Raw genomic sequence first — 56,411 nt, 5'->3', positions numbered from 1 at the left:
GGCCTGTCGATTGCTCGAGCGATCGCAAGCGCGCATGACAGCGATTTGCAGATAGATCCGCGACAAGACGGCGGAACCGTCGTCACGGTTCTCTTCAAGGCGGCCTCCTGAAAAATCCCGGCGAGTTGATGCTCTCCCATGCGCGCTGACGGTGTGCTTCGTTGGGGCTTATTCCAGGGTTTCACCGCGCCAGGACTGCTGTCGGGAATAAGGTGATCGCAAATTTTCCCTACGCCGAATTATTTTCTATAAAATAGATAGAAAAAGAACGACCTGTCTTTCTTGAGGCGCTCCTCATGCCTAGTTTAGCTGTCATCATTGGTCGCCGTCAGGGAGGACCGATGTTGAGCGAAATCCCGTATCGATCCAGCAAACTGCACCGCTGCAATTGATACTGGCGCATTATCGGCCCGGTAGAATTGGAGGAAAAGGTGACACGATACGTTATCATTGGCGCAGGCGCGGTTGGCGCAAGCCTTGCCGCACAGTTCGAGCTTTCCGGCATCAAATATGCTCTGGTCGGACGCGGCGCACAAATTGCCTCCATCATTGAACAGGGGCTGAGCTACCAACGCCCCTCAGGCACGCAGCAAATAAGGCTGAACGCCTTCGACGTATCCGCTCCGCCGGACCTGGCGCCCGACGATATCCTGCTGCTGACCGTCAAAACGCAGGATGCGGCAGCCACTCTGGCAGACTGGTCATGGCGACAGGTATCCGGCGTGGAAGGTCTAACAGCCACGCAGTTGCCGGTGGTTACCTTTCAGAACGGTCTGGCGACGGAAGCGCTGGCGCTCAGGACCTTCGCCAATGTCTACGGCGCCAGTATTCTGACCCCTGCCCGGTTTACACAAACCGGCGCGGTTGCGGCGGCCGGCAATCCGCAGGTCGGCGTGGTCACGATCGGGCGCTTCCCGGCCGGTTCCGATGAAACGGCGAAGGAGATTGCCGCAGACCTCACACGCGCCAATTATCTTGCGGAAACCAGCAGCGATATCCGCCGCTGGAAATCGGCAAAACTGCTTCATAACGTCCGCAACGCGCTGGATCTGTTCGACGGAGAAGACGATCTGCGAGCATCGATTGCCGAAGCGCTGGTCAATGAAGCCCGCCAGACGCTTGAGATAGCAGGCTACAATCTCGCCTCTCCCTCTGAACGGGCTGTCGATATTTCAGGCTGGAGCATCGCTCAAAACAGCGGCATTCAGCCCGGCCAGCAATCGACCTGGCAGAGCTTTGCCCGGGGCGCTTCCAGCGAGGTCGACTTTCTCAACGGTGAGATTGTGCTGCTCGGCCGTCTGCATAACGTCGCGACACCGTATAACGAGGCTATCCAGTCTCTTGGCGGCAGGCTGGCGCATCAGGGCGGCTTCTCGAAGGCGGTGCCGCTTGACGCGATCCTTTCTTTTGTCGGGCAGCTCCACGAGCGCGACAAAACCGGTCTCGCCGCCGCGCAATGATGCGTGCGACCCGTTCTTCCCATGAAACCACCAAGCTGAAGCGATAAAATGAGAGAAGCCATTCCAGACCAGATTCTCACCGCCGCCGGCGCGCTGTTTTATACCGAAGGTATCCGGGCGGTCGGTATCGACCGCATCATCGAAGAAGCGAAGGTCGCAAAAGCTACTCTCTATCGGCATTTTCCGTCCAAGGATCATCTTGTCGCGGCCTATCTTCAGGATCGCCACGATCGTGTCATTCGCTCGCTGAAGGATGTTCTGACGGCGACGATTGATCCAAGGGACCAGCTGCAGGTGATTTTCGAGCGGCTTTACGAGAAGGCCGACAGCCCTGAATTCAGGGGCTGTGCCTTTGCACTCGCGGTTGCCGAACACGGCGATTCCGAACGCGTCGTCACCGTGGCTCGAACCCACAAAAGAATGGTGCGGGATATTTTCGAGACCGTCATGTCGAAAGCGGGGGTGCGACTGGATCAGGCCGCCTCCCACCTTTCGCTTCTTTACGAAGGCGCACTTGCCACCGTCGCGGTCGGGCGCGATCCGCATGCCGTACTCATCGCCCGGGACTGTGCGCTCTCGGTATTCGATCTCGCCACCGGCGAGATATCCTCAGGAGACAAGATATGACCAAGACCATCGACTATTTCTTCGGCATCGGCTCCCCCTGGGCCTTTCTCGGCCTGGAGCCTTTCGCCACGCTCGCTAACGAGCACAACGCCACGATACGGCCCTATGTCATCCCGCTGATCGAGGATAATGGCGCCATCTACTCACGCAACCGTCCGGAAGCGCGCCGCGCCTATTGGACGAAGGATTTGAAGCGATGGGCGGCGTTGCGCGGCAAGTCCCTTAACTTCGACAATCGCGCCGCCCTTTCCGATCCCACGCCGGCCGGCTTCATGGTCATTGCCGCGATCGATGCGGGCGAGGACTGGTTGAGGCTGACCAAGGCGCTTCAGGAAGCTTTCTGGGAAGGAGGCCAAGATATTGGCAATGCCGAAGTTCGCCGCGCAATCGCTGACAAAGCCGGTTTCGACGGGGCGGCGCTGGACGAACGCGGCGGAAGCGATGCCGTGGAAGCCATCCGGAAAGCCAATTATGAGGCCGCAAAGGCAGCCGGTGTGTTCGGGCTTCCGACATTCCGCTACGAGGACGAACTGTATTGGGGACAGGACAGCCTGCCCTTCCTCGAACGTCATCTCAAGGGCGAAAAACTGGCCGCCTGATCCCCGCCGAAAACCGGGTGACTGTCACGCCGTGGCCGCAACCCGGCCATGGCTCTCTCCAGACCATTCCCGTGGAGTTTCTCATGTCTCTTTTCCCGCCCTCTTCGCGCGGAGTATCGCGATGAGCGCACTGCCTCCCGCTCTCTCGGACGCTTTGCGCAACCGTTTCGGCGAGCGTTTTTCCACCGCGCAGGCATTGCGGGAACAACACGGCCGTGGCGAATCCCACCATACGCCGTCGATCCCGGATGCCGTCGTTTTCGCCGAGAGCACGGATGATGTGGCGGAAGCCGTGCGGCTTTGCGCCGCTGAAGGTGTTCCCGTTATCGCCTTCGGCACCGGCACTTCGCTCGAAGGCCATCTGACGGCAGTGCGTGGCGGTGTCTCCGTCGATCTGTCGCGCATGTCGAAAATCGTCCGCATCAGCGCCGAGGATCTCGATTGCACGGTGGAGGCCGGCGTCACGCGCGAGCAACTGAACACGCATCTGCGCGACATGGGCCTGTTCTTTCCGATCGATCCTGGCGCCAATGCGTCCATCGGCGGCATGGCGGCAACCCGCGCTTCCGGCACAAACGCCGTGCGTTACGGCACAATGCGAGAAAACGTGCTGTCGCTGACAGTCGTCTTGCCGAACGGCCAGGTCATCCGCACCGGCGGGCGGGCGCGTAAATCATCAGCAGGTTATGACCTAACGCGGCTGTTCGTCGGCTCCGAGGGGACGCTCGGCATCATCACGGAAGTGACGTTGCGACTCTACGGAATTCCCGAAACCATCTCGGCTGCACTTTGCTCCTTCGAAAGCGTCGAACAGGCAGTTGCGGCAGCCATTACGGTCGTGCAGCTCGGCATTCCAGTTGCGAGAATGGAATTAATGGACCGTGGCCTGATCGAGGCCGTCAACGCCTATTCCAATCTTTCCCTCAAGGTCGAGGACACGCTCGCCTTCGAGTTCCACGGCTCGCCTGCTGGCGTGAAGGAGCAGGTCGAGATGGTCGCTGCCATAGTGGAAGACAATGGCGGCAGGGATTTCGAATGGGCGAATGCGCCGCAAGATCGCAACCGCCTCTGGAAGGCGCGCCACAACGCGTTTTACGCCGTGGTCTCGCAGCGCCCGAACGCCAGGGGCTGGTCTTCCGATGTCTGCGTGCCGGTATCCGAGTTGAGCGGCTGCATCGTCAGGACCCGGGAATTGCTACGCGACTGCAGCGTGCCCGCCGCCATTCTCGGCCATGTCGGCGATGGCAACTATCATGTGGTCTTCGCCGTAGACCCTGCAAATCAAGCCGAACTCGACGAGGTGGCGGCAATCAACAAGAAGATGGTGCAGCACGCCATCTCGGTTGGCGGCACTTCCACCGGCGAGCATGGGGTTGGCACCGGCAAGATCGCTTATCTGCGGCAGGAACACGGCGACGCGGTGGACCTCATGGCCATCATCAAAAACGCCATAGATCCGGCCGGCATCATGAACCCGGGCAAGATCCTGCCGAGCCAAGACTTGCCCAGCCGCCGAGAAACGCTTTGACCGTGCGGGATTTCGCAGATGGATAATTACAAGACCCACAGCTCCCACTGGGGCGCCTTTTCCGGCAGCTACCGGAATGGCAAGCTCGATATCCGTCCGCATCCGGACGATCCACACCCCTCGCCCTTGCTCGCCAATCTGCCGGCAATCGCCGATAGCGCCGCGCGCATCCGGCGTCCGGCGGTCAGGCGCGGCTGGCTGGAGGGAAAACCGGGCAACGCGCAGATACGCGGGGCGGACGACTATGTGGAGGTCGATTGGCCGCAGGCGGCGGACCTCGTCGCGAAGGAACTTCAAAGGGTTTACGGCGATTACGGCCCACAGGCCGTGTTCGGCGGCTCCTACGGCTGGTCGAGCGCCGGACGTTTCCATCACGCGCAAAGTCAGGTCCACCGTTTTCTGAATACGCTTGGCGGATATGTGCGCTCCGTCAACACGTATAGTTCCGGCGCGGCGATGGTCATTATTCCGCATGTTCTCGGACCCTATGATCATTTCGACCGCAAGAGCGTTACCTGGGATGCAATCGAGCGCAGCAGCGAATTGATCGTCGCCTTCGGCGGCATGGCGATCAAGAATACGGACGTGCATGGCGGCGGCAACAGCGTGCATATCGTGCCACAGAAGCTGAATGGCGCACGTGCACGCGGCGCGCGATTCGTGCTGATCAGCCCGCTAAAAGACGATTTTCCGAAAGACCTCAATGCGGAGTGGCTGCCGGTCATACCCGGTACCGATGTCGCGCTGATGCTCGGACTTGCGCATGTTCTCGTCACCGAGGGCCTGCACGATCGGGCGTTTCTTGACCGCTATGCCGTCGGCAATCAGCGTTTCGAAGACTACCTGCTCGGCCGGACCGATGGTGTGGCGAAAAGCCCCGAATGGGCTTCCGGGCTCTGCGGCATCGGCACGGAAACTATTAGGGAACTCGCCCGCACCATGGCGCGCGCGAGAACATTGATCACTGTCAGCCATTCGCTTCAGCGCGCCGATTATGGTGAGCAACCCGTCTGGCTGGGGATCGTTCTTGCCACCATGCTCGGTCAGATTGGCCTCGACGGCGGCGGATATTCCTATTCCCTCGGCGCTTTGGGCAATGTCGGCAAGAACCTGCTGGCCGTTCCCCTGCCGACACTTAGCCAGTTCAAAAACCCGGTCGCGGATTTCATTCCGGTCGCGCGTATTGCCGACATGCTGCTCAATCCTGGTGGGGAATTTCACTATAACGGCCAGAGGATGCACTATCCCGATATCCGCTTGGTTTACTGGGCGGGTGGTAACCCGTTCCACCACCATCAGGATATCAACCGGCTACGGGCAGCGTTCAGACGGCCCGAGACCATCATCGTGCACGAAACCGCATGGACATCATCCGCGCGGCATGCCGATATCGTGCTGCCGGCGACGACAACTCTGGAGCGCGACGACATTGGCGCCGCCGACCGCGATCCTCTGATGATCGCGATGAAAAAGCTGATCGAACCGGTTGGTGAGGCGCGCGACGACTACGAAATCTTCTCCGAGATCGCGCGCCGGCTCGGCAAATTCGAAACCTTCACCGAAGGCCGCAGCAGCCGGGAATGGCTTGCCTTCCTCTATGAAACAACGCGTGGGGCGCTTGCCGCCGGTGGGCATGAGGCTCCCGATTTCGAAACGTTCTGGGAACGTGGAGAGATAGGTCTGCCGCTCAAGCCGGATGACGGAGGGCCTGCGCGTGCCTTCCGTGATGATCACCTAGCCTTCCCTCTGAAGACACCATCCGGTAAAATCGAAATCTTCTCCGAGACGATCGAGGGTTTCGGCTATGACGATTGCGGCGGCCATCCGCAATGGTATCCCGGCAGGACGAAACCGGAAGACGAAGCGCTCTATCCGCTGCATCTGGTCTGCAATCAGCCGCATCAGCGTCTGCACAGCCAGCTCGACTATGGCGCCTTCAGCCGCTCCACCAAGATTAAGGGCCGGGAACCCGTGCGCATCAACCCCGAAGATGCAGTCCGCCGGGGCATTGCCGATGGCGATATCATCAGGCTGTTCAACAGTCGTGGCAGCTGCCTCGCCGCAGCCGTCCTGAGCACGGATGTGCGCAACGGCGTGATGCAGCTGGCGACGGGTGCGTGGTTCGAACCGCATGACCGGCATGCAGAGCAAGCGATGTGCATTCACGGCAATCCGAACATCCTGACGCGCGACATCGGCACCTCGAAACTGGCGCAGGGATCGACCGGTCAGATTACCAGAGTGGAGGTGGAACGTTTTGCCGGTGAGGCGCCTCCGGTGCGGATTTTCGAAAAGATGACATTTGCAAAATAAGTGAGGGATGGGTGTTCCGGCACTACCTGAAAAATCGCACCGCCAACGTATTTCGGGCGTCGGAAAAGCTGATCCTACCACCTTCGGAAACCGCGGCAAAATAATCCATTAATTCGATAGAAAAAGAACAACTGGTCTTTCTCCTTCTGGCCACTCTGCTACGTTAGACATCAAGAACCGAATTTCGAAACAAGGGACCGCGTCATGACCGCACGATGTATCAGCAAGCACGGCCTGCGATCGAACGAGCCGTCAATGGCTGAAAGTAACGGCTAAGCCGTGACATCGGTCGGACCCTCCAAGAGGTAACGCAGGCACATTTTTCCCGATTTCAGGACATTGAAACCACCGGCAAGGCTGTCGTGTGAAGCCTTTCGTGTGCCCGCAAAAGACCAGCCAGAGCGGCGATAGTTCCTGAAATCACAAAGACAAGAAACAACGCGACCAATCAGGATTTCTTAATGACGATACGTTCTTCGCTTTTTTCCTTCTCCCGTCGGGGTCTGCTGACCACCACTCTCGCAGGGGCAATCGCGCTTCTGACGACGATGGCGCCTGCTCCGGTTGGGGCAGCAGATACCCCCCGCAATGGCGGCGACATCACCTTCCTCATCGATTCTCTCGGCGACACCTGGATCCCGAATAACAGCGCCATTTCCAGCTTTCAGGGCCATATCTGGGGCCATGTCGCCGACAAGCTGCTTTATGTCGATGCCGATGGTAAGGTCAGCCCCTGGCTTGCCGAGCGCTGGGAGCAGAACGACAATGCCACAGAATTCACGCTTCACCTCAAAAACGGCGTGACCTTCTCCGATGGCACACCGCTGGATGCAGCGGCGGTCGTCGCCAATCTCGACATCTGGTATGCCGGACGCAAGAGCGAAGGCATCAACCCGATCGGTCTTTTCCCCAAGACCTACGACCATGCTGAAGCGGTGGACGCATCCACGGTGAAGGTCTTCTTCAAGAAGCCGACGCTCGGCTTTATTCCGACGCTCGGTTACCACGGCTCGATCCTGATCTCGCCGAAGACCATCGCCCAGCCCGCCACCCAGCAGGCCGATCTCAGCAAGACTTCCGGCAGCGGCCCCTATGTGGTCGAATCCTGGAAGGAGGGAGATTACGTCAAGCTGGTCAAGCGCAAGGACTACAATTGGGGTCCTGCCGCCGTTGGCCACACCGGCCCAGCCTTCCTCGATTCCATCACCTATAAGCTGGTGTCGGAACCGTCGTTGCGTGTCGCCTCGGTCCAGTCCGGCCAGGCCGATGTCGCCTATAATGCTTCGCCGCAGGAGCTGAAGTCACTGCACGAAGAGGGCTTCACCGTCGCAACGCCGCGTTATCTCGGCTTCGTCAACGGCTGGGCGGTCAACACCAAGCTTCCGCCCTATGATGATGTGAAGGTTCGCCAGGCACTTCAGGCCGGTGTAAATCGTCAGGAAATCATCGACACCGTCTATACGCCGGACTGGAAGCTCGCCACGTCCTTCATCCAGAGCAACGTGCCGGGCGCGACCGACCACAGCGCACTTCTCGCTTACGATCCCGCCAAGGCCGAAAAGCTGCTCGACGAGGCGGGCTGGGTCAAGGGCGCCGATGGTATCCGGACCAAAGACGGCAAACCGCTGTCGCTGACAATCCACTCCAATCCCTATCTCGCGACATCCAAGTCGGTCGATGAACTCATCGCCCAGCAACTCGGCAAGCTCGGCTGGAAAGTCGCTATTCGCGCTTACGACGTCGTGACCTTTGGTGAAAAGGTCAAATTCGGCGGTGCGGCCATCCCGACCTATGAGGTGACGCGCAGCTTCATCGATGCAGGCACCGTCGCCAGCATTCTCACCAACGCCAACAATGGCGAGAACTGGTTCGCCCTTGACGACCGCGACGCGACGCTCAACGGATTGCGCGACAAGATCGCCGGCGCCGGCTCTGTCGACGAGCGCAGCCCGCTTCTCGATGAGCTGCAGAAATATGTCCTTGAGCAGGGCTATTTCATTCCGCGAACGCAGATCGTGCAGCGGATCTACGTGCAGTCCCCGAAGCTGAAGGGCGAAGTGTATAACGGCGTGGCTTATGCCAGCTACTATACCGCCTCCATCAGCGACTGATGCGCACAACAGGGCAACGTTGAAGGAGGTCACCGGCATGAGCAATGCCTACCTAACCTACGCCGCAAAGCGGCTTGGCCAGGCGGTCGTCGTCATACTGCTGGCCTATGTCTTCACCTTCGTGGTCGTCAGCATCCTGCCTGGCGACCCGATCACCAGCGTGCTCAGGAACCCGCAAAACGGGTTCACCGAGCAGGAGATCGCGGAAATCATCGCCGCGCAGGGCCTCGACAGACCGGTTCTCGTGCAGCTGTGGTCGTCCCTGTCGGGGTTTCTGACTGGTGATCTGGGCATGTCGATGCGCTCCAACCGGCCGGTGGCGACCCTCATCGCTGAAGTGCTGCCATCGACACTGATCCTTGCATCCACGGGACTTGCCGTCGCCTTGATTCTCGCAATGGCCGTTGCTTACGGAACCCAGGTGGTACCAAAGCGCTACGGCCAGGGATTGCTACGAGCTTTCCCATCGCTGTTTCTCTCGACACCTAATTTTGTGATTGGCCTGATACTGATCCATCTCTTCGGCTTTCAGCTGCGCCTCTTCCGCGTTATCGAACCAGATAGCTTCTGGGCAACGGTGTTTGCCGCAATCACAATCGGAATTCCTTTCTCTGCGCAAATCGCCGAGGTACTTATAGCGAACCTCGACAGGGAGGCAGAACAGGAATACGCGGCCGTCGCCCGCAGCCGCGGCATCGGACAGGCGCGGCTGTTTGCACAGCATCTGCTCAAGCCTGCTTCGTTGCCCGTCGTCACCGTGATCGCCATCACCGTCGGTGAACTGCTTGGCAATTCACTGATCACCGAGTCTGTCTTTGGGCGAACCGGTCTCGGCAGCCTGGTGCAGCGCTCCGTGAGCACGCAGGACCTGCCCGTCCTGCAAGCGATCGTTTCGCTGGGAGCCGTGGTGTTCGTGCTCGTCAACCTGATTGCCGATCTTCTTTATCCCCTGCTCGATCCACGCGTGCAAATTCTCGGCGCGCGAAAGCCTCGCTTGGCCATTACAGAGGATTCCTCCACCACCACCAAGGCGGTGACACCATGACTTTCGCCTCGAACGCCTCCCTGCCGGGTGCGACCCCTGCAAACAGGCTGACAGGCCTGCGGATACCGCTGACCGTCGCCTTGTCCTTCGCCATTATCGCGCTCGTCGTCGCCTGGTCACTGGCGCCCGGCCTTTTTACCAGTCACAGCCCGGTCGTCGGGGTGCCGACGGACAAATTGCTCGGCCCAAGTCTTGCGCATTGGTTCGGCACCGACCACCTCGGCCGCGATGTCTACGCACGCGTCGTTTATGGCACGTCCTCTTCCGTCTCCAGCGCACTCGTCGCGGTCGTCATCGGCGTTTTCGCCGGCGGTCTCATCGGGCTTCTTGCGGGCTTTCTCGGCGGCTGGGTCGATATCACACTTGCCCGGCTGGTCGATGTGCTCTTGGCAATTCCAAAGTTTCTGCTGGCGGTGATCGTGGTCACCGCCATCGGTTTCGAGACCATCAATGCCGCCATCGCCACCGGCGTCTCCGCCGTAGCGGTCTTTGCCCGCGTCACGCGTGCGGAGGTCATCAAGACCAGACAGGCGACATTCGTGGAGGCTTCGTACCTGCTCGGCGGCTCGCGCTGGTTCATCCTTCTGCGCCACGTTCTGCCCAACGCGTCACGCTCGGTGCTGCCGCTTGCCGTGTTGCAGTTCGGCGAGTCGATCCTCGTGATCGCAAGCCTTGCCTTTCTCGGATACGGCGACCCGCCGCCCGCCTCGGACTGGGGCCTGCTGATCTCGATCGGCAAGGATTACCTCAAATGGCCGTGGCTCGTATACGCCCCCGCCTTCGTCACAATCGCGACCGTCCTCTCTGTAAACAGGATCAGCCGATGGCTACGCAAGACAGACTGACCACCACTATCGCCCGCCCCGTTACCTTTGCGGCCAGACCGCAGCCGCAGCAGGCTCCTGTCCCGCTTCTCCGGGTCAACGATCTTTCGGTTGCCTATGGAGGCCAGGAGGTCGTCAGCAATGTCGGTTTCGAACTCGGCCGTGGCAAGAGCCTTGCCCTCATTGGCGAGTCCGGTTCCGGCAAATCGACAATCGCCCGCGCGGTCCTTCGGCTTTTGCCAAGCGGGGGACATGCCACCGGCCACGTCACCTTTGGTGATCAGGAGATATTGGGACTGCCAGAGCGCAACTTCCGACCGCTGCGGGGACGCGCCATCGGCTTTGTCCCGCAGGATCCAGGCAATTCGCTCAATCCGGTGCGGACAATCGGCGCGCAGGCCATGGAGGCGGCCGCACTTCTCGACGAGCCTGACAAGGCGATCCGCAAGGCCCTCATTCTCGAGACCTTCGCGCAGGTGGGATTGGAAAACCCGGGTGTTGTCTACGAGTCCTACCCGCACCAATTATCCGGCGGCATGTTGCAGCGGGTGCTCATAGGCCTTGCGGTTCTGCCGCGCCCGTCACTTCTGGTCGCAGACGAGCCAACGTCTGCGCTCGATGTGACGATCCAGAAGCGGATCCTCGATCTGCTCTCGCGGTTGCAGCACGAGCTGGATATCAGCATGCTCCTCATCACACACGATCTGGCGATCGCCGCCGAACGGGCGGATTCGCTGGTAGTCCTGAAGGGTGGCAAGGTTCAGGAAGCCGGAAGCACCGCATCGGTGTTTTCCGCACCGGCCTCTGCCTATGCAAGGAAGCTGCATGCGGACGTGCCGGCACTCAATCCGGATCGCTACGCCCGGCTGCGCGATCCGGGTTTCCGTCTGCTGAAGGCAGAGTCCACGACGACGCCAAAGATCGCGGTCAATGCCGTCACCAAGAATTTCAGGGTCGGCGACAGGGTGCTGACGGCGGTCAACAACGTCTCCTTCAACGTGCCTGCAGGTACCACCCATGCGCTGGTTGGTGAGTCCGGCTCTGGCAAGACGACAACCATTCGGCTGCTGCTTGGCCTGGAGGAACCCGACACCGGCACGATATCGGTAGCCGGCGAAGAATTGACCGGCCGCTCCCGTACGTCGCTGCGTGCAACCTGGCGCCATCTTCAGTTCGTCTACCAGAACCCGTTTACCTCGCTTGATCCCACCTGGAGTGTCGAACAGCTGGTGCGCGAGCCGCTTGATCGTTTCAAGATCGGAACCCGTGCGGAACGGCTCGAAACTGTTCGTGAGGCTTTGGCCAATGTGGGCTTGAGCGAACACCTTCTCAACCGCAAGCCGACGGCCCTTTCGGGTGGCCAGCGCCAGCGCGTTGCCATTGCAAGGGCGCTGGTTCTCCGACCGGATGTGATCGTGCTCGACGAGCCGACCTCCGCACTTGATGTCAGCGTCCAGGCAGACATCGTCGATGTGCTGCTCTCGCTGCAGGCGAAGCTCGGCCTGACCTATGTTTTCGTCTCCCATGATCTGGCACTGGTACGCCAGCTCGCCCACACCGTTTCGGTGATGCAGCGCGGGCGTATCGTCGAACATGGAACGGTCGTCGATATCTTCGACAATCCGCAGCACCCCTATACCGCGTCGCTGCTGGAATCGATCCCATCCGGTGCCGCAACCATCGCCCGTGCGCCACAGCCGCTGCCCCGGCGGGTTCACGATAAGGAAAAGATCGCATGACCATCGCTGCACCCATCGATACTGCGTCCACGTCCTTCCGCCCCAAACAGCGGCTCGGCTTCAATACCCGCGTATCTTTCAGCGACGATGCCGGGCCGGCGCAGGGGCTGCGTGAGGGTATCAAACTGTTCAAGGCTGCCGAACAACTGGGCTACCAGTCCGGCTGGGCCTATCAGCGGCATTTCGATCACTATCTGTCCTCACCGCTTCCGTTCTTCGCCGCTGCCGGCCAGCATACCCGGCATATTACGCTCGGTTCTGCGGTCATCCCCATGCGCTATCAGGATCCGATCCTGCTTGCCGAGGCGGCCGGCACGACCGACCTTTTGATTGATGGGCGACTGGAACTTGCCATTTCGACCGGCGCAAACGCCGCCTTTGACGCGGTATTCGGCACGGTCGACACCGATGCCCGCACAGAGGCCAGACGTCGTCAGGCCCGCTTCCTCTCGGCAATCGCTGGCGATGTCCTGCACCGTGTCGAAGGCGGCCAATCCAACCCGGAGGGCACGGCACTGCGTGTCACGCCGCATAGCCCGACACTGCGTTCGCGCATCCGGCAGGGTGCAGCAAGCATTGCTTCGGCTGTGCAGGCGGCGGAACTCGGCATCGGCCTTATCTCGGGAACCGTCCAGCACGATCAGGCAGAAGGCGAGAGCTTCGGGGAATATCAGGCCCGCATCATCGAGGCCTTCCGTTTCACATGGCGCAAGACATGGACAACGGAACCGCCTCCGGTCGCCGTCGCCGCCTCCATCCTGGTTGGCACCACGGCCGAGCTTCGCGAAAAATACGCCGCCTATGATCTGGAGCGGCGTACCAAGGGTATTGCCGCGTCTCGCCCCAAAGGCGCTCTCGAACAGGCAGCCCAGCCAGCGGGGTTTCAAATTTCGCCCGTTTTCCAGGGCACGCCCGATCAGGTGCTGGCATCGGTATTCAACGATCCGGGCCTTGCAGCAGCCGATGAGGTCGTGCTGTTTTTGCCGCCTGCCTTCGGTCTCGCCGAAAACATACAACTGCTGACCGATCTGGCGGACACGGTGGCTCCGAGCCTGGGCTGGTCGCCCACCTTTTAACCGTTAGGGCACCGAGCGATTGCCACTTCGTGGCAGCGACTTGAAGACGGAAACGCGGCGGCGGTTGCTGGTCCTATATCGAAGGCCGTCACAGGGAATATTTTCTACATATTCGATAGAAAAAGAAAGACCTGTCTTCCTCGTTCCTGCGCCGCGCCCTAACATGCTTGCATTGAACCTGAAGGAGCGCCCATGTCCGCGGAATTTATCAGCGTAAGCTTTCCCAATGCATCGAACGATCTAAACCCCGTTCCAGACGCACCTGTGGATCCTGTTTTTCTGGAGCGCTATGCCCGCGCCCTTGATGATTACGGTTTCAACTATACGCTGATCCCTTACTCCTCATCGTCTTTCGATCCTTTCACGCTGGGCGCCACGGTGCTCGCGCACACGAAAAACATCAAGATCATCGTCGCCCTGCGGCCGAACACGGTTTATCCCACAGTTGCGGCCAAGTCGCTCGCGACGCTCGATCAGTTGAGTGGTGGACGTGTCGTGGTGCACTTCATTGCCGGCGGCAGCGATGAAGAACAGGCGCGTGAAGGCGACTTCCTCAACAAGGAAGAACGCTATGAGCGCCAGGAGGAATATATCCGCATCCTGCGCCTGGCCTGGACCTCGAAAGAGCCCTTCGACTTCGACGGAAAATATTACCAGTTCAAGCAATTCCGCAGCGCGGTGCGGCCCACAAACGGGCTTATTCCGATTTCGCTCGGCGGCTCCTCGGACGCCGCCTATCGCATCGGTGGTTCGCTCTGCGATATCTTCGGCCTGTGGGGAGAGCCGCTTGCCGAAACCAAACAGCAGATCGAGCGGGTCTATGCGGAAGCCGCAAAGGCGGGCCGCACGGATCGCCCCCGGATCTGGGTCACATTCCGGCCGATCGTCGCCGAGACGGACGAGCTTGCCTGGGAAAAGGCTCACAGAACTCTGGATCGGTTGAACGAGAACCGCCAGAAAGGTGTAACACGCGCACCGCTCAACGCGCCGCGCCCGGCCAATGTCGGTTCGCAACGGCTTCTGGAAATCGCCGCACGCGGCGATGTGCATGATCGCGCCCTCTGGTATCCGACGGTCACCGCCACCAATGCCAGCGGCGCCACCACTGCGCTGGTCGGTTCGCCACGCACCATTGCGGATTCCATCCTCGACTACATCGATCTTGGCGCTGACCTGATCTCGATCCGCGGCTACGACAATTACAACGACGCGGTGGATTATGGCCGCTACATCCTGCCGCTTGTCCGCGAAGGCATTCGCGAACGGGAAGATGCGAAGAAAAAGACCGCTGCATAATGCCGCGATCCGGCCCGGTCGCCTGACCGGGCATTTTTTTGAAGTGCAGACGGAGCCAATCGCCCCTGATGGGGAAATGGTATTCCCCACAGCCAGAGAGCCTCGACCACGCATGTCTCATGACCCAACTGTCCTAGACGCAACCGCTCGCATCCTTGAACAGGCCGCACCGGATGCGGACCAGACTGGCCAGTTTCCCTGGACGGGTATCCGTGCCGTTCACGAAAGCGGCCTCCTCGAAAGCACGGTTGCGACACGTTATGGCGGCCAAGGAGCGACGCTTGCCGATACCGCCCACATTCTCGCGGCACTTGGCCGGGGCGATCCTTCCGTGGCGCTGATCAGCGCCATGACGATCTTTACCCATCTCGCCCAGGCCGCGAAAAACCACTGGCCCGAAGATCTCTACCGGCGGCTTCTGATGGACGCCAAACAACGGCCGTTGCTGCTCAATGCCGCGCGTGTCGAGCCGGAGCTGGGGTCGCCGGCGCGCGGTGGCCTGCCCGCGACGCTCGCCCGCCGGACAAACAATGGCTGGTCTATCACGGGCCGAAAACGCTTCGTGACGGGCGCATATGGTCTCACGCATTTCCTTGTCTGGGCGCATACTGACGAAACGCCGGCGCGGGTGGGAACATTCGTGGTGCCGAACGGGTTGCCGGGCATCAAGGTCATCGAGAACTGGCAGAGCCTCGGCATGCGCGCTACGGGATCGCACGATGTCGAATATGCCAATGTCGAAATCCCGGCGGAAAACGTCATCGACCTCGTCGATCCATCGGTCGCCCAGCAGGACAACCGGGCGCATGCGGCACTCACGCTGGCTTTGACAGCGCTTTACCTCGGCGTAGCAGAAGCCGCTCAGGCCAAGTTCATCCGCTTCGCGCATGAGCGTGTGCCGGCCAATCTCGGCCATCCCATCGCCCGCACGGAACGTTTCATAACGCTTTCAGGCGAAATCGATCTTCTGGTCTCCGGCGCCCGCCAGATCATTTTCGGCACGCTCGAAAACAACAATGGCGATGCGGAAGGATTCATCAGGGCAAGGCTGCTTGCCGGCCGGCAGCTGCGTGATGCCGTCGAGATCGCAGTGCGCGGCATCGGCAATCCAGGTCTTGGTAGCGAACTGGGCCTCGAACGACATTTCCGCGACATCCAGACGGTGCTCGTCCATGCGCCGCAGGAGGATACGTCGATTGCGATTTTGGGCCGCTCCGCCTTTGGCCGCTGGAGCCGCGAGGAGACTGCGGCCGCCCAACCTTCGGCAGGACTGCAAATCCTGAAATCCGCCTGACTATCGTCCCAGCGCCCGGGCACCACTAACCGTGGGCAAGCTTTCGCGCCGGGCCGAAAACCACAAAGCTCAGAGCGGCGAGCAACCAGACACTGATGCCAGCATAAAGCATGACCAGACCGAAACCGTCCGCGAGTGCCTGATGGACGAGTGCATCCGAAACACGCTCCACCGACGATCCCGCGGTTCCCGCCGCGATCTTCTCCGCGAGCGAACGCAGGGCGGGCAAATCCGCGCCGGACGGCAGGTTGGCCCTAAGCGACGACCAGACGCCCTCAACCAGAATGAAGCCCATGATCGGGATGTTGATGGCAAGCGAGATCATTCGCGCGCTCATGTCGATGCCGGAGGCCATGCCGGAACGGGCAGCGGGAACGGCACCGGTTGTCGTATTGGTGACCGGCGTGTTGGTGAGGCCAAGCCCGACACCGGACAGGATGCAGCCGGGCAGCATGGTGAGCCAGCTCGCATCTGCGACACTGCTGCCAAGTTTCATCAGCATGAAACCGAGACCGATGGTGAACAGCCCGGCCGGGACGACAAGACGGGGTTGATAACGCAGCGACAGACGCTCGGCCAACGGCGGTACGACCAGCGCTGGCAGCGTATAGGCAAGCAGACCGAGACCGGCGGTGACGCTGTCATAACCAAGGCCCGCCTGAAACCAGATCGGCAGATAGATCATGAACGGCCAGAAGCTGATGTTCATCGCCGCCGAGCCGATAATCGCGCCGGAAAATGGCCGGATGCGAAATACGGAGAAATCGAACATCGGCCTTGGAGTGAGCTTTTCGACGATCACGAAGGCGATAAAACTCGCGACTGATAGACCAAGGATCAGAAGTGCCTTTGAACTGGCAAAGCCGAGTTCCGGTCCTTGGGTGATGAAAAACGCAAGGCAGAACACGGCAACCGAAAGTGTGGCGATACCGGCAAGATCAAGACGGGTCGCATCCGGATCACGCGATTCTTCCACACCGCTTGCGGCAAGGAACAGTGTCAGGATGCCGAGGGCCACGTGAACGAGGAATACCCACTCCCAGCTCCACAGCGCAACGATGGCTCCGCCGATGATCGGCCCGAAACCCAGCCCGACGCCGGAGACAATACCCCACCAGCCGAAAGCCATTCCACGCTCGCGGGCCGTGCGGAACTGATGTGACAGAATGGCGATCTGGCATACCAGCATCGCTCCACCGCTTAGTCCCTGAAGGAAGCGTGCGCCGATCAGCACCGCCACGCTTTCAGTCATGCCGCAGGCGAGGGAGGAAATGGCGAAAGCGACGATGGTCGCGATGAAGACGCGTTTGCGACCGAAGCGGTCGGCCAACGCGCCGGTTGCCATCAGCACCATCGTCACGCCGATCGTATAGGCGTTCATGATCCACTGCAGCTGCCGGAAATCCGCGTGCAGCACCTGCTCGAGCGTCGGCAGGATCGCCGGCACGCTGGAGATTTCCAGCCCGAACATCAGAGCGGAGAGACAGACGGCAGCGAGCGCAATGGTACTTCTACTCCGGGTTGGGGCGGTAACGGCAAGGGTCATTCTTCAGCCTTTCGTGGTTCGGACTGAAGCATCAGAAGACATGCACGCTTCGATCCGTGTTTTGCAGAGTCCAAGGCAAATTAGTGAAAGCTTGACCATAACTGAATTGGATGCTTGGATATTTCAGAGACAACAAATTTGGATGATTAAAGTGACCACTCTGGATGTGGATGCCGTTCAGGCTTTCGTCACCATCGCCGATCTGCAGAGCTTCACCCGCGCTGCCGAAACGCTCGGAACCACGCAGGGTGCCATCAGCGTCAAGCTCAAGCGACTGGAAGACCGGCTCGGCCAGCGGCTTCTTGAGCGGACGCCGCGTTCGGTGCGGCTTTCCGCGCAAGGCGCCGTGTTTCTAACACCAGCCCGCGAATTCCTTGCCGCGCACGATCGCGCCATGGCAGGGCTTTTTTCCACGCGCCGACGCTTTGGCCTTGGCATCGCCGCCCATGTTGCCGGGCCGGAAGTGCCAACGCTGCTGGCGCGGCTCAACGCGCACGATCCGGGACTGACGATAGAAGTGCGGATGGACAATTCCCGCACGTTGCTGGATGCCTTCGACCGCGGCGAGATCGATGCTGCAATCATCCGGCGCGAGGATGACAGGCGTGATGGCGAAGTGCTCGGGCCAGAGCATTTCGGCTGGTTCGCAGCCCCGCAATTCGAGCATCGTCAGGGCGAGCCGCTGCGACTGGCAGCGCTTTCGCCCGCCTGCGGTGTACGTGACATCGCCGCTCGTGCTCTTGATTCCGCCGCCATCGCGTGGACGGAAGTCTTTCTTGGCGGCACCTCATCGATGGTGACCGCGGCCGTTTCGGCAGGTCTCGCCATTTCGGCATTCTCCTGCCGCCTGGCGCCACCCGGTACAATCGAGGTCAGCCAGCGTTTCAGCCTCCCGCCGCTGCCTTCCACCGAGATCGTGATGTTCTCGACCCTTACCGACAGCAGATCCCGTGAGGCGCTGCGCACACTGGCCGCCGCTTTCCGGGAGCATCGGCCGTGACTGTGAGCGACACCCAGTGGGTGCACAGGTCCTTGACTGGTCGCGCGCCCAGGTCGCACTGATGCGCCCAAGCCGGAGTACACGGGCGCTGGAAGCCATCATCCGCGATCTCATCGAGACCCGCGACGGCGCGACATATTTCGCCGAGCGCGTATGGGGCATTTCCCTCCGCTACGAGCTAGGCGGCAACGATCCGCTGGTGGGCTGAAGCGTTCCGGACTTCGCACTGGCGGACGGGAGGAGCACCGGCGAACTTCTGAGAGAGGGCAAAGGTCTGCTTTTGAATTTTAGCGTGGACGCATCGCTTGAAGCGCTGGCAGGCCGCTGGAACGGCCGGATTTCCTATGTCGCCGGCAATGCCATCGATCAATTGGGCTTGAGCACAGTCCTGGTGCGCCCCGATGGTATCGTCGCCTGGGCCACGGAGTCTGCTCCGGACAAGGAGAAATTCGCAAGGGCAGCAGCCCGTTGGTTCGGAGAGATTTAACGGGTATGTGAGGTGGCCGATCCGGTTGCCACGCCATTTCTTCGGCAGATATGCCAGCCCCCGGCAATCTAGAGATTGTTTCATTGCCTTCCTGCGTCAGCCGTACCGATGTATCGTTCCTTCCTATCAATGCAATGGAGTCATCATGTCCCTTCCCCAGAAAATCGGCTTTATCGGAACCGGCGCTATCACCGATGCGATGGTGCGGGGGCTCCTCAGCACGCCTGCCGCCGTGCCGCATATCATGGTGTCCCAACGCAGCGCGGATATCTCGGCCAGGCTTGCCGCCGATTTCCCGCAGGTGATCGTCTCCAGCGACAATCAGGCGATTGTCGACGGCTGCGATACCGTCGTTCTGGCCATCCGCCCGCAGATCGCCGAGGACGTCATCCGGCCGCTGCGGTTTCGCGAGGGGCAGAAAGTCATAAGCGTCGTTGCCGCAACCGGTCGACATGCACTGCTTGACTGGATCGGCGCGGATGTGCGCCTGACCCAGGCGATCCCGCTGCCTTTTGTCGCCCGCCGCAAAGGCGTCACGGCCGTTTACCCCTCCGATGCGGATACCGCCGCGATCTTCAACGTGCTCGGAAATGCGGTGGAATGTGAAACAAAGGCGGAATACGACCTTCTCGCCGCCGCAAGCGCCCTGATGGCAACCTATTTCGGCATTCTGCAACAGACGACGGAGTGGTTGGCGGAAAACGGCCTGCCGGAAGAAAAGGGCCGCGCCTATCTTGCACCCCTCTTCGCCGGCCTCTCCGAAGTGGCGCTGCTTGCCGGCAAGGACACGGACTTTACCGATCTCAGCCGCGAATTCGCCACCAAGGGTGGCCTGAACGAGCAGGTTCTTCAGGACTTTGACGGCAATGGCGGTTCGAGCGCATTGAAGCGGGCATTGAGCCGCGTGCTGGAACGGATTACGCAGTAGACAGTGCGCGCCGACAATCGATCCGAACTGAAAGAACGATGCAATGACCTTTACTATCCATATGATCGATGTATTCGGCTCCGGCCCGCTTTCTGGCAATCCGCTGGCGGTCGTCACGGGTGCAGACACCTTGACCACGGATGACATGCAGCGATTGACGCGGTGGTTCAATCTGTCCGAAACCACGTTTCTGCTGCCGCCCACCCACCCCCAGGCTGATTACCGTGTCCGGATATTCTCACTGGACCGGGAGATGCCTTTTGCCGGACACCCTACGCTCGGCACTTGCCATGCCTGGCTTTCCGAAAACGGCCTGCCCAAAAGCGAAACGGGCATCGTTCAGGAATGCGGTGCCGGTCTGGTGACGATCCGGCACGCGCATGGTCGACTTTCCTTTGCCGCTCCGCCCCTTATCCGTTCAGGCGCGCCGACACCCGCAGAGCTGGAAGAGGCCCGGCTGCTGCTGGGAATAGAGACACGCGACATCGTTGATGCCGCATGGATCGACAATGGCCCCGGCTGGTTGGGGATCAGGCTGGCATCGGCTGAGAAGGTGCTTGCCCTTGAGCCGGTCCGCAGCTGGCCCGGCCGCATTGACATTGGCGTCGTTGGTCCGCACGCAAATGGCGGCGAAGCCGCCTTCGAGGTTCGCGCCTTCTTCAGCGATCATCTGGGCGCCATCGCCGAGGATCCGGTCACCGGAAGCCTCAACGCCTCGCTGGCGCAATGGCTGTTTGCGACAGGCGTGGTCGCGGAAGACTATGTCGCCGCCCAGGGCACACGTCTTGGCCGTCAAGGCCGCATTTACCTGACCCGCGATGATACCGGCCAGATATGGGTCGGCGGCGAGACACGCACGCAAGTCGAAGGCCGGCTGCACGGCCTTTGAAAAGACAGATAATGACGAGGTGACTTGATGAATAGCAGTGTTTACCGCCCGATTTCGCAACGCGTATTGGCGGATGATTGGGGACGACTGACCAAATATGAGTATGAACTTCAGCTAAGGGACGGAAGCTGGCAACGGCAGACCCGGGAGGCGTATGATCGCGGCAACGGAGCGACATGCCTGTTGTACAACCCCGCAAACGACCATGTTTTGCTCACCCGCCAGTTCCGTTTGCCGGTTCTCTTGAACGGCGGCCTCGAGTCGCTGATCGAGACACCGGCGGGGCTGCTGGAAGGCGCTGAACCGGCAGCGCGCATGCGTGCGGAACTGATGGAGGAGACCGGTTATGAGGTTTCCGAACTCACCCATCTGTTCGATATCTATATGAGCCCCGGATCGGTCACCGAATACCTCGCCTTTTTCTACGGCGAATATGCCGAGAACCATAAAGTGGGCACAGGCGGCGGCTCCGCGGACGAGGGAGAAGACATAGATGTGCTGGAAATCGCTCTGCCAGACGCTATGCAGATGATCAGCCGCGGCGATATTCGCGACGCCAAGACCATCATTCTGCTGCAGCACCTCACCATCCGGCTTTTGCAGGAAAAGCACGGAACACGCTGATCTCGACCGCAATATCTACCAATGCGGAAGCGATGCTGATTACGGCCAGACTACAGGATCAACAGGACGAATTTGCCTGACGTAGACTGGCCGAAACCCATCACTTGCGTTGGGCAACAAAGATCAAAGACTTACGATTTGGGCTTCACCTGCCATCCTCAAAACGGAATGCGGGAAAGCCCTTGATGCCGGACGGAATGACCCAAACGCCACCGGAAAGAGGTACCTCGCTCAGCCTGTCTTGCGTCATGTTATGGCGGTGCGATGTCACGAAAAGCGAGCCGAAATCCGGCCCGCCAAAGCAGGGCATCGTTGGATGCGGAACAGGCATCCTTACCGTCCCGATCTGTTGACTGCCGTCTTCCGAGAAAATGTTCAAAACGCCGGCAGAGACACCCGCGCTCCAATATCGGCCGCTTATGTCAAGACATCCACCATCGGGCCTTCCGGTCTCTTCCTGCATTTGTGCGACGAGCACACCTTCATCAAATACACCGTTGGTTTTGTCGAAATTCCGCCTGCGTATCCATTTCTGCACGGAATCGCTTTGCCACATGACGGAACCGTCCTGCGAAAAAGCGAGGCCGTTGGGACATGTCAGTCCGGTCTGGATACGTTCGGCCCCATTATTCGTAATACGCCAGAGCTCTCCATGGGGCTGCATCTGCGAGAGCGGGACATTGTGCATGGTACCAACCCAGAAAGCTCCATCCGGACCGACACGTCCGTCATTCAGCCGGCAGGCGATGCCTTCAGGTGCGGGAATGGAATGAAGTGTGCGCCGCGCGCCGCTTTCCGGATTGAGGATGAGTATATCCATTCCGCAAGCGGCAATCAGATCACCGCTCTGACAGAGCCCAAGACTGGAGACGGTTTCCGGGAACGTCCATTCACGATACTGGACGCCGCCCAGCCCAGCTGAACGTAGCTTCTTGCCAAGAATGTCACACCAGAACAGGACCTGACGTCTTTCGTCCCACACCGGGCTTTCCGCAAGAATGCTGATTTGGTCGCACAGGAGTCCTGCCTGATCGATCGCAGGCGCGTTGTCGAAATTTGCTGTTGTCATTTTCTGTCTGAACCGTTGAATTGCGCAGCGTGGCGTTATTCGAAATATTCCTGATGTGCTTCGAAGATCTGCGACAGAATGCCGAGGACGCGGCGGAGATGCTGGCGCAGATAATCCACCGCGCTCTCCTCCTCACGCGCCTTTATTGCATTGTAGACGGCCTCATGCTCCGTCAGCAGTCTGGCCATGTGTGCTTCGTCGGTAATCGCCAGCGCTCGCAGGCGGTCTAGCCCAGCCTTTTCCCGGATCAACAGGGTCTCCAGCCTTTCGAGGCCGGTTGCGGCGGCAAGGGCGCTGTGGAACTGGTCGTCATGGATACGGAAGGCCTTTTTGTCGCCAAGCTCCATCGCCACACGCTGGCCTTCCAGCGCATGCAGGATTTCCTGGTCCGCTTCGGCCGGGATGCCGGTCTGGCAGAGCCTGCGGGCAGCGGCAACCTCCAGCGCCTCACGAATGAACTGCGCGCTGCGGATATTTTTGTCCGACAGTCTCGAGACATAGGTCCCGCGGCTCGGCAGGGTGACGATCAAACCGTCATCTCGCAGCCGGCTCAACGCCTCGCGCACCGGGGTGCGGCTGGAGTTGAAGGACTGGCCAATCTCGTTTTCCGACACGGCCTGGCCCGGAAACAGCTCCCTCGAAAGGATGGCAGATTTCAGCGCCGAATAGATCTGGTCCACAACCGGTCGGTTGAAATCCAGTCGTTCCATCATCGGCACCGTGCCGCCTGTCATCGGGATCTTTGGCATACGCTCTCCAAATGTCTTTCTCTATAACCGGTATACCGGAACACTGGTGTGTTGACAACCGGCATACCGGTATGCAATTGAATGGCCATGGGAAGGAGGCTCCCGAATGCAAAATATCAAGACCTGCGTCATCGTTGGTGCCGGAATGGTAGCGAAGACGCACGTGCTTGCCTGTGCGGCAAGCCCTGAAAAAATCCGCCTGAAAGCGATTGTCGACGGTGGCTCCGGCCGCGCGAAAGCGCTGGCTGCGGAAGCGGCAAAACACACCGGTCACCACGTTGCCGTATACGCGTCATTCGAGGAAGCCGCGCGTGACCGGGATGTCGATTTCGCCATCATCGCAACGCCGCCCAATGCCCGCGCCGATATCGTCGGTCCGCTTGCAAGAGCCGGCAAACACATTCTTCTCGAAAAGCCTGTCGCCCGCAACACGCGGGAAGCGGCCGATCTGGTAGCGCTCTGCCGCGATGCGGGTGTAACGCTCGGTATCATTTTCCAGCACCGCATGCGCGCCGCATCGCAAAAGGCACGCGAACTGGTCGCATCCGGCACGCTCGGCGAACTAGGCCTTTGCGAGATTTCGGTGCCGTGGTGGCGTACCCAGGCCTATTATGATGAGCCGGGACGCGGCACGCTTGCGCGTGACGGCGGCGGCGTTCTGATATCGCAGGCAATCCACACGATCGATCTGGCCCTGAGCCTTGCAGGCCCCGTGGCCCGCGTGCAGGCCATGGCGGCAACGACGCGTTTTCACAAGATGGAAACCGAGGATTACGTATCGGCCGGCCTTCGTTTCAAAAACGGCGCCGTCGGCTCGCTCGTCGCGAGCACCGCAAGCTTTCCCGGTGCGCCTGAATCCATTCTTCTCCATTTCGACAAGGCAAGCCTGCGGCTCGCATCCGGCCTGCTGCATGTCGACTGGCGCGACGGCCGCCAGGAAACCTTCGGTGGTGCCGCTTCCGGCACCGGCGGCGGCGCCGATCCTATGGCTTTCACGCATGAATGGCATCAGGGCGTTTTCGACGATTTCGTCGACGCCATTTCTTCAGGGCGCCCGCCGGTCGTCACCGGTGAAGCAGCTCTTTTGTCTCACAGACTGATCGACGCGATCATCAACTCAGCCGAAACCGGCAAGGAAGTGGAACTGCAGGATGAGTAAACCAATCAAGTTCGTGGCTCTCGGCATAGAGCACAGGCACATTTTCGGCATGGCGCAGAACATGCTGGATGCCGGTGCGCAATTTGCGGGCTGGTGGACGCAAGGCGAGCCGGACGTGGTCGAAGGTTTCGTAAAGCGCTTCCCGGACGTGCCGCGTGCTGCCTCCAAGGAGGATTTGCTGGCTGACCAAACCATCGATCTCGTCATCATTGCCGACATTCCGTCCAAGCGTGCCGATCTTGCCATCGCTGCCATGGAAGCGGGCAAGGACGTCATGTCCGACAAGCCGGGCTGCACCACGTTCGACCAGCTTGAGCGCCTGCGCCAGACCGTTGCCAAGACCAAAAGAATCTGGACCGTCGATTTTTCCGAGCGCTTCGAAGTCCCGAGCGTCACGAAAGCCGCCGAGCTGGTTGCACAGGGTGCCATCGGCCGCGTCATCCAGACGGTTGGCCTTGGTCCGCACCGCCTGAACCGACAAATTCGCCCGACATGGTTCTTCGAACGCGAGGCCTATGGCGGCATTCTCACCGATATTGCCAGCCACCAGATCGACCAGTTCATGTTCTTTACCGGCTCCACCGAGGTTGAGATCGTATCTGCCACCGTTGCCAATTACGCCAATCCGGGCGATCCGGGCCTGCAGGATTTCGGCGAAGTCGTGCTGCGCGGCGACAAGGGCCATGGGTATATCCGCGTCGACTGGTACACACCCGATGCACTGCCGACATGGGGTGATGGCCGCCTGACGATCCTCGGTACCGAAGGTTACATCGAACTGCGCAAATACGTCGATGTCGGCAACACCGAGGGCACAGACCGTCTGATCCTCGTCAATGGCGACCGTTGCGAATATATCGACGCATCCGGTGCCGGCCTGCCCTACTTCGCCCGTGTATGCGACGATATCCGCAACCGCACGGAAACTGCCATGACGCAGGAACACGTCTTCAAGGTTTGTGACCTCTCGCTTCAGGCGCAGGCCAAGGCTGAAGGAACCGCAGCATGATCGGCGTCGCCATTATCGGCGCCGGTATCGGCGCACAGCATCTCACCGGTTATCTGGCGCTGCCGGAACGTTTCACCGTCAAGGCGATCTGCGATCTTGATGTGGAGCGGGCACGGGCGGTGGCTGGCGAAAATTCTTCCATCCGCATCACGGCGGATCTCGAAGAAGTCCTCGCCGATGAAAGCATTTCGCTCATAGACGTCTGCCTGCCGCCGCATCTGCATTTCCCCGTAATGCTGAAGGCCCACGCGGCCGGCAAGGACGTGGTCTGCGAAAAGCCGCTGGTGCGTTCGCTGGAGGAAGCAAATGCGCTGATGGACTCTGTCAAGAAGACCGGACGGCGCGTCTTTCCGGTTTTCCAGTATCGTTTTGGTCCCGCCCTACGGCAGCTGCGCGCCCTCATCGACGCCGGACTTGCTGGCAAAGCCTATGTGGCAAGCTCGGAAGTTCACTGGAACCGTGGCGCGAGCTACTACGACATTCCCTGGCGCGGCACCTGGAAGGGTGAATGCGGCGGCGCGATCCTCGGTCACGCCATCCATGCCCACGACCTTCTGTGCCATGTCCTAGGTCCGGTGGAACAGGTCTTCGCCATGGCCGACACCCGGGTGAACAGGATCGAGACGGAAGACTGCGCCGCCATCAGCTTCCGCATGAAGAGCGGCGCGCTCGCCACCAGCTCGGTCACGCTTGGTGCAGCCGACGACACGTCCCGTCTGCGGTTCTGCTTCGAAGGCTTCACGGCCGAAAGCGGAACGCTGCCCTATCGTCCGGCGGAAGATAAATGGCACTTTACGGCGCGGGCGCCGACCACGCAGGACCAGATCGACGCCGTCCTCGCAACGGTTAAAGATGGCGAAAACGGCTTCACCGGTTTTGTCGAGGCGATTGCCAATGCGATGGAGGGTCGCGCGGGCAAGGAAGTGACGATTACGGACGGCTTGCAGTCCATCGAACTCGTAACCGCGATCTACACATCGGTACAGGAAGGCACGGCCGTTCGCCTGCCGCTGACCGCTGACAATGAGCGGCTCAAGGGTTGGGCTCCGCGCGCGTCCGCCACGGCATAATCATCTAAAGGGAGGAAACCAGATGAGCAGAAAATACAGCCTGGCGTTTGCCTTGGCCCTGGGGACGGCATCTTTTGCCGGTGCCGCTGAGGCACAGGAAGTTCGCTTCACCTGCGCCTATGACGGCAACGGCTGCGAGGTCCTGAAGGACATCCTGTCGCGTTACGAAAAACAGCATCCTGACGTCAAGATCGTTACGGATATCGTGCCCTACAAGGCGCTTCTCGAAGGCCTGCCGGTGCAGCTCGCCGGCGGCAGCGGCCCGGATTTCGCAACCGTCACCGATCTTGGCGGCCTCAATCGCTATTATCTCGACCTGACGCCCTACGTGGATGCGAAGTACTGGCAGGACAATTTCGGCGATGTGCTGAAATGGTATCGTAGCGGCCCGGACGACAAGGGCATCTATGGTATGCAGACGCAGCTTACCATTACCGGCGCCTTCATCAACCGCACCTTGTTCGATCAGGCGAAAGTCGCCGTTCCCGGCAAGGATGCGACTTTTGACGACTGGGCGAAGGCAGCAAATGAAGTGGCCAAGGCCACCGGCTCGCCATACCCCATGGCGATCGACCGCTCCGGTCACCGTATCGCCGGTCCGGCTATTTCCTACGGTGCGAAACTTTTCGACGCCGACGGCAAGCCGATCCTGGTCGACGAGGGCTTCACCACTTTCGTGAAGAAATTCGTCGAGTGGAACAAGGACGGCACCATGGCGCGTGACGTCTGGGCCGGTCAGGGTGGCAACACCTACCGCGATGCGGCGCAGGAATTCATCAACGGTCAGCTCGTCTATTATTATTCCGGCAGCTGGCAGACAGCGCGCTTCGACAGTCAGGTCGGCGATGCTTTCGACTGGGAAGTCGTGTCGCAGCCATGCGGACCGGCCGCATGCACCGGCATGCCAGGCGGAACGGGTATCGTGGGCTTCAAGCAGACCAAGAACCCCAAGATCGTCGCGGATATTCTGAACTTCCTCGCGCAGGACGAAAATTACCTCGATTTCACCGTCCGTACCCGCAACGTCCCGGCTCACAAGGCCGTCGGCGCAAAGCCTATCGACTACACCGGCGCAACCCCGGCGACCCAGAAGGCCATGAACGCGTGGCTGGATCAGGTCCCTGGTATCAGCCCCATCGCCTACGCCTATCAGGGCTACAAGAACAACCGTGCGATGTTCAACATTTCCGTCCAGCGCGTCACGCAGGCGATTGTTGGCGAAAGCACGGTCGACGACGCCATGACACGTGCGAAGGCCGATCTTGAGGAAGCGTTGAAACAGGCGAAGTGATCCATCGCCTTCCGGCGCGGCCTTGCCGCGCCGCGCCGGATCGAAGGAGGACCATCAATGTACAGACTTCTTGCGCCCGTCATGGGCATCATAGAGCTGCCTTTCGCCCTCTTGCAGAAAATGCTCGGGCATCGGCGCATCGCATGGGTGTTTCTGACACCCAACCTCCTGTTGTTTGCGGTCTTCGCGTTTTTGCCGATCGTTCTCAACATGGCTTATTCAGTGACAGGCAGCGAGCATATCCTGCTGTCGGAACGCCCCTCCGTGGGCGGCGAAAACTTCTCGGTCCTTCTCTCGTGCCAGAACTATTTCGATCCCAATTCCTGTCAGCGCGATCTTTTCTGGCGCTCCGTCTGGAACACGCTTTTCTTCGTGGTGCTGCAGGTCGGGTTCATGGTGGGCTTCTCTCTGATTACGGCGGTCGTGCTCAACCGTGACATCAGGGCACGCGGTTTCTTCCGCGCCGTCTTCTTCTTTCCCGTGCTGCTTTCACCGGTGGTCGTGGCGCTGATATGGAAGTGGATATTGCAGCGTTTCGGCGTCCTGAACGCTGCGCTCGATTCCCTCGGTATCGGTTCGGTGGACTGGCTGCTGGAGGCCAACCTTGCCTTTGGATGGTCGGTATTCCTGTCCGTCTGGGCGCATATGGGCTTCTACACGCTCATCCTGCTTGCCGGTCTTCAGGCCATTCCGCGTGACGTCTATGAGGCGGCACAGCTGGACAAGGCAAGCCCGTGGCGGATTTTCCGCCGGATCACAATGCCGCTTCTCGCCCCGACCATGCTCGTGGTTCTCGTATTGTCCCTCATCAAGGGCGTACAGACCTTCGATGAAGTCTTCGCATTTACCGGCGGTGGGCCGGGTTCGGCAACGACCTTCATCATTCAATTCATCTATCAGACTGGTTTTGCCGGAACACCCCGCAACTTCGGACTGGCCGCGGCCGCTTCGCTGCTGCTTGCCGTGGTTCTCGTGGTGCTGACTGCCCTGCAATTCCGGGCCAACAGGAGCAAAGTCGATGGCTAGGATTGGCGCATTTCTAACCCGCACACGCGGCAGAAACGGCAAATTGCACTGGACCGACTGGCTGTCCTACGCCTATCTCGGCGTTGCCGTTCTGATGATGTTCGGACCCGTTCTCTGGCTCGTTCTCTCCTCCTTCAAGACGGAAGCCGACCTCCAGCGGTTTCCGCCGCGCCTGCTTCCCTATGCGCAGGAAACCGTGGTCATTGACGGTCAGGCCGCACCTTTGCCGGCCTTTGTCGACAAGGAAGGCCGCAAGCTCGGCATGATCAGGCGCGTCGGGCTCGTCGCCCAGGTGGTGGATCCGGCAAAGCCCGGCGAAGTCATGAAGATGCCGTTCAACGAGCTGCGCCCGGCCGAGAAGGTGGCACTGGCGACGGAGAACTACACCGAGCTTTTCCAGCGCTTCAACTTTCCGCTTTATTTCTGGAACTCGACCTTCATAACGGTGACGTCGACCGTCATCATGCTGATCGTGAACTCGATGGCGGCCTTTGCACTGTCGAAATACAGCTTCAAGGGCAGAGGCGTGGTTCTGGCACTCGTCGTCGGAACGTTGATGATCCCGCAGACCGTCGTGCTCGTTCCTCTTTTTCTCATCACCAGCCAGCTCGGCATGATCAACAGCCTGTGGGGTGTGATCATTCCAGGAGCGGCCACACCGACAGGCGTATTTCTGCTGCGCCAGTACATGCTGACCATCCCGGATGAAATCCTAGATGCGGCACGCATGGACAAGGCCAGCGAATGGAAAATCTACTGGCGCATCATCCTGCCACTGTCTGCACCGGCGCTAGCGGTGCTGGCCATCCTCGCCATCATGTGGCGTTGGAACGACTTCCTGTGGCCGCTTATCGTGCTGACGCGCAACGACAATTTCACCCTGCAACTGGCGCTCAACTCCTTCCAGGGAGAAATGACGACAGAGTGGAGCAACCTGCTGGCCATGACGGTGCTGACATTGGCGCCAATCGCGCTGGTCTTCATGTTCCTGCAAAAATATATCGCCACCGGCATCGCATCGACCGGCGGAAAATGATCCTCAAGGGAGGGAATGACACAATGGCAAGTATAGAGCTTCGTCAGGTCAAAAAAACATATGGCGCCCTCGACGTCATCAAGGGTATCGATCTCGATATCAAGCACGGCGAGTTCTGTGTTTTCGTCGGCCCGTCCGGTTGCGGAAAATCGACGCTGCTGCGCATGATCTCCGGTCTTGAAGAGCTGAGCGGCGGCGATATCGTCATCGGCGGCGACGTGGTGAACGCGGTTCCGGCTGCCGATCGCGGGCTTGCCATGGTGTTCCAGTCCTATGCGCTCTACCCGCATATGACGGTCCGGGAAAACCTGTCCTTCGGCCTGGAAAATATCGGCACGCCGAAAAAAGACATCGTCGAGAAGGTCTCACAGGTGTCCAAGATGCTGCAGATCGACCAGCTGCTTGAGCGGCGGCCGAAGGATCTGTCGGGCGGCCAGCGACAGCGCGTCGCGATCGGTCGCGCTGTCGTGCGCGAACCGCGGGTTTTCCTGTTTGACGAGCCGCTGTCGAACCTCGATGCGGAACTCCGCGTGGATATGCGCGGCGAGATTTCCAGCCTGCATCGGCGTCTTGGCAATACCATGATCTATGTGACCCACGATCAGGTCGAGGCCATGACGATGGCCGACAAGATTGCCGTGCTGCGCGCCGGAAAGCTCGAGCAGTTCGGCGTTCCCCTCGATCTTTATAATCGCCCCGCAAACCTTTTCGTAGCAGGCTTCATCGGTTCGCCGAAGATGAACTTCTTCGCCGGCGAAGTAGTAGCAGAAGGTCAGCCGTCCCTTAAAATCGCGACCGGCGAATTGATCCCGTTGCCGCAGAGCGGCTTTTCCTACGCACCCGGCCAGAAGGTCACGCTCGGCATTCGCCCCAACCATGTGCAGCCCACACCGGATGGTGCGGTGACCATGTCCGTGCGCACGGCAGAGCAGCTCGGCGGGGAATCCTATCTCTATGGCAACCTCGGTGACGGCAGCCACGTCACCCTGCATCTTGCGGGGCAGACATCGACATCGGCTGGCGAAGTCATCCGCATGTCGGCGCCGCTCCAACATATCCACCTCTTCGATACGAAAAGCGGGCAGACGCTGAAGCAGGACTAAGCCTTCGTCGCCACGCCCCCGTAAAGCAGGACCTTTGACATGACCGACAAAAAACTCCGTTCCTCCCGCTGGTTCGCGCCTGACGATCTGCGCAGTTTCGGCCACCGCTCACGCATGATGCAGCTTGGCTATTCGGAGGAGGATTTTGCCGGCAAACCCGTCATCGGCATTCTCAACACCTGGTCGGAGCTGAATACCTGTCACTCGCATTTTCCCGAACGTGTGAAGGATGTGAAGCGCGGCGTCCTACAGGCAGGTGGCTTCCCGGTCGAGATGCCCTCGCTTTCGGTCGATGAGAGTTTCACCAAGCCGACCTCCATGCTCTATCGCAACATGCTCGCCATGGAGACGGAGGAAATGATCCGTTCGCATCCGCTGGATGGCGTGGTGCTGATGGGTGGTTGCGACAAGACCACCCCCGGCCTCGTCATGGGAGCGATCTCGGCCGGCGTGCCGATGATCTATCTTCCAGCCGGGCCGATGCTGCGCGGCAACTATGCCGGCAAGGTGCTGGGCTCCGGCTCCGATGCCTGGAAATACTGGGACGAGCGCCGGGCCGGTAACGTGACCGATGAAGAATGGCGCGGCGTGCAGGGCGGCATTGCCCGCTCCGCCGGCGTCTGCATGACCATGGGTACGGCATCGACCATGACGGCAATCACCGATGCGCTCGGTCTCACTTTGCCCGGCGCTTCCTCCATCCCGGCGGTGGACGCCGAACACCAGCGCATGTCGGCAGGCTGTGGCCGTCGCATTGTGGAAATGGTGGCCGAGGAGCTGACCCCGGATCGTATTCTTACTGCGGCCGCGTTTCGGAATGCGGCCATCGTTGCCATGGCGACCGGTTGTTCCACCAATGCCGTCGTGCATCTGATTGCCATGGCGCGCCGCGCCGGTGTACCGATGACGCTGGACGAGCTGGACGAACTCGGCCGCGTGACGCCGCTTATCGCCAATGTCCGCCCCTCCGGCAAAGATTACCTGATGGAGGATTTTTATTATGCGGGCGGTCTGCGAGCCCTGATGAAGCAGATCGAAAGCCGTCTGGACTGTTCCGTGCTCACCGTTACCGGCCGCAGCATGGGCGAAAACCTCGAAGGCGCGCGGGTCTATAATGACGACGTCATCCGCTCGCTGGATAACCCTGTTTACGCTGAAGGATCGCTTGCCGTTCTACGCGGCAATCTCTGCCCGGATGGTGCTGTGATCAAGCCCGCCGCCTGCGATCCGAAACTCCATTTCCATGAAGGTCCGGCGCTGGTCTTCGATAGCTACCCCGAGATGAAGGCGGCAATCGACGATGAAAATCTGGATGTGACGCCCGATCACGTTCTGGTTCTGCGTAATGCGGGCCCGCTTGGCGGCCCAGGCTTTCCCGAATGGGGCATGTTGCCCATCCCCAAGGCGCTGATCAAGAAGGGTCACCGCGATATGGTGCGCATCTCCGATGCCCGCATGTCCGGCACCTCCTATGGCGCCTGCGTTCTTCATGTCGCGCCGGAAAGCTTCGTCGGCGGGCCGCTTGCCCTGCTGAAGACCGGCGATATCGTGCGGCTCGATCTGCCCCAGCGCCGTCTCGACATGCTGGTCAGCGAAGAGGAGATCGCCCAGCGTCGGGCCGCATGGCAGGCGCCGCCGCCGCGTTACGAGCGTGGTTATGGCTACATCTTCTCGAAACACGTTACCCAGGCGGATGCCGGATGCGATTTCGATTTCCTGCAGACGGATTTCGGCCGCACCGCTGGCGAACCCGACATATTCTGAGACGGGAGCGCGCAAAATGATGAAACGTTTGCTGATTACGGGCGCCGGCGGCAAGCTGGGCAGCATGTTGCGCGGCAGGCTCGGCCACCTCGCGGAGATCATCCGCCTTTCGGATGTGGTTGATATGGGTGCGGCGGCAGCGAATGAAGAGATCATCCGCTGCTCTCTGGAGGACGGTGGCGCCGTCCATGCGCTGGTGAAGGATTGCGACGGCATCGTCCATCTCGGCGGCATCTCCGTCGAAAAGGCTTACGATCCCATCGAGGCCGCCAATCTGCGCGGTGTCTATAATCTTTACGAGGCAGCAAGGCTTGCTGGCATGCCACGCATCCTGTTTGCCTCCAGCAACCACACCATCGGATATTATCCGCAGGGTGAGCAGCTATCGCCGCAGACGCCGTTTTTGCCGGATGGCCTTTACGGCGTCTCGAAGATTTTCGGCGAGGCAATGGCGAGCCTCTACCATTCCAAATTCGGACAGGAAACGGCCATCGTCCGCATTGGCTCCTGCGAAGAGAAGCCCACCAACTGGCGCATGTTATCCACCTGGCTCAGCCATGACGATCTGGTCTCCCTGGTAGAGGCCGTATTTCACGCGCCAAAACTCGGTTGCCTGGTCATCTGGGGCGTCTCTGCCAATGACGACAGCTGGTGGGATAATTCCCACGTCGATTTTCTCGGCTGGCAGCGGCGGGATAATGCCGCACGCTTCCGGGCCGATATCGAACGGGATGTCCCTCGCCCTGATCCGGATGCCGCAATCGCGAAATACCAGGGCGGCGTTTTCATAGACGAACCGATCCACAAAAACTGATGTGCAGACACTCACGCTATTCGAGGAGAATAAGATGAATACAGAAACCAGGGAAAAATTGATGACGGTTTCCGTCGCCACCCTCGCAACCGCACTCTACAAGCGCGGCCTGCGCAACCAGGTCATTCAGGGCGTCCACCCGCTTGGCCACAAGGGCGCGAACATGGTCGGGCCTGCATTCACGCTGCGTTACATGCCCGCCCGCGAAGACCGCAACCAGCTGGTGGAATTCCGCAACCCAGCACATCCCCAGCGCGTCGCCATTGAGACCTGCCCGCCCGGCCACGTACTGGTCATGGACAGCCGCAAAGACCCGAGCGCCGCATCTGCTGGTGATATTCTTATCACCCGCCTGATGGTGCGCGGTGCTGCCGGCGTCGTTACGGATGGCGGTTTCCGCGATGCTGCGACGATTGCGGAGCTGGATATTCCAGCCTACCACACCCGACCATCCAGCCCTACAAACCTCACGAAACACGAAGCAATTGAAATCAACGGCCCGATTGGCTGCGGCGATGCCCCGATTTTCCCCGGGGATATCATTGTCGGCGATGCGGATTGCGTCATCGTCATCCCCGCCGGAATTGCCGACGAAATCGCGACAGAAGCGGTGGAAATGACCGCTTACGAGGATTTCGTGGTCGAACAGGTGAAGGGCGGCGCAACCATCATCGGTCTTTATCCCTGCACGAAGGACGAACACCAGAAGGCTTTCGCCGTATGGCGCGAACAGAGAGACCGTTCGGGCGCGTGAGCCGAACAGAACGCTTGCCGGTTTCGTCCGCAATGCCTTGAAGCAAGCCTGCATGGGTGGCGTCCCACTCATGCAGGCGGACTCGCATGTACAATAATACCAAGTCGCCGAAGCGACTGGGCCGACGATTTTCCCGCACTAAAAACCGGCCCGAAATGGGTTTCTGTCGATATTCGTAAAATGATTCCCTGGAGTTTGTGGTGTTTGGTAACACCCGCAAAAACACATTGACTATGCCTATATTTCCATTAATCTGGATATATGGAACAAGAACAGGCTATTCTCGCTTTGGCGGCGCTTGCGCAGCCAACCCGTCTCGAAACTTTTCGGCTGCTTGTGCGGCACGCACCGGAAGGCTTGCCGGCGGGTGACATCGCGCGCGCGCTGGTGGTGCCGCAAAACACCATGTCCGCGCATCTGAATGTTCTGTCACGCGCGGGCCTCGTATCATCGCAACGCCAGAGCAGAATCATCATGTATCGCGCGCAGATAGAACAGCTTCGCGACATGACGCTGTTTCTCCTGAAGGATTGTTGTGGTGGATCGGCAGAGCTTTGCGCTCCGCTGATCGCCGAGTTGACGCCCTGCTGCACTCCACACGCGGGAAAGTCCGCCTGATGTCCACATTTGAACGTTACCTAACCGTCTGGGTGTTTCTGTGCATCATCGTCGGTGTCGCCCTCGGCCATTTGCTGCCCGGCGTCTTCCAGCTCATTGGCGCGGCCGAGATTGCCAAGGTGAATATCCCGGTCGCAATCCTGATCTGGCTGATGATCATTCCGATGCTGCTGAAGATCGATTTCCGCTCTCTCACGCAGGTCGGCACCTACTGGCGGGGTATCGGCGTCACGCTGTTCATCAACTGGGCCGTCAAGCCGTTCTCGATGGCGTTGCTGGGCTGGCTCTTCATCGGCTGGCTGTTCCGCCCCTATCTTCCCGCTGACCAGATCGACTCCTATATTGCGGGACTGATCATTCTTGCCGCAGCGCCCTGCACTGCCATGGTCTTTGTGTGGTCTAACCTGACACGCGGCGAACCACTATTCACGCTCTCGCAGGTCGCACTCAACGATGCGATCATGGTCATCGCCTTTGCTCCCATTGTCGGCCTTTTGCTTGGCCTGTCCGCAATCACCGTTCCGTGGGAAACGCTCGTCCTCTCCGTTGCCCTCTATATCGTCGTGCCCGTCTTCCTCGCGCAGTTCATCCGGCACCGGCTCATGGCGGACGGAACGTCACGGATGCTCGATCGCATTCTCGCAAGGCTGCAGCCGATTTCGCTGGTAGCGCTGCTTGCAACACTGGTTCTTCTCTTCGCCTTCCAAGGCGAGCAGATTATCGCCCAACCAGCCGTCATCGGCTTGCTTGCAATCCCCATCCTTATCCAGGTCTATCTGAACTCCGGGCTCGCCTATCTTCTGAACCGGATGAGCGGCGAACGGCACTGCATTGCCGGTCCGTCGGCACTGATCGGTGCAAGCAATTTCTTCGAACTCGCGGTTGCGGCCGCTATCAGCCTGTTCGGTTTTCAATCAGGCGCAGCACTGGCAACCGTTGTCGGTGTCCTCATCGAGGTTCCGGTCATGCTCTCGGTCGTCTGGATCGTGAACCGCTCGAAGGATTGGTACGAGGCGGCCCCAGCCGTTTCCCGAAACACAATTACCGAAAGGCAATGAGCATGGACGTCACCATCTATCACAACCCGGATTGCGGCACTTCGCGCAACACCCTCGCACTCATTGAGCACGCCGGTATTCAACCCACTGTGATCGAGTATCTGAAAACCCCGCCGAGCCGCGAGCAACTCGTCAAGATGATCGCCGACGCCGGGCTGACCGTCCGCGAGGCGATCCGCGAGAAGGGCACGCCCTATACGGTGCTTGGGCTTGGATATCCTGAACTGACCGATGACCAGTTGATCGATGCCATGCTCGAGACACCAATCCTGATCAACCGGCCATTCGTCATCACCCCAATGGGTACGCGGTTGTCGCGCCCCTCGGAAGTGGTTCTGGATATACTTCCGGCAGACGCATTCAAGGGGCCGTTTACCAAAGAAGACGGCGAACAGCTCCTCGATGATGAAGGAAAGCGCATTGCCTGACACATTCCCCGCACTTGAGGGCCAGCACCTGCACGCGATTGATCTCGATGCTATGCGTCCGGCCTTTTCGACACATAAGCCCCGCATTCTGATCCTCTACGGTTCGCTACGCGAGGTATCCTACAGTCGTTTGCTTGCCTTCGAAGCAGGGCGGCTGCTCGAACGGCTTGGATGCGAAGTTCGGATATTCGATCCGAAGGGCCTGCCTTTGCCCGACGAAGCACCGGTGAGCCACCCGAAGGTGCAGGAATTGCGTGAGCTCTCGCAATGGTCGGAAGGGCAGGTTTGGGTAAGCCCCGAGCGCCACGGCGCGATGACCGGCATCATGAAGTCGCAGATCGACTGGATTCCTCTCTCGCTCGGATCTGTTCGCCCGACACAGGGCAAGACGCTCGCCGTCATGGAGGTTTCCGGCGGCAGCCAGTCCTTCAATGCCGTGAACCAGATGCGTATCCTCGGGCGATGGATGCGGATGATCACCATCCCCAACCAGTCGTCGGTCGCAAGGGCGTATCAGGAGTTCGATGCTAACGGACGGATGAAGCCGTCTCCCTATTACGACCGGGTGGTGGATGTCTGCGAGGAGCTGGTGAAGTTCACCATCATGACCCGCGATGCCTCGGCCTATTTGACCGACCGCTACAGCGAGCGGAAGGAAGAAGCAGTCGAGTTGGAGAAGCGGGTCTCCCTGAAGTCGATCTGACGACCTAGGTTGTTGCGGTGGCTGGCCGCCGACAGGACGCTGCCACCGCAACGAATGCCGTGATGCTGACCGCGCCGAGACATGCGTTTCCAATGAGTGACAGGCTCAGGCCAAAGTTTTCCATGGACGCCGCGAACGCGAAGGGTGCCCCGGCTCCGAGCGCCAGTCGAGCTGCCGCCATCTTGCCCGTGATCGCGCCATACCCTTCCGATCCGAACAGATAGAGTGGCAGGCTACCCTGCGCGATGCTGTTGATGCCTGACCCAAGCCCGAGGCAGATTGCGAACGCGACTGACCCCGGTAGCCAGTCTCGCGTTGCCAGCAAGATCAGGATGCCGAACACGATCAGCACCGCCGACAGGACGGCGAGCGCTGGCGGCGACAGGTTCTTTCCGAAGACCATGTTGATCAGGCGGCTTGCGACCTGTGCCGGACCGAACAGAGATCCTATAACTACTGCCGCGCCACCTAGCCCGATGGAACCGAGCATCGGCACCATGTGCGCGAGGATCGCGGCAAGCGTAAATCCGAGAAGCGCGAAGGCGAACGACACCATGATCATGCTTCGGCGGCGCGCATCGTGGGGGATTGCTCCGATTATGGCTTCGCGAGGCACAGCCGCATCCGCATTCGGTCCGGTCTTGCCGACGCGCATGATCCAGACGTGTAGAGGCATGCAAAGGAACAGATTCAGCGCTGCAAAGACCAGATAGATCTCACGCCACGACATCCATTCGGAAAGCGCGGCCGAGATCGGCCAGAAGATCGTCGATGCGAATCCACCGATCAGCGTGAGGTAGGTGATGCTCCGGGATGCGGTTCTGGGATCGCTTTCGACCAGCGTCGCGAATGCGGCCTGATACTGCACCATTCCGGACGATACCTCGAGCAGGATGATGGCAACGGCGAAGATTGCGACTGACGGTGACCAGGCACAGAGCGACAGCATCAAGGCCGCAAGGCCTGAGCCGACCGTCATCACCGTGGCGGCTCCGATCCTATCCATCTGCCTGCCGATATAGGTTGCCGACAGACCTCCGATGAATAGCGACACCGAAAAGACGCCAAATACCTCCGCCAATGTCAGGCCGAGGTCTTCCGCCATGCCGGGGGCAAGAATACTGAAACTGTAATAGAGAGTGCCGTAACCGATGATCTGCGTGAGGCCAAGCGCTGAGACGATGCCAGCAGGTACTTTCGAATTATGCAATGATATTGCCCCCATCGGACGAAGTGCCGGCCGGACTGGCGCATCCATTGCTTCGCTCGACATTCTCCAGAATCGCCGGATGTTCGGCACAACAGTCTTCTACCAGGAATTTCACAAGCTCGGCCAAAGTGTCGTAACTGGCGCTGTAAAGGATAGACCTCGATATTCGTCGTTGCGAGACCAGGCCAGACCGCTCCAGTTCCTTGAGATGAAACGACACGTTCGTTGCCGAGACGCCCATGCGCTCGGCGATTGCACCGGCGGCCAGTCCGTCAGGACCGGCAACGACAAGTGCTCGAATGATCGCGAGGCGCGTCTCCTGAGAGAGGGCAGCAAATGCCGAAAGAGCCTGATGCTGATCCATACTTCAATAATCCTTGAATTATTGAAGTATGGATAGCGAACAGCGATGCCATCGGCAAGGCAATTTCTTCCGAGATCACACTTGCCCCTCTGGAACATACGTCGGCGTTCGCGACGACGGGGCTGTGAGCGGCGTATGCTCTACGCCTTGCGCGCGTTCTTGTGAAACGCCTCTGATGCGAAACCGGCGAGTTCGCGAATGAAGAAATCGAGCACCGTCGAAGGCTTTTCAGCGGACCGCGTGGCAATAACGAAGGTGGACTGGATACGGGTCTTTGCTGCCATCAACGGCCGGAAAATTCCTTTCTGGACCCAATCATCTGCATAATGATCAGGCAGATACCCAACATAGTGGCCGGACATCACGAACATCGCCTGCGCCTCCATGTTGGAGGCCGAAGCGCGCGCCCGTGCCTGCGGAAAATATTGCAGCTCACGCATATTGGCATAGGGCCGCACGACAAAATCGAAGGATTCGATGCGCTCGACGGAAAGTTCGGCATCGGGAAGATGAAAGAGCTGGTGTCCCTTCGCGCAATACAGTGAATGCGCCTCTTCCCTGAAGCGCGAAAGCTTCAGGCCCTGATACGGCAGCGTTTCCGGTAAAAGTGCGATGTCCAGGCCGCCATTGGCAATTTCCGACAACAGGGCGTCCGGCGTGTCGATCACCAGCTCGATACGTGCTTCCGGCGCCTTTTCGCTGATGCGGGCGATGATCCGGTGAATGGGCAGATCGTGATCGGTAATCGTGTTGTCCACAAGTCCCAGTCGCAACGTACCGGTAATACGGTTCTTGAGCGTACCGATATCGCTTTCGAAGGCGTTCAGCGCCAGGAACAGCACTTTCGAACGCTCATGTACGAGCGCGCCGCGATCCGTCAATTCAAAACCGGATCGCCCTCGCCGACACAGCTTGAAACCGAGCCTGTCTTCCAGTGCCTTGATGTGGAAACTGACAGCGGACTGGCTCAGCCCGAGCGTGATTTGCGCGCCGAGAAAACTCTTGTGCTCCACGACGGCGCGGAAGACGGCGAGAGAACGAAGGTCGGATTGCGCGAGCTGCATGGGGACCGTTACATCAATTTTACAAATATAAACTCCATCAGTTTCCTATTTTTCTGGAATAATGTCCATGGTTTCCTCCTCCCCAATCACAAACCAATAAGGGAACGAAACCATGCAAAACCTGCCCACTCTGAAATCTCTCGCACTCTGCGCAGCTTTCGCCGTCAGCCTCGGCGCATCCGCCCACGCCGCCGATCTTCTGGAAAAGATCAAGGCCGATAAGGTTTTCACTGTCGCAACCGAGGCCCGGTTTGCGCCGTTCGAATTTGTCGAGGACGGCAAGATCGTCGGTTATTCCGCTGACATCATGCAAGAAGTCATGAAAGCCTTGCCGGGCGTTGAGCTGAAGCGTCTCGATCTGCCCTGGCAGGGCATCCTGCCAGGCCTTGCCGCCAGCCGCTTCGATTATGTCGTGACCTCGGTCACCGTGACGCCCGAACGCATGAAGGCCTACAAGCTCTCAGCACCCGTTGCCGATGCGACGATGGCAATCCTGAAACGCAAGGGCGATGCCGAGATCTCCAAGCCGGAAGATATCGCGGGTAAGCCCGTCGGCTCGCAGGCGGGCTCCGCGCAGCTCAAGGCGCTTGAGACGTTTTCCGCCGAACTGAAGGCCACCGGCAAGGATGCCACGACGGTCTCCAGCTACACGGATTTCTCAGAAGCTTATGCCGACCTCGGTGCCGGGCGCCTGCGCGCCGTCGTCAACTCGCTTCCAAACCTTCTGGAAGCTGCACGCCAGCGGCCGGATGCTTTTGAAGTCGTTCTGCCGACCTTCGGACCGAAGACCTATTTCTCATGGGCGGGCCGCAACGATACTGACAGTGCGACGCTAAATGCCTTCATGGACAGTGAATTGGCAAAGCTCAATGCATCCGGCAAACTGGCCGAATTCCAGAAGAAATGGTTCGGCGCGCAGATGGAGCTGCCCGCCACTCTGCCGGCGACTGAGTGACCGGCAGGTCGAACCGGTCATGGACAAGATATCTTTTGCCATCTGGCCGGTTCTTCTGGACGGCCTCTTCACCACGCTGACCGTCAGCCTTTCGGCGCTTCTCCTGGGAGCGCCGCTGGCCCTTCTCCTCGCGGCCTGCGGTCGCAGCGGCCGCCTGCCCCGCCTGGCATCCGGTCTCTACATCTCCTTCTGGCGAGGCACGCCCATTCTAGTCCAGCTGCTGATCGTCTTCTACGTCCTGCCACTTCTGGGGCTGGATCTGACGCCGGTTGCTGCCGCAACTGTGGCGCTGGCGCTAAACACAGCCGCCTTCCAGTCGGAGATATACAGGGCAGGCCTGCAATCCATTCCAAAGGGAGAGCGGGAAGCCGCCGCCATGCTCGGCCTTTCCGCAGGTCGTACATTCCTGCACATTGAAGTGCCTCAGGCCTTCAGAACCATGTTGCCGGCACTTGTCGGCGAGATACAGGCTCTCGTGAAGAACTCCTCACTCGTTTCGGTCATCGCCGTCACCGACTTGACGCGCCGTGCCCAGCAATATGCGGCCACCACCTTCCGGCCACTCGACGCCTATCTCTCGGCTCTCCTGCTTTATGTCGCGGTTGGAGCGCTGCTTGCGGGAATAGGCCTCCTTGTCGAACGGCACCTGACAAAGGAAGCGACGCGATGATTTCCGGCTTTCTGAACGATATTCCTCTCTATGCGGCCGGTTTGTTCACAACACTGACAGTTTCCATTGCGGGTATCGCACTGGCCGTCATCATCGGTATCGTGCTGGCTGCGGCGCTACGGTCGCGGTACATGGCCATCTCCCTGCCGGTAAGGCTTTATGTGGAGTTTGCCCGCGGCGCGCCGCTCGCGCTGATCCTGTTTCTTTTCTATTATGGCGGCCCGCAATTGGGGCTGATCCTCAGCCCCTATGCCGCCGGCATCGTCGGTCTCGGCCTCTATGGCGCTGGCCCCTTTGCGGAGATTTTCCGCGCCGGTTTCAATGCCGTTCCAAGAGGCGAGATCGAAGCGGCGGGAATGCTGGGCATTACCGTCGGCGACACCTTTCTCCACATCCAGATGCCGCAGGCGCTGGCACTGACACTGCCGGCTTCGGTCGGCCAGGCCATTAATCTTGTCAAGGAATCCGCCGTTCTGTCCGTCATCACGCTCAGCGAGCTGACCAAGGTCGCCGGTACGATCAGCTCGATCACCTTCGCGGTCGTAACCCCTTATCTCACCATTGCCCTGCTCTACTGGGCAATCGTCGAAATCCTGTCGCGGCTCGGCCTCTATCTCGAACGCCGCCTTTCCACCGAAGGCTCCTGACATGAGCGAACGAACAGTTGTTATTTCCGCGCGCGGCCTGGAGAAAAGGTTCGGTGACAAGACCGTTCTGAAAGGCATCGATCTCGACATTCATATGGGTGATGTCCTGTGCATCATCGGACCTTCGGGATCGGGCAAGAGCACACTTCTGCGCTCGCTTGCATTTCTCGATCCCTATGACGCGGGTGATGTCGATGTCTTCGGCCGCCTGATCGGCTGGCGTGAAACCCCGCTTGGCCGCGAACGCGCCGGTCCGAAAGAACTGGCAGAGACGCGCCGCCCGCTTGGAATGGTCTTTCAGCACTTTCATCTGTGGCCGCATATGAGCGTCATCAAAAACGTGACATTGGCGCTCAGGCTCGTCCATGGCCTTCCCCAGGCCGAAGCGATAAAGCGCGGCCGCGCCATGCTGGATAAAGTCGGGCTTGCCGCTTTCGCTGACCGCCGACCCGACGGCCTGTCCGGTGGGCAGAAGCAACGCGTCGCCATCGCCCGCGCACTGGCGGTGAACCCTCGCGCCATGCTGTTCGACGAGCCGACCTCGGCACTCGATCCCGAACTTGTCGGTGAAGTGCTTTCCGTCATGAAGACGCTCGCGGCGGAAGGAATGACCATGGTCATCGTCACGCACGAAATGGGTTTTGCCGCACATGCGGCCAACCGTGTCGTCTTCATGGATGACGGCAAGATCGTTGAGGAAGGCGCGCCGCAGACGCTTTTCAGTAATCCGAAGAGCGAACGCCTTTCCCAATTTCTGCAAACCTGGCGCGAGCGCGCACTTTGATATCTGAAAGGACATCTCTATGACTGCCCACGGCTATGACGGCGGACGATTGAACCTGCCATTCGTCGGTATTTCCACCTTTGCCAAAAGTCCCTACGTCGAAAACTGGGACGCGATCGATGCGGATGTGGCGGTCCTCGGTGCCCCGTTCGATTTTGGGACGCAATGGCGCCCCGGCGCCCGCTTCGGGCCGCGCAGCATCCGTGAGGCCTCCACCCTGTTTTCCTTCGGCCACGCGGGCGCCTACGATCACGAGGACGACGTCACATATCTGGAAGGCGTGAAGATCGTCGATATAGGCGACGCCGACATTGTTCATACCGATACGGTGAACAGCCACGCGAATATTGAGTTCGGCGTCCGCAAGATCCTTAAAGCCGGCGCACTGCCTGTGGTGCTTGGCGGAGACCACTCCATCAACATCGCCTGCATCAATGCCTTCAGCGATCAGGAGCCGATCCATCTGGTGCAGATCGACGCGCATCTGGATTTCGTCGATGAGCGTCACGGCGTCCGCTTCGGACATGGCAGCCCCATGCGCCGCGCCTCGGAAAAACCGTGGGTCACCGGAATGACCCAGCTCGGTATCCGCAACGTCTCCTCCACCGCAAAGGAAGGATACGACTATGCCCGCTCCCAGGGCTCGGATATTCTCTCCGTGCGCCAGATCCGCAAACTCGGCGTGGACGCCGTAGTGGAGCGCATCCCCGCGGGCAAGCGCTATTATCTTTCGATCGATATCGATGGCTTCGACCCGTCCATCGCGCCAGGAACCGGGACCCCGAGCCATGGCGGCTTCATCTATTACGAGGTACTGGAACTGATTGCAGGTCTTGCAAAGCGTGGCGAGATCGTCGGCATTGATCTGGTCGAGGTCGCGCCTGATTACGATCACACCGGCTCCACCGCCATTCTGGCTGCGCAGATTCTGCTCAACACGATCGGACGTATCTTCATAGCTCGGAACGCATAAAAAACCGCGATCCGCCGGTACTGGATCCTTGGACACGCAGCGCGCAAGAAGGGCCGCCCTTGGGGCTTCCTGGAGTTCGATGGTCTCGTCAGACGTGAAGCCAAAAGCCCTCCCCGGGGGGAGGGCTTTTGTTTGCATTGATTGTAGCTATGGTTGCGACGGTTTTAAAAGTCCAAAAACGCCAAACGCGCCTCGCTGCACCACGCAAAAATCAGATATCAACGACAAGCCCCTTTGCCTTCAGGACGGGCTCCAGATTGCTAACTTCGATAACGGATTTGCCCTGCTTGTAAGCTTCAATGAAGCCCGCTTCAGCATCTTCGCGAATTTGCGAAAGACGTGCCGATTCCTGAGCGTCAGCACGACGCACAACCACCAAACCGTCCGCATCGCCAACAATGATGTCGCCGGGATTGACGATCTCATCGCCAATGATGATCGTATCGTTTACTGCGGCAATCGTTTCCTTGACGGTACCCTTGATGCAGACGCTGAACGAGAATACAGGGAAGCCAAGGTCTCGAAGCTGCAAGGTGTCACGCACACCGGTATCCGTCACCAGACCACCGATCCCCTTTGCAAGGCAGGCATTTGCCAGCACGTCGCCAAAGGAACCAGCCTCTTCGTACTCACCAGCTGAAACCACGATGATGTCGCCGGGCTTGGCGTAATTAATGGCCAGCTGCAACATGATGTTGTCACGCGGCGCGCATTTGACGGTAAAGGCGGGACCACACAGTTTCATGCGGTAATCGACAGGCTTGATGCGGGAGGAAAGTGCGCCCCTGCGACCCTGTGCCTCGTGGATGGTTGCCGGCGAAAACTTCGAAAGGGCTTCGATGTCTGCCTTGCTTGGCCGTTCTGCTATATCTTTAATGTGGATCATAAAACCTCCCACGGTAAGGCTGGCGGCGGGAACGTCCCGCCACTCGCATTGAGTTTAATTGTCATGTGTCAATCGTTGCCGTGGCTTGAAGCCAGGCGGGATCAGGGGATCGGGTCGAATTTCAGCTCGGAGAGCGGGACGACCTTGTCCGTACGGGTCATTTTGTATTCGGTATTCGGGCCAAGCCACTTGTCCCAGATTTTGTTTATCTCGCCGGAGGCGTCGAGTGTGCGCAGCACTTCATTGATCTTCGCTGTGAGGGCAGGATTGTCCTTTGCCATGCCGACACCGATCGGCTGATAGAGCATCGGCTCCTCGATCATGCGCATCGGTTTGCCCTTGGTCTTCGATTCATTGACGAACTTGGTGGTGGTCATGGTGTTGGCCACCATACCCCGCGCCTTGCCCTGCTGAACGGCAAGATAGGCAGAGGCAGTATCCTGGAAGGTCAGCGGCTCGGACTTGTTGAGCTTGATAGACATTTCAGAGGTCGAGCCCTTGGTGGAGGCGACACGCTGGCCTTCGTAATCCGACTTCTTCTTGCCGGCATCATCAACCGGCACGATCAGCATTTCCTTGGCGAGATAATAGGGATCGCTGAACTGAATCTGCTCGGCGCGGCTTTGTGTGTAGGCGAGATTGGCGACGGTGATATCGACGCGGCCAAGCTTGACTTCCGGCACACGGGCTTCCACCGACACCGGTTTGACTTCGGCCTTAACGCCCAGTTCCTTGGCGATCGCGTTGCAAAGATCAACGTCAAAACCGGCCATTTCACGGGTCTTCGGATCGGGTGCCGCGAATGGCACGACATCAGCAAAGGTTGCGCAACGAAGCACCTTGTTCGCCATGATCGTATCGAGTTGATCAGCCGCCGCTGGTGACGCGAGAGCGGTTCCAGCCAGTGCAACGGTAAGTGTCAGGCATTTCCAGTTCATGGTCAGTTCTCCTCTTATGATTGATTGGTATCAGTGGCGCAGATCGGAAAGGAACCGCTGCGCGCGCGGATGGCGTGGTGCTGTGAAAAACTCTTCCGGCGTCGCTTTTTCGAGAATTTCGCCGGCGTCGATGAACCAGATGCGGTCGGCAACTTCACGGGCAAAGCCCATTTCGTGGGTCACGCAAAGCATGGTCATGCCCTCTGCCGCGAGCCCCTTCATGACGGCCAGCACCTCTCCAACCATTTCCGGGTCGAGAGCGCTTGTCGGTTCATCGAACAACATGACGGGCGGCTCCATGGCCAGCGCACGCGCAATTGCCACGCGCTGCTGCTGACCGCCGGACAATTGCCCCGGATAGGCGCCAGCCTTGTCGGAGAGGCCTACCCGATCCAGAAGCTTCAAAGCTTTCTGGCGGGCAACATCAGGTGCGACGCCTTTCACCCGGATCGGGGAAATCGTGACATTTTCGACAACAGACAGGTGCGGAAAGAGATTGAAATTCTGGAACACAAAACCAACTCTGCTGCGCAGAAGATTGAGTTCCTTTGTCTTGGTTGCCGCGTGAATATCCTGCCCATCGAGCGTGATGGATCCGCTGTTGATCTCTTCGAGACGATTGACGGTACGGATCAATGTGGATTTGCCGGAGCCGGAAGGGCCGCAGATGACGATAACCTCGCCCCGCGCAACTTCGGCGTCGACATTCTTCAAAACTTCGTAGTCGCCATAACTCTTGCAGACATTGGAAATGCGGATGGTCTGCTGTGTTGATGATGCCGTGTTTGTCATGGCTGCTCCGTTATGATTTTCGCCTGCGCCTGCAATGCCTGTTGCCGGCGACCGACCACACCGGCACGGCGTTTGGCGATACGCCGCTCGACGGCATTTGCGAGATACGTCAAGCTCCAGCAAATGGCGTAGTAGACAACCGCGAGGATGAGGAAGACCTGGAATGGTTGTGTCAGAAGCTGATTATTGACCTGACTTGCCGCAAAGGTGAGGTCGGGTACGTTGATGACGTAACCGAGCGTCGTATCCTTGATCGTGGCGACGAATGTCGAGATCATGCTGGGGATCATGTTGTAAAGCGCCTGCGGCAAGATGATGAAGCGCATTGCACCGAGATAGCTGTGGCCAAGCGCTCTCGCCGCATCCATCTGCCCGGCACCAAGAGCGACAATACCCGCTCTTACGACTTCGCTGAGAAATGCGCCCTGATAGATGACAAGCGTCGTCAACATGATGACGAAGCTCGGCACGTCTGCGCCGGTCCAGAGCGGAACGAGGAAATAACTCCAAAGGATGAGCATGAGCAAAGGCACGCCGCGCGTGACATAGACCAGCCCCGTTACCGGCCACCGCAGGAGCCGCCACTTGGACAGGCGCGCCATCGCCATAAGGATGCTGACAGGAAAGGCCAGTGCGATGGCAAGGGCAGACAGGATGATCGTGTTCGCAAGCCCTCCAAGCGGGCCGTTCGGATATTGCCCGATCAGCAGCAGCAACCAGTTGTCATGAACGATGGTAATCATATCGCCGATCATCCGCGTGCCCTCCACGCCGGATCAAGGCGCATCGAAAGATACGCACCGGCACCCATGATCAACAGCGAGAAGAAGAGGTACAGAACAGTTCCGACAAGATAGATCTCGAAGGTCTGGAAGCTGAGATTTTCAATTTCCTTGATGGCATGGGTCAATTCGGAAGCGCCGATAATGAGGGCGAGGCTGCTGTTCTTGAACAGGGAGACACTGTGATTGATGAGCGGCGGCAGGGCATTGCGCACGCCTTGCGGCATGATGATGAAGCGCATCGCGGAGAGATAACCGTGGCCCAATGCCTTGGCCGCCTCCATCTGTCCCGGGCTGACGGAGCGCAGGCCTGAACGCAGATCCTCACTGAAATAGGCTGCCTGACAGAGACCAAGACCCACCACGGCAAAGATCGCTTCGGCATTGTGACCGATCAGCCAGTCCGTCAAACCTGAAGGCAGGAGCGTGAATATCCCGAAGTACCACAGCATCAATTGCACGAGTGTGGGCACATTGCGGTGGTAGGAAACATAGGCCGCCACGGCGCGATCAGCAAAACGCGACGATGAAAACCGCACGCATAACAGGACCAGCGCAAGCGTCATGGCGAGAGACCATGACCCGATAAAGATGACGAAGGTCATCTGCAATCCGTGCCAAAGCATTGCAATATATTGCGGGTCGCTCAGGATTGCCGACAGGTCGAAACCGCTCACGGCTTTTGTTCCTTCGCTGCGTCAGCTTGCGCCACAGTCTGCGGTTTGGCCGTCTGAAGTCCGCCCATAACCTGCAATGTCGGGGTAATTTCCATATGGCCGATATTCATGGAAACTGGCGCGGCAACGGCAAAGGCTATCGCGTCGGCAATATCTTCCGCTTTCGGCAACTCGAAACCATCGATGAAGCGCTCGCGCACGCTCGGATCGTTGCCGTGAACGTGAGTGAAGATATCCGTCGCCACGCGGCCGGGGCAGATCTCCGTTACGCGGACGCGTCTGCCGAATGCATCCAGCCTCAACTGGTTCGAAAGCATGGCGACACCAGCTTTAACGGCATGATAGGTCGAGTTGCCACCGAAATTATAGTTTCCGGCGATGGACGAGATATTGACGACATGCCCGCGATCACGCTCCACCATGCCCGGAACAATCAGCCGGCAGATGTGGAGAACGGCACGGAGATTCACATCGATCAAAAGGTCGATATCCTCCGCATCAGCCTGAAGGAACTTCTTCGGCCTGTCGACGCCTGCATTGTTCACGAGAATGTCGAACTGCACCTTGTTTGCAAGATCGGCAATTGCAGCGCGATCGGTAACGTCGATCGCGTGCGGTATGCAGCCGGTGCGTTCGGCGAGTTCATTCAGGGCGCCGGCGCTGCGGGCAACCGCGTGGACTTCAATGTTTTCGCGGCAAAACCGCTCGACGACAGCGGCACCGATACCGGATGAAGCACCGGTGACCAAAGCGGTCTTGTAATCGGAGAATGGCATTCTGATCCCCTTTTTTGTTACCATCAACACTAGCGAAGCTTTCCCTGCTTGCCTAAGACCGATTATTTTTGGAGTAATAAGTAAGTTTTATGGAGACCCGCAAACAGGCAATTAGAGACGGGATTCCGGGATGTTCTTGTTCCAGGCAGGAGCTTTCCGCTCTGGCGCCCAGATTGCAAAACGCGTGCGAGCCTGTAAGCTGCGCCAAGCATGGATATAAGACGTCTCAAATCATTCATCGTCATCGTAGACAGTGGCAGCATCACGCGCGCCGCAGATATTCTGCATCTGGCGCAACCGGCACTCAGCCAGCAACTAGCCGCGCTTGAAGATCATTTCGGCCAGAAATTGCTCATCCGCAGCCAGCAGGGCGTGACGATGACGGATGCGGGACATGCCGTTTACCGCCATGCACAGATCATATTGCGCCAGATGGAACAGGCGCAGGTTGACGTATCGGCGGCTGGTAACTCAATTGCGGGACGCGTCTCTGTCGGTCTGGTCCCATTCAGCAGCGCTGCAACGCTTTCCGTGGAGCTGTTGGCGGAAACGCGCAAGCGACATCCGGGGATATTGATCCACCTGACGGAAAGTGTGGGACAAACCTATAGCCAGATGATCATGAATGGACGTCTGGAACTGGCATTGATCCACGGCGTCGGACCAATCAAGGGCGTAAAATTCGAGCCCATGCTCAGCGAAGAATTTTATCTTGTCGCACATCGCGATTTCGCAATCGAAGCGGATTCAAAACCGGTGCCGATCGCCGCGCTTGATGGCATGCCCATGCTGATGCCACCCGCGTATAATTTTGTCCGGCGCGCTGTAGACACGGCATTCACCCGCAGCCGGATCAATCTGAAGGTCGTCGCGGAAGTGGAAATCGTCAGGACGCTTGCCCGCGCCGTTGCAAGTGGTCTCGGCGCAACCATCATGCCAAAAGCCATTGCCAACCGGATCGTCTCGGAAACGAGCGAACCACTTATTTGCCGGCTGCTGTCGCCACGGATCGAAGAAACACTGTCGCTCTGCATGTCCGACCAGAATTCGCTGTCTGAGCCGGCTTTTGCCGTCAAGGATATCCTGGTGGAACTGACGGAAAAATTGAAACTTTAGAGTATCCTTTGGCCCGGCAGCCGAGCCAAAGGATCGTTTTCAGGATCAACGCATATCCTGGCAGAACTGTGCAATGCGGGCGCAGCCTTCGCTCAGCATCTCCATGCTCGTTGCATAGGAGATCCGGAAGTATGGGCTCATACCATAGGCGGCGCCCTGTACCGTTGCCACGTGATGCTCATCCACCAGCGCCATCACAAAATCCACATCACCTTCGATTTTGCGTCCGCCCTTGGTGGTCTTGCCGATAAGCCCAGATATATTGGGATAGAGGTAAAAAGCGCCTTCCGGCTTATGGCAGCGCAAACCGTCAATCTCGCCGAGTTTGCTCAGAACAAAATCGCGACGGTCGCGATAGATAGCGGCGCGTTCTTTAAGAAGATCCTGGGGACCGTCCAGCGCTGCAATCGCTGCCGCCTGCGAAACAGTGGCAATGCCGCCGCCGTTCTGACCGTTTACATTGCTTATTGCGGCGATAAGTTCCTTCGAGCCGCTGGCGCAATAGCCCAGACGCCATCCCGTCATGGCGTAAGCCTTCGACACGCCGTTCATTGTCAGAACGCGGTCATAAAGCCGCGGCTCCACATCGGCAATTGTGCCGAATTCGAAGCCATCATAGACAAGATGCTCGTAAATATCGTCAGTCAGGATCCAGACATGGGGATGACGCAGCATAACCTCTGCGATTGCTTTCATCTCCGCACGGGAGGAGGCGGCGCCGGTGGGGTTGTTGGGAAAATTGAGAATGAGCCACTTGGTACGTGGCGTAATCGCAGCTTCCAAATCTTCGGCACGCAGTTTGAAACCGGTTTGTTCGACGCACGGCACAGCGACCGGAACACCCCCTGCGAATTTGACGATATCCGCATAGCTGACCCATGACGGGGTGGGAATAACGACCTCGTCGCCCGGATTGCAGGTTGCAAGCATGGCGTTGAAAATTACCTGTTTGCCGCCTGCGGAAACGATGATCTGGCTGGCATCGTAGGTCAGATTATTGTCCCGCTTGAACTTTCTGGCGATCGCGGCTTTCAGCGCAGGCGTGCCATCCATCGGTGGATATTTCGTCTGCCCGCCAAGGGCTGCTTCGTGCGCGGCCTCGATTGCGTGAGCAGGCGTCGGGAAGTCCGGTTCACCTGAGGAGAGGCTGACCACCTTGACACCCTGCGCGGCCAGCTCTCTGGCGCGTTGGGTCATGGCAGCGGAAGCGGAGATGGAGACGTTTTTCAGGCGGTCTGATGTAGAGGGCATCTGCATGATCTTTCAGTAAGATTTAGAGAACGGGCCAACCAGAGGCCCATTAAGACGCGAGTTCTGCGGCAGGCGCGAGCGTTGCGCCGGAGGCGCTGATTTCACTACGCACGATACGCGCCAGCTCCAGTGAACCGGGCGTATCGCTGTGGACGAGAATGGAGCGAGCCGGCATTGTGATGACCGTGCCATCAATGGCTTCGACCGTGCCATCGGTCAGGAACCGGCGGACACGGGCGCGCACCGATGGTTCATCCTTGACCAGCGCGCCGGGAAGACCCCGCGCTACAAGGCTTCCCTTGGCGTCATAGGCGCGATCGGCCAAAAACAATGCCAGGGTCTTCAATCCAGCGCGTTTTGCCGCTCTCTCGATTTCGCTGTCCGGCGTTACGAACACCACAAGCTTCGGATCAACTGCAGAAATGGCATTCATCATCATATCGGCAAGCGCCGGGTCGCGATTGACCATATTGCCCATGGCCGCATGAAAACTGAAGTGCCCGACTTCGACGCCTTCGCTTTTGGCAATCGCGATCAAGGCCCCGAGCTGATAGAGCATCTGCTGTCTCAACTCATCCGGCTGGAAGGGCATTTCGCGTCGGCCGAAGCCTGCCCTATCAGGCAATCCCGGATGTGCGCCGATGCCGACGCCATTTTCTTTGGCAAGGCGAACCATTCGCGCCATCGTATCTGGCTCGCCGCCATGAAAACCACAGGCAATATTAGCCGACGATACGATCTTCATCATCGCTTCGTCGTCACAGAGCCGGTAAGGACCGAAGCCTTCGCCCATGTCGGAGTTCAGATCGATCTTCATCGTTTCCTCCCTTTGCTCCCTGGTTGTCCGTCAACCCATCGCATTCAGCGCTCGCTTGACCATTTGTGAGGTCTGGCGAACATCATCGACGTATTTCGCAACTGCCCGCTCGGCCACACGCGCTTCCTCGTGATTGGACCTCACGAATTTGATCTTCCCACCCGCGCGTGCCTGTCCTAACCGCCACAGGTCGGCTTCGATCACGCCGGCAATCTTTGGATAACCGCCCGCCGTATTTGCATCGCTCATCTGGATGATCGGCTCGCCACCTGGCGGCACCTGTACAACGCCCGGCATCACACCGTGGGAACGCATTTCGATGGCTTCGGTCGGTTTTATAGGATCACCCGACAGCCGGTAACCGGTCCGGTCGCTGCGGGAGGATATGCGCCAGATCTGGCTCCAGAATTCCTCGCCATCATTGGCAAACAGCTTTTGTTCACCGGCCGGAATAGCACGTATCGGCAAAACGCCGTCCACTACAGGCGGGAAAATATCGCTTAAAGCCACGGAAGGCTCAACTACACCAAGCCCGTTTGATGGCAGTGGTAACAGATCGGCGGAAGCCCCTATTTCGAGCCTGTCACCTTTTGCAAGCGGTCGCCCATCGTGACCGCCGAAACTGCCGCGCAGTGCCGTGCTTCGAGATCCCATCAAAACCGGAACGTCCAACCCGCCCGTAACCGCGACATAGGCGCGGGCGAGTTTCGGCGGCTGCCTCAGTTCCAGTATCTGACCTTCCTTGCCGATATGAGCGCACCAGGAAAGCAGCTCTTTCCCGTCAAGCAACGGGCGCCCATCCGTCCCGGTAACGGCAAATGTTGCTGTTTTCGTAAAACGCAATTTGAATGGAAAAGTCTGGACCTCGATGACGGCAGCATCTGCGGCATTACCGGTCAGAATATTGCCGATCTTAAGCGACAGAGGATCCATGGCACCGCCAGCAGAAACCCCGATGTCACGGTAACCGGGGCGACCGAGGTCTTGCACGGTGTTGAAGGGGCCGGTTTCGATAATCTCGATCATAGCTCGATCCCTGTAGGTATGAAGCGAACCGTATCTCCGGGTGCCAAAAGAGCTGGCGCAGAAGAGGCGGGATCGAACATCTGCAAATCGGCGTAACCGATGGAATTCCACCCATTCGGTCCGGTCAACATCGCCACACCCGTCTGCATTCCACCGATCGTCACGCAACCCTTTTCCATCTTGATCGATGGCACAGTTTTTCGGGGCATATAGATGCGCGCATCAAGACCATGCAGATAGCCAAAGCCCGGCGCGCTCCCAAGCGCGAAGACGCGGTAGGTCGCCTCATGGTGAATCCGCACGACTTCGCGGTCGCTCAGCCCTGAAAAATCACAGATGGCTGGAAGGTCGGCAGCGTATTCGCCCCCATAATGTACCGGTATTTCAACTGTCTTCCCGACAATATCCAGACTGGCTGCTTTATCCCAGGCATCGAGCAACTGAGACACGATGGACTCTGGATCTTCAGGCGTTTCCTTAAAAATCGCCAGAAGGTTCGTCATGCCGGGAATGACTTCCGCAACACCTGCCCAGACTTTTACCGTTTGCGAAAGCGCCCAGATCCAGCGTTGTGCTGGCAGATCAAATTCGCCGGATGCTTCGAGCAAGAATGACCGGGAGCCTATGAACGAAACGCGCGCCTGGCCTTTGATGACGGGCTGGATTTCGTGACGAGGTGCTAGAGTGTTCGATGTCGCAATCATGATTGAAGCTCGATTTCGAACAGCGGATCACCAAAACCAACCAGAGCATCCTGCACGGCAAGCTGATTGACGAGCGAACCGTTACGACCCGCGACAACGGGGATGAGAATGTGGTCGATCCGGATAAATCCAATCACGTCATCTGCAGCAACCAAACGCGGAAGATTTTGCATTTTTGCAGGCAGAGCAGGCTTAGAAGAGCAGAAGAGACCGGCAATCGGCGCTTTTACCACCACTTTCGAAACAGCGCCCTTTGGTGAGCAAACAGTGCCGGCGACGGAAATTGCAGATCTTGCCGAAGCAGAAACAATAATGCGTACCTGACCCTCAGGCGTCGTGATTTCCACGCCATCCACGCCTGCATCCGTCAGCATATCGGTCAAAGCTGTGAGTAAGACAGGGTCGCTAAAGTCGGGCCTGCTCATGCCGCGTTCCGTTCTTTTAGCCATTGTTCAAGATAGTGAATGTCTGTTTGGCCCTGCGCAAAAGCCTCGTCCTCAAACAGGGCGCGCAGGAGCGGAAGATTGGTCGAAATACCCTCCACCCGTGTACCCGCAAGCGCTTGGCGCATCCTAACCATGGCTTCAGCACGGGTCGGCGCATGTACGATCAACTTGGCGATCAAGGAATCATAATAGGGTGACACCCGGTAGCCGACATGGATATGGGTATCGACGCGAATCCCCTCTCCTTCCGGCAGCACAAGATTGGTCACGATGCCTGCCGAGGGGAGAAACTTATCAGGATCTTCGGCATTGATCCGGCATTCGAAAGAATGTCCGTCGCAGATAACATCTGCCTGCCGCAAGTCCAGAGGCTTACCCTGCGCCGCCTTGATCTGGGCCTGAACGATGTCGATGCCGCTCGTCATTTCCGTGACGGGATGTTCGACCTGCAAGCGCGTATTCATCTCGATGAAATAGAACTTGCCGTCTTCAAACAGGAATTCGAAAGTTCCCACCCCGCGATAGCCAATCTGTCGGCAAGCCTCGACGCAAGCCATACCAACCGGCTGGATCACATCGACCGAAATTCCAGGCGCTGGCGCTTCTTCGACCACTTTTTGATGACGACGTTGCATCGAACAGTCGCGGTGACCAAGCCAGACGGCATTGCCGTGCGTGTCGCACAAGACCTGTATCTCGATATGACGGGGATGCTGGAGAAACTTCTCCATATAGAGGACAGCAGAGCCAAAAGCCTGCCTCGCCTCCTCCCTCGTCAAGGTAATGGCTTCATGAAGCAAGGCAGCTTCCTGCACCACCCGCATGCCACGCCCGCCACCACCGCCCGCAGCCTTGATGATGATTGGATAGCCGATCTCATTCGCGATACGCTCAACCGTTTCAGCATCCTCGGGAAGCGCTGTATCCGGTCCCGGTACACATGGCACACCGGCCGCAATCATTGCCCGTTTGGCAGCGATCTTGTCGCCCATCGTGGAGATCGACCTTGCGTCCGGACCGATGAATACGAGACCGGCATCTTCGACAGCCTGAGAAAAGGCGGCATTTTCGGACAGAAATCCATAACCGGGATGGATCGCACCCGCACCCGTCAGACGGGCAGCGATTAAGATAGCATTCTGATTGAGGTAGCTCTTGGCAGCATTCGCCGGGCCAACACAAAGGAAGGTATCAGCCGTTTGGCCATATGGAGCCTGCCTGTCCGCCTCAGAGCAGATGGCCACGGTCTTCAAGCCCAATTCGCGGCAGGCGCGCTGAATGCGTGCAGCAATTTCACCCCGGTTGGCAATCAGGACCGTGTCGAAACCCGGTATATCCGATGTGGTGTTGAGACCTTCCGCCACTACGCGATCTCCGCCAGCAAATCATTGGCCTCAACCTCGCCACCATCAACCTCCGTCAGATAGGTGATCCGGCCAGCGCGTGGCGCAACAATTTTATTGAAGACTTTCATGGCTTCGATGATGAAGAGGGCCTGCCCCTCCTCGACCACATCTCCAGCCTCGACAAATGAAGGTTGTCCCGGCGCGGAAGCGCGATGCAAAACCCCAAAAATCGGGGCATGAACGGAAGTGGCCGATGTGGCGGCAGGAAGGATCGACTCCGACCGATCGATCAGGGCGTCATCCTCGGCTTTGACCGGGACATTGCTGCCAGTCTCTGTTCGAGGTGCGGTTTTGAATATCCGCACAGTTACGCTTTTCTCTGTCACCATGAGTTCGGTGACGTTCGTTCGTCCGACAAAATCAATCAGCGTCTTTATCTTTGGCAGGTCCATAAGCGTACTCGGCATTGTCCAAAGCCACCCGGTAATCCCGCACGATCGGGGTCACTTTCGGCTGCCTTAGACCTAGCACGATAGGCTGTTTGATGGGGTCAGAAGAACTTTTGATGGAGGTGTTCAATGAATAGGGGCCGTGAGCCCGTTGAGTTCGCGAAGCTCGAGTGTGCGTAATGGATCGACCGCTGCACGCCATCAGAGCCCCACGGGGCTGTACCACCAGCAAGTCATTTGCGGTATCCAAGGCCCTAAACGCAAAGTGCCCTCCGGGATGGGAGGGCTTTGTTGTTGATACCTGCGGCCTTCAGGTTATGAGCCTGACGAGCTACCGGGCTGCTCCACCCCGCGTTACCAGCGTAAATCCCTATGGGATTTATCGCGACCAGCGTAAATCCCTATTGGATTTATCGCGACTTCATCACAGGGACGCTGTGATGTATACTTCCGGAGCAAATTGCCGAAGGCGATTTGTCTCCTTTAAGGGACGCACCGTAATTGGGTGACCGATTTGTTTCGGCACATTGTGCGCTGGATTATTATAGCATAAAGGCCGCTTCAGCGGCCTTTTGATTAGGGCTTGAAGCCCTTTTTGTGACTGAGAAGATATTTGTTGCGTTTTGCAGACCTGGCAGCGACCTACTCTCCCGCGTCTTGAGACGGAGTACCATTGGCGCTGGGGCGTTTCACGGCCGTGT

56 protein-coding genes, 1 tRNA gene and 1 pseudogene (1 of these 58 running past the window's edge) are annotated in these 56,411 nt (G+C 59.0%); 38 read left to right on the top strand and 20 right to left on the bottom strand.

Annotated elements, in window-relative coordinates; genetic code table 11:
- From ASD46_RS10200 to ASD46_RS10140, 13 genes are all read left to right on the top strand, one after another.
- Positions 1–111: the 3' end of an ATP-binding protein gene (locus ASD46_RS10200; protein WP_060642183.1), read on the top strand. Its footprint begins 1,047 nt before the window's first position; 111 of the gene's 1,158 nt are visible here — the last part of the coding sequence; the start codon falls outside the window, past its left edge; its stop codon occupies positions 109–111.
- Between the two features lie 320 nt (positions 112–431).
- Complete coding sequence (locus ASD46_RS10195) at positions 432–1,460, top strand: ketopantoate reductase family protein (protein ID WP_004431571.1); 1,029 nt, start codon at positions 432–434, stop codon at positions 1,458–1,460.
- A 48-nt stretch (positions 1,461–1,508) separates the two neighbouring features.
- A complete protein-coding gene (locus ASD46_RS10190; protein ID WP_060642182.1) occupies positions 1,509–2,087 on the top strand; it encodes a TetR/AcrR family transcriptional regulator in 579 nt (192 codons plus the stop codon).
- Positions 2,084–2,686, top strand: a complete 603-nt coding sequence (locus ASD46_RS10185; protein ID WP_025595255.1) for a 2-hydroxychromene-2-carboxylate isomerase — start codon at positions 2,084–2,086, stop codon at positions 2,684–2,686. The genes ASD46_RS10190 and ASD46_RS10185 overlap by 4 nt, the downstream gene beginning before the upstream one ends.
- Positions 2,687–2,807: 121 nt before the next feature.
- Positions 2,808–4,214, top strand: a complete 1,407-nt coding sequence (locus ASD46_RS10180; RefSeq protein WP_025595256.1) for an FAD-binding oxidoreductase — start codon at positions 2,808–2,810, stop codon at positions 4,212–4,214.
- An 18-nt stretch (positions 4,215–4,232) separates the two neighbouring features.
- On the top strand, positions 4,233–6,527 hold the full coding sequence (locus ASD46_RS10175) for a molybdopterin guanine dinucleotide-containing S/N-oxide reductase (RefSeq protein ID WP_060642181.1): 2,295 nt from the start codon (positions 4,233–4,235) through the stop codon (positions 6,525–6,527).
- A gap of 461 nt (positions 6,528–6,988) precedes the next feature.
- Positions 6,989–8,638 carry an ABC transporter substrate-binding protein gene (locus ASD46_RS10170; protein WP_025595258.1) on the top strand — a complete coding sequence of 550 codons (1,650 nt, stop codon included), beginning with the start codon at positions 6,989–6,991 and terminating at the stop codon, positions 8,636–8,638.
- A gap of 37 nt (positions 8,639–8,675) precedes the next feature.
- A complete protein-coding gene (locus tag ASD46_RS10165) occupies positions 8,676–9,683 on the top strand; it encodes an ABC transporter permease (RefSeq protein ID WP_003518071.1) in 1,008 nt (335 codons plus the stop codon).
- Entirely contained in the window at positions 9,680–10,528 is an 849-nt protein-coding gene (locus tag ASD46_RS10160) for an ABC transporter permease (RefSeq protein ID WP_003518068.1), read from the top strand. Before ASD46_RS10165 ends, ASD46_RS10160 begins: the two co-directional genes overlap by 4 nt.
- Entirely contained in the window at positions 10,507–12,246 is a 1,740-nt protein-coding gene (locus tag ASD46_RS10155; RefSeq protein ID WP_060642180.1) for a dipeptide ABC transporter ATP-binding protein, read from the top strand. The genes ASD46_RS10160 and ASD46_RS10155 overlap by 22 nt, the downstream gene beginning before the upstream one ends.
- Positions 12,243–13,322: an LLM class flavin-dependent oxidoreductase gene (locus tag ASD46_RS10150; RefSeq protein WP_025595260.1), complete on the top strand. Its 1,080-nt coding sequence runs from the start codon at positions 12,243–12,245 to the stop codon at positions 13,320–13,322. The genes ASD46_RS10155 and ASD46_RS10150 overlap by 4 nt, the downstream gene beginning before the upstream one ends.
- Before the next feature lie 192 nt (positions 13,323–13,514).
- Positions 13,515–14,618, top strand: coding sequence for an LLM class flavin-dependent oxidoreductase (locus ASD46_RS10145; RefSeq protein WP_003518064.1), 1,104 nt, complete (start codon positions 13,515–13,517; stop codon positions 14,616–14,618).
- 112 nt (positions 14,619–14,730) lie between these two features.
- Complete coding sequence (locus tag ASD46_RS10140; RefSeq protein WP_025595261.1) at positions 14,731–15,912, top strand: acyl-CoA dehydrogenase family protein; 1,182 nt, start codon at positions 14,731–14,733, stop codon at positions 15,910–15,912.
- Between the two features lie 25 nt (positions 15,913–15,937).
- Here the strand turns inward: ASD46_RS10140 and ASD46_RS10135 are convergent, their stop codons facing one another.
- Positions 15,938–17,458 (bottom strand): MFS transporter, encoded by a 1,521-nt coding sequence (locus ASD46_RS10135; RefSeq protein ID WP_025595262.1) that lies wholly within the window; start codon positions 17,456–17,458, stop codon positions 15,938–15,940.
- Positions 17,459–17,600: 142 nt separating this feature from the next.
- Between ASD46_RS10135 and ASD46_RS10130 the strand changes: the two genes are divergently transcribed.
- The 5 genes and pseudogenes from ASD46_RS10130 to ASD46_RS10110 all read left to right on the top strand — a co-directional run bounded on the left by ASD46_RS10130 (position 17,601) and on the right by ASD46_RS10110 (position 21,386).
- Entirely contained in the window at positions 17,601–18,458 is an 858-nt protein-coding gene (locus tag ASD46_RS10130; RefSeq protein ID WP_003518061.1) for a LysR family transcriptional regulator, read from the top strand.
- A gap of 1 nt (position 18,459) precedes the next feature.
- A pseudogene (locus ASD46_RS10125) lies at positions 18,460–18,945 on the top strand (FAD-dependent oxidoreductase); the annotation flags it as partial.
- A gap of 145 nt (positions 18,946–19,090) precedes the next feature.
- Entirely contained in the window at positions 19,091–19,873 is a 783-nt protein-coding gene (locus ASD46_RS10120; RefSeq protein WP_060642179.1) for a pyrroline-5-carboxylate reductase, read from the top strand.
- 43 nt (positions 19,874–19,916) lie between these two features.
- Positions 19,917–20,762: a PhzF family phenazine biosynthesis protein gene (locus ASD46_RS10115; protein ID WP_025595265.1), complete on the top strand. Its 846-nt coding sequence runs from the start codon at positions 19,917–19,919 to the stop codon at positions 20,760–20,762.
- 27 nt (positions 20,763–20,789) lie between these two features.
- Positions 20,790–21,386 carry an NUDIX domain-containing protein gene (locus ASD46_RS10110; RefSeq protein WP_019566599.1) on the top strand — a complete coding sequence of 199 codons (597 nt, stop codon included), beginning with the start codon at positions 20,790–20,792 and terminating at the stop codon, positions 21,384–21,386.
- 145 nt (positions 21,387–21,531) lie between these two features.
- Here the strand turns inward: ASD46_RS10110 and ASD46_RS10105 are convergent, their stop codons facing one another.
- Entirely contained in the window at positions 21,532–22,455 is a 924-nt protein-coding gene (locus ASD46_RS10105; protein ID WP_025595266.1) for an SMP-30/gluconolactonase/LRE family protein, read from the bottom strand.
- Between the two features lie 35 nt (positions 22,456–22,490).
- Positions 22,491–23,204 (bottom strand): GntR family transcriptional regulator, encoded by a 714-nt coding sequence (locus tag ASD46_RS10100; RefSeq protein ID WP_003518055.1) that lies wholly within the window; start codon positions 23,202–23,204, stop codon positions 22,491–22,493.
- Positions 23,205–23,310: 106 nt separating this feature from the next.
- Between ASD46_RS10100 and ASD46_RS10095 the strand changes: the two genes are divergently transcribed.
- From ASD46_RS10095 to arsH, 14 genes are all read left to right on the top strand, one after another.
- Complete coding sequence (locus ASD46_RS10095) at positions 23,311–24,363, top strand: Gfo/Idh/MocA family protein (RefSeq protein WP_060642178.1); 1,053 nt, start codon at positions 23,311–23,313, stop codon at positions 24,361–24,363.
- Entirely contained in the window at positions 24,356–25,372 is a 1,017-nt protein-coding gene (locus ASD46_RS10090; protein ID WP_019566602.1) for a Gfo/Idh/MocA family protein, read from the top strand. The genes ASD46_RS10095 and ASD46_RS10090 overlap by 8 nt, the downstream gene beginning before the upstream one ends.
- The gene (locus ASD46_RS10085; protein WP_060642177.1) at positions 25,369–26,442 is read left to right on the top strand and encodes a Gfo/Idh/MocA family protein; all 1,074 of its coding nucleotides are present in this window, start codon (positions 25,369–25,371) and stop codon (positions 26,440–26,442) included. Before ASD46_RS10090 ends, ASD46_RS10085 begins: the two co-directional genes overlap by 4 nt.
- 22 nt (positions 26,443–26,464) lie before the next feature.
- On the top strand, positions 26,465–27,733 hold the full coding sequence (locus tag ASD46_RS10080) for an ABC transporter substrate-binding protein (RefSeq protein ID WP_060642176.1): 1,269 nt from the start codon (positions 26,465–26,467) through the stop codon (positions 27,731–27,733).
- Between the two features lie 57 nt (positions 27,734–27,790).
- The gene (locus ASD46_RS10075; RefSeq protein ID WP_003518048.1) at positions 27,791–28,759 is read left to right on the top strand and encodes a carbohydrate ABC transporter permease; all 969 of its coding nucleotides are present in this window, start codon (positions 27,791–27,793) and stop codon (positions 28,757–28,759) included.
- Positions 28,752–29,795: a carbohydrate ABC transporter permease gene (locus ASD46_RS10070; protein ID WP_003518047.1), complete on the top strand. Its 1,044-nt coding sequence runs from the start codon at positions 28,752–28,754 to the stop codon at positions 29,793–29,795. Before ASD46_RS10075 ends, ASD46_RS10070 begins: the two co-directional genes overlap by 8 nt.
- A gap of 23 nt (positions 29,796–29,818) precedes the next feature.
- Complete coding sequence (locus ASD46_RS10065) at positions 29,819–30,898, top strand: ABC transporter ATP-binding protein (RefSeq protein WP_060642175.1); 1,080 nt, start codon at positions 29,819–29,821, stop codon at positions 30,896–30,898.
- Between the two features lie 39 nt (positions 30,899–30,937).
- Positions 30,938–32,662, top strand: coding sequence for an L-arabinonate dehydratase (araD, locus tag ASD46_RS10060; protein ID WP_019566605.1), 1,725 nt, complete (start codon positions 30,938–30,940; stop codon positions 32,660–32,662).
- Between the two features lie 16 nt (positions 32,663–32,678).
- Complete coding sequence (locus tag ASD46_RS10055) at positions 32,679–33,476, top strand: NAD-dependent epimerase/dehydratase family protein (protein ID WP_025595272.1); 798 nt, start codon at positions 32,679–32,681, stop codon at positions 33,474–33,476.
- Positions 33,477–33,510: 34 nt separating this feature from the next.
- Positions 33,511–34,230, top strand: a complete 720-nt coding sequence (locus tag ASD46_RS10050) for a ribonuclease activity regulator RraA (protein ID WP_003518042.1) — start codon at positions 33,511–33,513, stop codon at positions 34,228–34,230.
- 261 nt (positions 34,231–34,491) lie between these two features.
- Entirely contained in the window at positions 34,492–34,848 is a 357-nt protein-coding gene (locus tag ASD46_RS10045) for an ArsR/SmtB family transcription factor (protein ID WP_003518041.1), read from the top strand.
- Positions 34,848–35,906 (top strand): ACR3 family arsenite efflux transporter, encoded by a 1,059-nt coding sequence (gene arsB / locus ASD46_RS10040; protein WP_060642174.1) that lies wholly within the window; start codon positions 34,848–34,850, stop codon positions 35,904–35,906. Before ASD46_RS10045 ends, arsB begins: the two co-directional genes overlap by 1 nt.
- 2 nt (positions 35,907–35,908) lie before the next feature.
- Positions 35,909–36,334: an arsenate reductase (glutaredoxin) gene (arsC, locus tag ASD46_RS10035; protein WP_081308787.1), complete on the top strand. Its 426-nt coding sequence runs from the start codon at positions 35,909–35,911 to the stop codon at positions 36,332–36,334.
- Entirely contained in the window at positions 36,309–37,037 is a 729-nt protein-coding gene (gene arsH / locus ASD46_RS10030) for an arsenical resistance protein ArsH (protein ID WP_060642172.1), read from the top strand. The genes arsC and arsH overlap by 26 nt, the downstream gene beginning before the upstream one ends.
- 4 nt (positions 37,038–37,041) lie before the next feature.
- On the opposite strand, the gene arsK is transcribed toward arsH, so the two are convergent.
- The 3 genes from arsK to ASD46_RS10015 all read right to left on the bottom strand — a co-directional run bounded on the left by arsK (position 37,042) and on the right by ASD46_RS10015 (position 39,675).
- Entirely contained in the window at positions 37,042–38,247 is a 1,206-nt protein-coding gene (gene arsK, locus ASD46_RS10025) for an arsenite efflux MFS transporter ArsK (RefSeq protein WP_025595274.1), read from the bottom strand.
- A complete protein-coding gene (locus ASD46_RS10020) occupies positions 38,240–38,611 on the bottom strand; it encodes an ArsR/SmtB family transcription factor (protein ID WP_060642171.1) in 372 nt (123 codons plus the stop codon). The genes arsK and ASD46_RS10020 overlap by 8 nt, the downstream gene beginning before the upstream one ends.
- Positions 38,612–38,751: 140 nt before the next feature.
- Positions 38,752–39,675, bottom strand: a complete 924-nt coding sequence (locus ASD46_RS10015) for a LysR family transcriptional regulator (RefSeq protein WP_003518035.1) — start codon at positions 39,673–39,675, stop codon at positions 38,752–38,754.
- A gap of 112 nt (positions 39,676–39,787) precedes the next feature.
- Between ASD46_RS10015 and ASD46_RS10010 the strand changes: the two genes are divergently transcribed.
- Genes ASD46_RS10010 through speB form a run of 5 tightly spaced genes read left to right on the top strand, consistent with a single transcriptional unit; the run spans position 39,788 to position 43,704 of the window.
- Positions 39,788–40,630, top strand: coding sequence for a transporter substrate-binding domain-containing protein (locus ASD46_RS10010; RefSeq protein ID WP_060642170.1), 843 nt, complete (start codon positions 39,788–39,790; stop codon positions 40,628–40,630).
- A 19-nt stretch (positions 40,631–40,649) separates the two neighbouring features.
- The gene (locus ASD46_RS10005; protein ID WP_019566611.1) at positions 40,650–41,300 is read left to right on the top strand and encodes an amino acid ABC transporter permease; all 651 of its coding nucleotides are present in this window, start codon (positions 40,650–40,652) and stop codon (positions 41,298–41,300) included.
- Positions 41,297–41,947 (top strand): amino acid ABC transporter permease, encoded by a 651-nt coding sequence (locus tag ASD46_RS10000; RefSeq protein ID WP_019566612.1) that lies wholly within the window; start codon positions 41,297–41,299, stop codon positions 41,945–41,947. The genes ASD46_RS10005 and ASD46_RS10000 overlap by 4 nt, the downstream gene beginning before the upstream one ends.
- 1 nt (position 41,948) lies before the next feature.
- Positions 41,949–42,731 carry an amino acid ABC transporter ATP-binding protein gene (locus ASD46_RS09995; protein ID WP_003518027.1) on the top strand — a complete coding sequence of 261 codons (783 nt, stop codon included), beginning with the start codon at positions 41,949–41,951 and terminating at the stop codon, positions 42,729–42,731.
- Between the two features lie 19 nt (positions 42,732–42,750).
- Positions 42,751–43,704 (top strand): agmatinase, encoded by a 954-nt coding sequence (gene speB / locus ASD46_RS09990; RefSeq protein WP_019566614.1) that lies wholly within the window; start codon positions 42,751–42,753, stop codon positions 43,702–43,704.
- Positions 43,705–43,915: 211 nt separating this feature from the next.
- Here speB and ASD46_RS09985 read toward each other — a convergent pair whose 3' ends face one another.
- From ASD46_RS09985 to ASD46_RS09960, 6 genes are all read right to left on the bottom strand, one after another.
- On the bottom strand, positions 43,916–44,590 hold the full coding sequence (locus ASD46_RS09985) for a 4-carboxy-4-hydroxy-2-oxoadipate aldolase/oxaloacetate decarboxylase (protein WP_003518022.1): 675 nt from the start codon (positions 44,588–44,590) through the stop codon (positions 43,916–43,918).
- Between the two features lie 101 nt (positions 44,591–44,691).
- The gene (locus ASD46_RS09980) at positions 44,692–45,528 is read right to left on the bottom strand and encodes an ABC transporter substrate-binding protein (RefSeq protein ID WP_019566615.1); all 837 of its coding nucleotides are present in this window, start codon (positions 45,526–45,528) and stop codon (positions 44,692–44,694) included.
- A 30-nt stretch (positions 45,529–45,558) separates the two neighbouring features.
- Positions 45,559–46,320, bottom strand: a complete 762-nt coding sequence (locus ASD46_RS09975) for an amino acid ABC transporter ATP-binding protein (RefSeq protein WP_003518020.1) — start codon at positions 46,318–46,320, stop codon at positions 45,559–45,561.
- Positions 46,317–47,075: an amino acid ABC transporter permease gene (locus tag ASD46_RS09970; RefSeq protein WP_003518019.1), complete on the bottom strand. Its 759-nt coding sequence runs from the start codon at positions 47,073–47,075 to the stop codon at positions 46,317–46,319. The genes ASD46_RS09975 and ASD46_RS09970 overlap by 4 nt, the downstream gene beginning before the upstream one ends.
- Positions 47,072–47,779: an amino acid ABC transporter permease gene (locus tag ASD46_RS09965; RefSeq protein WP_003518018.1), complete on the bottom strand. Its 708-nt coding sequence runs from the start codon at positions 47,777–47,779 to the stop codon at positions 47,072–47,074. The genes ASD46_RS09970 and ASD46_RS09965 overlap by 4 nt, the downstream gene beginning before the upstream one ends.
- Complete coding sequence (locus ASD46_RS09960; RefSeq protein WP_003518017.1) at positions 47,776–48,555, bottom strand: SDR family oxidoreductase; 780 nt, start codon at positions 48,553–48,555, stop codon at positions 47,776–47,778. The genes ASD46_RS09965 and ASD46_RS09960 overlap by 4 nt, the downstream gene beginning before the upstream one ends.
- Before the next feature lie 210 nt (positions 48,556–48,765).
- Between ASD46_RS09960 and nac the strand changes: the two genes are divergently transcribed.
- Entirely contained in the window at positions 48,766–49,671 is a 906-nt protein-coding gene (nac, locus tag ASD46_RS09955; protein WP_003518016.1) for a nitrogen assimilation transcriptional regulator NAC, read from the top strand.
- A 45-nt stretch (positions 49,672–49,716) separates the two neighbouring features.
- Here nac and ASD46_RS09950 read toward each other — a convergent pair whose 3' ends face one another.
- The 8 genes from ASD46_RS09950 to ASD46_RS27025 all read right to left on the bottom strand — a co-directional run bounded on the left by ASD46_RS09950 (position 49,717) and on the right by ASD46_RS27025 (position 56,062).
- Entirely contained in the window at positions 49,717–50,922 is a 1,206-nt protein-coding gene (locus tag ASD46_RS09950) for a pyridoxal phosphate-dependent aminotransferase (RefSeq protein ID WP_082546185.1), read from the bottom strand.
- Between the two features lie 49 nt (positions 50,923–50,971).
- A complete protein-coding gene (locus tag ASD46_RS09945) occupies positions 50,972–51,739 on the bottom strand; it encodes a 5-oxoprolinase subunit PxpA (protein WP_013761974.1) in 768 nt (255 codons plus the stop codon).
- Between the two features lie 30 nt (positions 51,740–51,769).
- Positions 51,770–52,765 (bottom strand): biotin-dependent carboxyltransferase family protein, encoded by a 996-nt coding sequence (locus tag ASD46_RS09940; protein ID WP_025595281.1) that lies wholly within the window; start codon positions 52,763–52,765, stop codon positions 51,770–51,772.
- Positions 52,762–53,469, bottom strand: coding sequence for a 5-oxoprolinase subunit PxpB (gene pxpB / locus ASD46_RS09935; RefSeq protein WP_025595282.1), 708 nt, complete (start codon positions 53,467–53,469; stop codon positions 52,762–52,764). The genes ASD46_RS09940 and pxpB overlap by 4 nt, the downstream gene beginning before the upstream one ends.
- Positions 53,466–53,894, bottom strand: coding sequence for a hypothetical protein (locus ASD46_RS09930; RefSeq protein ID WP_025595283.1), 429 nt, complete (start codon positions 53,892–53,894; stop codon positions 53,466–53,468). Before ASD46_RS09930 ends, pxpB begins: the two co-directional genes overlap by 4 nt.
- Positions 53,891–55,279 carry an acetyl-CoA carboxylase biotin carboxylase subunit gene (gene accC / locus ASD46_RS09925; RefSeq protein WP_025595284.1) on the bottom strand — a complete coding sequence of 463 codons (1,389 nt, stop codon included), beginning with the start codon at positions 55,277–55,279 and terminating at the stop codon, positions 53,891–53,893. The genes ASD46_RS09930 and accC overlap by 4 nt, the downstream gene beginning before the upstream one ends.
- Entirely contained in the window at positions 55,279–55,713 is a 435-nt protein-coding gene (locus ASD46_RS09920) for an acetyl-CoA carboxylase biotin carboxyl carrier protein (RefSeq protein ID WP_060642168.1), read from the bottom strand. The genes accC and ASD46_RS09920 overlap by 1 nt, the downstream gene beginning before the upstream one ends.
- A gap of 269 nt (positions 55,714–55,982) precedes the next feature.
- Positions 55,983–56,062: transfer RNA gene (locus tag ASD46_RS27025), tRNA-Met, on the bottom strand.
- Positions 56,063–56,411: the final 349 nt, after the last annotated feature.

It is taken from the genome of Rhizobium sp. Root491, from assembly GCF_001427205.1.
Taxonomy (GTDB): Bacteria; Pseudomonadota; Alphaproteobacteria; order Rhizobiales; family Rhizobiaceae; genus Agrobacterium; species Agrobacterium tumefaciens.
The sequence above is the reverse complement of the archived record's forward strand: the minus strand, read 5'-3'. Positions and strand labels throughout refer to the sequence as shown.

What these genes read in the sequence shown, in the direction of transcription:
- ASD46_RS09920 (WP_060642168.1), bottom strand. Translation starts at nt 55,713, where the DNA reads ATGGACCTGCCAAAGATAAAGACGCTGATTGATTTTGTCGGACGAACG.
- ASD46_RS10045 (WP_003518041.1), top strand. Translation starts at nt 34,492, where the DNA reads ATGGAACAAGAACAGGCTATTCTCGCTTTGGCGGCGCTTGCGCAGCCA.
- ASD46_RS10150 (WP_025595260.1), top strand. Translation starts at nt 12,243, where the DNA reads ATGACCATCGCTGCACCCATCGATACTGCGTCCACGTCCTTCCGCCCC.
- ASD46_RS10070 (WP_003518047.1), top strand. Translation starts at nt 28,752, where the DNA reads ATGGCTAGGATTGGCGCATTTCTAACCCGCACACGCGGCAGAAACGGC.
- ASD46_RS10175 (WP_060642181.1), top strand. Translation starts at nt 4,233, where the DNA reads ATGGATAATTACAAGACCCACAGCTCCCACTGGGGCGCCTTTTCCGGC.
- ASD46_RS09975 (WP_003518020.1), bottom strand. Translation starts at nt 46,320, where the DNA reads ATGACAAACACGGCATCATCAACACAGCAGACCATCCGCATTTCCAAT.
- ASD46_RS10170 (WP_025595258.1), top strand. Translation starts at nt 6,989, where the DNA reads ATGACGATACGTTCTTCGCTTTTTTCCTTCTCCCGTCGGGGTCTGCTG.
- ASD46_RS09930 (WP_025595283.1), bottom strand. Translation starts at nt 53,894, where the DNA reads ATGAGCAGGCCCGACTTTAGCGACCCTGTCTTACTCACAGCTTTGACC.
- ASD46_RS10115 (WP_025595265.1), top strand. Translation starts at nt 19,917, where the DNA reads ATGACCTTTACTATCCATATGATCGATGTATTCGGCTCCGGCCCGCTT.
- ASD46_RS10090 (WP_019566602.1), top strand. Translation starts at nt 24,356, where the DNA reads ATGAGTAAACCAATCAAGTTCGTGGCTCTCGGCATAGAGCACAGGCAC.
- ASD46_RS10050 (WP_003518042.1), top strand. Translation starts at nt 33,511, where the DNA reads ATGAATACAGAAACCAGGGAAAAATTGATGACGGTTTCCGTCGCCACC.
- pxpB (WP_025595282.1), bottom strand. Translation starts at nt 53,469, where the DNA reads ATGATTGCGACATCGAACACTCTAGCACCTCGTCACGAAATCCAGCCC.
- ASD46_RS10075 (WP_003518048.1), top strand. Translation starts at nt 27,791, where the DNA reads ATGTACAGACTTCTTGCGCCCGTCATGGGCATCATAGAGCTGCCTTTC.
- ASD46_RS09945 (WP_013761974.1), bottom strand. Translation starts at nt 51,739, where the DNA reads ATGAAGATCGATCTGAACTCCGACATGGGCGAAGGCTTCGGTCCTTAC.
- ASD46_RS10155 (WP_060642180.1), top strand. Translation starts at nt 10,507, where the DNA reads ATGGCTACGCAAGACAGACTGACCACCACTATCGCCCGCCCCGTTACC.
- speB (WP_019566614.1), top strand. Translation starts at nt 42,751, where the DNA reads ATGACTGCCCACGGCTATGACGGCGGACGATTGAACCTGCCATTCGTC.
- ASD46_RS10130 (WP_003518061.1), top strand. Translation starts at nt 17,601, where the DNA reads ATGATTAAAGTGACCACTCTGGATGTGGATGCCGTTCAGGCTTTCGTC.
- ASD46_RS10065 (WP_060642175.1), top strand. Translation starts at nt 29,819, where the DNA reads ATGGCAAGTATAGAGCTTCGTCAGGTCAAAAAAACATATGGCGCCCTC.
- ASD46_RS10085 (WP_060642177.1), top strand. Translation starts at nt 25,369, where the DNA reads ATGATCGGCGTCGCCATTATCGGCGCCGGTATCGGCGCACAGCATCTC.
- ASD46_RS10165 (WP_003518071.1), top strand. Translation starts at nt 8,676, where the DNA reads ATGAGCAATGCCTACCTAACCTACGCCGCAAAGCGGCTTGGCCAGGCG.
- araD (WP_019566605.1), top strand. Translation starts at nt 30,938, where the DNA reads ATGACCGACAAAAAACTCCGTTCCTCCCGCTGGTTCGCGCCTGACGAT.
- ASD46_RS10110 (WP_019566599.1), top strand. Translation starts at nt 20,790, where the DNA reads ATGAATAGCAGTGTTTACCGCCCGATTTCGCAACGCGTATTGGCGGAT.
- ASD46_RS10145 (WP_003518064.1), top strand. Translation starts at nt 13,515, where the DNA reads ATGTCCGCGGAATTTATCAGCGTAAGCTTTCCCAATGCATCGAACGAT.
- ASD46_RS09970 (WP_003518019.1), bottom strand. Translation starts at nt 47,075, where the DNA reads ATGATCGGCGATATGATTACCATCGTTCATGACAACTGGTTGCTGCTG.
- ASD46_RS10180 (WP_025595256.1), top strand. Translation starts at nt 2,808, where the DNA reads ATGAGCGCACTGCCTCCCGCTCTCTCGGACGCTTTGCGCAACCGTTTC.
- ASD46_RS10080 (WP_060642176.1), top strand. Translation starts at nt 26,465, where the DNA reads ATGAGCAGAAAATACAGCCTGGCGTTTGCCTTGGCCCTGGGGACGGCA.
- ASD46_RS10010 (WP_060642170.1), top strand. Translation starts at nt 39,788, where the DNA reads ATGCAAAACCTGCCCACTCTGAAATCTCTCGCACTCTGCGCAGCTTTC.
- ASD46_RS09950 (WP_082546185.1), bottom strand. Translation starts at nt 50,922, where the DNA reads ATGCCCTCTACATCAGACCGCCTGAAAAACGTCTCCATCTCCGCTTCC.
- ASD46_RS10100 (WP_003518055.1), bottom strand. Translation starts at nt 23,204, where the DNA reads ATGCCAAAGATCCCGATGACAGGCGGCACGGTGCCGATGATGGAACGA.
- ASD46_RS10105 (WP_025595266.1), bottom strand. Translation starts at nt 22,455, where the DNA reads ATGACAACAGCAAATTTCGACAACGCGCCTGCGATCGATCAGGCAGGA.
- ASD46_RS10140 (WP_025595261.1), top strand. Translation starts at nt 14,731, where the DNA reads ATGTCTCATGACCCAACTGTCCTAGACGCAACCGCTCGCATCCTTGAA.
- ASD46_RS09960 (WP_003518017.1), bottom strand. Translation starts at nt 48,555, where the DNA reads ATGCCATTCTCCGATTACAAGACCGCTTTGGTCACCGGTGCTTCATCC.
- ASD46_RS10160 (WP_003518068.1), top strand. Translation starts at nt 9,680, where the DNA reads ATGACTTTCGCCTCGAACGCCTCCCTGCCGGGTGCGACCCCTGCAAAC.
- ASD46_RS09980 (WP_019566615.1), bottom strand. Translation starts at nt 45,528, where the DNA reads ATGAACTGGAAATGCCTGACACTTACCGTTGCACTGGCTGGAACCGCT.
- ASD46_RS09940 (WP_025595281.1), bottom strand. Translation starts at nt 52,765, where the DNA reads ATGATCGAGATTATCGAAACCGGCCCCTTCAACACCGTGCAAGACCTC.
- ASD46_RS10120 (WP_060642179.1), top strand. Translation starts at nt 19,091, where the DNA reads ATGTCCCTTCCCCAGAAAATCGGCTTTATCGGAACCGGCGCTATCACC.
- ASD46_RS10055 (WP_025595272.1), top strand. Translation starts at nt 32,679, where the DNA reads ATGATGAAACGTTTGCTGATTACGGGCGCCGGCGGCAAGCTGGGCAGC.
- arsB (WP_060642174.1), top strand. Translation starts at nt 34,848, where the DNA reads ATGTCCACATTTGAACGTTACCTAACCGTCTGGGTGTTTCTGTGCATC.
- ASD46_RS10135 (WP_025595262.1), bottom strand. Translation starts at nt 17,458, where the DNA reads ATGACCCTTGCCGTTACCGCCCCAACCCGGAGTAGAAGTACCATTGCG.
- ASD46_RS10015 (WP_003518035.1), bottom strand. Translation starts at nt 39,675, where the DNA reads ATGCAGCTCGCGCAATCCGACCTTCGTTCTCTCGCCGTCTTCCGCGCC.
- ASD46_RS10005 (WP_019566611.1), top strand. Translation starts at nt 40,650, where the DNA reads ATGGACAAGATATCTTTTGCCATCTGGCCGGTTCTTCTGGACGGCCTC.
- ASD46_RS10095 (WP_060642178.1), top strand. Translation starts at nt 23,311, where the DNA reads ATGCAAAATATCAAGACCTGCGTCATCGTTGGTGCCGGAATGGTAGCG.
- nac (WP_003518016.1), top strand. Translation starts at nt 48,766, where the DNA reads ATGGATATAAGACGTCTCAAATCATTCATCGTCATCGTAGACAGTGGC.
- arsC (WP_081308787.1), top strand. Translation starts at nt 35,909, where the DNA reads ATGGACGTCACCATCTATCACAACCCGGATTGCGGCACTTCGCGCAAC.
- ASD46_RS10190 (WP_060642182.1), top strand. Translation starts at nt 1,509, where the DNA reads ATGAGAGAAGCCATTCCAGACCAGATTCTCACCGCCGCCGGCGCGCTG.
- ASD46_RS10185 (WP_025595255.1), top strand. Translation starts at nt 2,084, where the DNA reads ATGACCAAGACCATCGACTATTTCTTCGGCATCGGCTCCCCCTGGGCC.
- ASD46_RS09985 (WP_003518022.1), bottom strand. Translation starts at nt 44,590, where the DNA reads ATGATCCACATTAAAGATATAGCAGAACGGCCAAGCAAGGCAGACATC.
- arsH (WP_060642172.1), top strand. Translation starts at nt 36,309, where the DNA reads ATGATGAAGGAAAGCGCATTGCCTGACACATTCCCCGCACTTGAGGGC.
- ASD46_RS09995 (WP_003518027.1), top strand. Translation starts at nt 41,949, where the DNA reads ATGAGCGAACGAACAGTTGTTATTTCCGCGCGCGGCCTGGAGAAAAGG.
- ASD46_RS10020 (WP_060642171.1), bottom strand. Translation starts at nt 38,611, where the DNA reads ATGGATCAGCATCAGGCTCTTTCGGCATTTGCTGCCCTCTCTCAGGAG.
- ASD46_RS10000 (WP_019566612.1), top strand. Translation starts at nt 41,297, where the DNA reads ATGATTTCCGGCTTTCTGAACGATATTCCTCTCTATGCGGCCGGTTTG.